This window comes from Bacillus sp. NP247 (genome assembly GCF_018966865.1).
Classification (GTDB): Bacteria; Bacillota; Bacilli; order Bacillales; family Bacillaceae_G; genus Bacillus_A.
Genome location: NZ_CP076653.1, coordinates 2,535,866 through 2,593,536, shown reverse-complemented (window position 1 = coordinate 2,593,536; position 57,671 = coordinate 2,535,866). Strand labels below are relative to the sequence as shown.

Below are 57,671 nucleotides of genomic sequence, written 5' to 3'. Positions count from 1 at the left end.
ATATGTACAAGAACTTAAACCTTATTATAATGGCACGTATAATTTGCATTTAGACAGGTACGATGAGCAACCGATTCCAGTAAGCCGCAATTATGTAAAACGACTTCGAAATAAAATTGAACTGTGACAACTAATAAGAGAATTTTTACATGATAATCTAAAAATCCTTCATGATAAGGAGGATTCAAGTAAAGTATTCAGAAAATTTAGTACAATCTCCACTAAGAAGTAGTAATGGGGGGATTGTATGTGAAAACATTGAAATCAATTTTACTTTGGGGAGTTATTGCAGCAGTAGGAGCATCTGCTTTTGGTGTAATAGCTTTATCACAAGGTGAGACAATTAATGCTGTATGGCTATTGGTTGCTGCTGTATCAGTGTATGCGATTGCTTATCGTTTTTATAGTAGATTTATAGCAAGGAAAGTTTTTGGCCTAGATAATAATAGACAAACACCTGCTCATACGTTAAATGACGGGAAGGATTATGTTCCGACAAATAAATGGGTTTTATTCGGACATCACTTTGCAGCGATTGCAGGGGCAGGTCCTTTAGTAGGCCCGATTTTGGCGGCACAGATGGGGTATTTACCTGGGACAATTTGGATTATTGTTGGGGTAGTTATTGCTGGAGCTGTACAGGATTTTGTAATTTTATTTGCTTCAATGAGACGTAATGGTAAATCATTAGGAGAAATGATTAAAGATGAGATTGGTCCTGTTACAGGATTAATTGCAATGATTGGTATTTTAGGTATTATGATCATTTTATTAGCGGTATTAGCTTTAGTAGTTGTGAAGGCACTTGTTGGAAGCCCATGGGGAATGTTTACAATCGCAGCAACGATTCCAATTGCTATTTTAATGGGAGTTTACATGCGTTACATTAGACCTGGACGGGTTGGTGAAGGATCGGTAATTGGTATTATTCTACTTATTCTATCTCTTATTGGAGGTCAGTATGTAGCTGAAAACCCAACGCTTGCAAGTATGTTTACGTTTAGTGGTGAGACAATTGCTATTATGCTTATCGTATATGGATTTATTGCATCGGCATTACCAGTTTGGATGCTTTTGGCACCGCGTGATTATTTAAGTACATTTTTAAAAGTAGGGACGATACTTGGGTTAGCAATTGGTATTTTAATTGTAGCTCCAGATTTAAAGATGCCGGCAGTATCTAAGTTTATTGACGGAACAGGTCCTGTTTTCTCCGGGAATTTATTTCCGTTCTTATTTATTACAATAGCTTGCGGTGCTGTCTCAGGATTCCACGCTCTCGTTTCATCAGGTACGACGCCGAAAATGATTGAGCAAGAAGGTCATGCAAGGCCAATCGGGTATGGGGCAATGTTAATGGAATCATTTGTAGCAGCGATGGCTATGATTGCAGCTTGTGTATTAACACCAGGAACTTATTTTGCAATTAATAGTCCAGCAGCACTGATCGGAACAGATGTATCACAAGCGGCTCAAGTTATTTCTTCGTGGGGATTTGCTATTACACCGAATGAATTAAAAGAACTTGCTGTTAACGTCGGAGAACAGACCATTTTATCACGTACAGGTGGCGCACCAACATTAGCAATTGGTATGGCACATATATTTTCACAAGTAATAGGTGGAACGGCGATGATGGCATTTTGGTACCATTTTGCCATTCTTTTTGAAGCACTATTTATTTTAACAACGATTGATGCTGGAACACGTGTAGGACGATTTATGATTCAAGATATTTTAGGGCATGTGTACAAGCCGTTTGCGAAAACAGATTCTACATTAGCGAATGTAATAGCTACAACGTTATGTGTACTAGGGTGGGGATATTTCTTATACCAGGGAGTAATAGATCCACTTGGTGGAATTAATACATTATGGCCATTGTTCGGTATTGCAAACCAAATGTTAGCAGGGATTGCACTATTACTTGGAACGACAATTTTATTCAAAATGGGGAAAAAGGCATATGTTTGGGTGACGCTTATCCCAACCGTCGGATTACTGATTGTAACGATGACAGCTGGTTATCAAAAGTTATTTCATGAAAATCCTAAAATAGGGTTTCTATCCCATGCGAAAGTGTTCCAAGGAGCATTAGATGATGGGAAGGTATTAGCTCCAGCTAAAAACGTTGCGCAAATGAAACAAATTATTTTTAATGATTATATTGATGCAGCTCTTTGTGGGATTTTTATGATAGTTGTAATTGCTGTATTAATTTCTGCACTTCGAATTTGGATTCAAGTATTAAGAAATAAGCCAATGCCGTTAAAAGAGGCTCCATATATTCCAAGAGATGAAAGTGAGTCGAGGAACTATGCTTAAAAGATTACGGAAGGTATGGGGAAAGAGAAACCAATTTATTAGTTTACTTGTCGGAGTTCCAAGTTATGAAACATATGTAAATCATATGAAAGTACATCACCCAGAAGAGGAAATCCTATGTCAAAAACAATTTTTTGCTGAGGCACAAGAAGCTAGATTTAATGCAAAAGGCGGAAAAATATCACGATGTTGTTAATGGAAGGGGCGAAATTTCGTCCCTTTTTTATTTTGTTGTTCCACGTGGAACAACAAAATAAAAAGTTTGGGAATTATAGGGATTTCGTAATACAATAACATATGGAAAGGGATAGATGGAAAAGAAAAAGTAGGGAGATTATTTTATGTTCAGAGATCTATTTGTAAATATGACAATTATTCTTTCCTTTATCTTTGTAGGTGGTCAGCTTTTAAGAGATAGGCCGTTAAAAGAGGGATTCGCTGTTTGGCAAAAATGTGTAGTAGGTATTTTTACTGGGATATTAGGTGTATTATTAATGCATTTTGGTGTACATATTGAAGATAGTCTGTTGGATTTACGTTACTTGGCAGTTATTTTGGCAGTTATAATTGGGGGGCCGATAGCCAGTAGTATAACAGTTGCTATCATTTTAATAACTCGGCTACTTTTTACTGATTACTCTTTAGCCTCTGAATTAGCTTGCTATACCATCATAGTAACCGGAATTGGTATTGTCTTCATTTGGCGGATGAAAATTTCTATATTTACAAAGTGGATATGGCTTAATGTGTATAGCTTGTCTATTTTAATATTACCACTGTCTATTTTATTTAAGGATGTATCTGTAGTGGTATTATATTTTGTTTGTAGTATTGTTGCAGGATACATCACATTTGTAAGTGCAAGTTATGTATTACAATCGAATGAATTATTTCAAACGATGAGGCATTATGCAACGATAGATGCATTAACGAATCTAGGAAATGTAAGACAGTTTGATTTAGAGATGAATCGTCATATTGGTAACAAACATATGAAGAATGATTCACTTTGTTTATTGCTTATAGATATTGATCACTTTAAGTATGTAAATGATACGTATGGTCATCCTGCTGGGGATGAAGTATTAAAACAAGTGGGGCATATTTTACTAGAAAATGCACCATTCTCAAACTTGGTTTTTCGAAAGGGTGGCGAGGAGTTTGCCCTGCTATTACCAAAAAAGAGGTTAGCATATGGAACTCGTGTAGGGGAACAAATTCGTCTAGCTGTTGAAAAGTATTCATTCCAATTGCAAAATGGAGAAAAAATAAAAATTACAGTTTCGGTCGGAATTTCAGAGTATGAAAAATCCCCAGAACAATTTATTCAATCCGCAGATGATGCATTATACTATTCAAAAAGAAATGGTAGAAACAAAGTTAGTACAGCATCATAGGAATTCGGGGAGTATTTTAAAACATTTCTGCAAAGTAATTAAAACCCACAGAACAATAAATGTTCTGTGGGTTTTAATCTATTTTTAAATTTATTAATAAAAATCTTTATGTTAGACAAGTTCTTTCGGTGCAACGAATTTGCGGTATGCACCGTGATGTGTTGGTCCTACATATTCGTTAATCTTAAATGAATGGCGAATTGCAGCTGTGATGAATTCTTTCGCAGTTTTTACTGCTTCTTTCACAGATTTTCCTTTTGCAAGTTCTGCTGTAATTGCAGCAGAATATGTACAACCTGCGCCGTGTGTGTTTGTAGTATCAATTTTTTCTGATTCTAGAAGATCGAATGTTTCTCCGTCATATAGGACGTCGATTGCAGTTTCCGTACCAAGTTTGCTACCGCCTTTAATTAGGACGTATTTAGCACCTAAAGCGTGGATTTTCTTCGCTGCTTCTTTCATGTCCTCAAGAGAACTAATTTTCACACCACTTAATTGATATGCTTCAAATAAGTTTGGAGTAACAACTAATGCTTTTGGAACAAGAACGTCACGTAAGCAGTCGTTTGTTTCAGGATGTAACGCTTCGTCTGCCCCTTTACATACCATAACAGGATCAACTACTACATTTTCGAAATTGTGCTTTTCAATTGTTTCCGCAACCATTTCGATAATTTCTACTGATCCAAGCATACCCGTTTTTAAAGCATCTACGCCAACGCCTTCAATTGTTGTTTCTAATTGTGGTTTTAATGTAGAAGCCGCGATTGGGAATACGTTATGTGCCCAACCGTTATGTGGGTCCATTGTTACGATTGTCGTCAGTGATGTCATCCCATATACGCCAAGTTCTTGGAATGTTTTTAGATCTGCTTGTATACCAGCACCGCCACTTGTGTCAGAACCAGCGATTGTAAGTGCCTTATTTAATGTCATTATGAAAGCCCCCTCAAGTGATATAATGAAAACTATGTTTTCACTATTATATCAATGTTACGAATAAGTACAAAGTGAAAAGTAGATGATTTATGTTAAGTACTATTTAAAATTTTGTATGTAGGAGAAGAATTATGTTTCAAGAGAATCGTACAAATGAATTAGTTATATTAAAAGAGATTGCAGAAACATTAAATACATCAAATGATACATATCATGTATTGCAAGCGGTCCTAGAAAAATTACTAAGTGTAACAGGTTTAACGACAGGATGGATTTTCCTTGCGGATGAAAATGGTAGGTATACAAAGTTAATTGATTATCAGTTACCAGAGGCACTTACATATGAAAATAAACGCCCAATGTGTGAAGGTGAGTGTTGGTGTTTACGTGGTTTTGTAGATGGGAAGCTAGAGCGCGCGGTTAATATTATTGAATGTAAAAGAATTAATAATGCAATTGAATATAATTGGGGAGATACGGAAGGAATTCTTCATCATGCTACGGTTCCTTTAAAGGCCGGAGGGGAAAAAATCGGGGTATTAAATGTTGCAAGCCCAGGTAAAACACATTTTTCAGAAGAAGAATTGGTTTTGCTCCAATCCGTTGCTTTTCAAATCGGGACGGCTTTAAAGCGAACCAAATTATATGAAAATGAAAAACGAAGAGCACATTATTATGTGAAATTGGAACGTTTTATTCAAGCGTTAAAAACGATTCATAAGTTTAATGTATTACCTGAGAAAGTGGTAAATCACGTGGGTGAAGTATTTCAATGGAATCAAGTGGCGTTTTTTATTAGAGAAGAAACAGAATTATCTTTGCGAGCATCTTATGGTCAGGAAGAGTTACAGGACGATGTGAAAGAAGCAGCAAAGAAGGCATTAGAAAAAGATGAGCCTGTTTTATTAAAACGTCAAATTGGTCATATTGTACATCCAAATAGGGCCGTTATCGCTACGCCAATACATATTCAAAGTCATATGTTTGGTGTCTTGTGTGTTAGTTCAAATAATGGAGAGTTTGATGTTAATACAATAGATGTAATGCAAGCTCTATCGAATCATATTTCGTTAATAATAGAGAATTTAAGATTAAATGAGCAACGCCGTGAACTTGTACGGATGGAAGAAAGGAATCGGTTAGCAAGAGATCTACATGACTCAGTTTCACAAAAATTATTTTCATTAACTTTTATGACGAAGGGTGCAGAAGCTGTTTTAAAAGGCCAAAATGAAAAGGTAGATAGTTCTTTGTATGAGATGCGTGAACTAGCGCAAGGTGCTTTGAAAGAAATGAGGACCTTGATTTGGCAGCTCCGTCCTGCTGGATTAGAGAAAGGATTATTACCAGCTTTAAAGCAATATGGTGAAAGTTTAGGATTGAAAATTCGGGAACAAGTTACAGGTGTGCGTGATTTGCCGCGTGTAGTAGAAGAAGCGCTATGGCGAATTGGACAAGAAGCTTTAAATAACATAAGTAAGCATGCGAATGTACGAGAAGCGACGATTTATTTCAAAGTGACGGAGAAAAATGTATCATTAGAAATAGTCGATCAAGGAAATGGGTTTGTAGAAAAGGATATAAAACAGAAGAAATCACTCGGTATGACTACGATGCGTGAAAGAGTAGAATTAGTTGGTGGAACAATTACAATTGTAAGTAGTAAGAAACGAACGAGTGTAAAAGTAAATGTACCATTATGAAGTGAAAATGAGGGAAGTTTGTGAAAATAAAAGTATTGTTAGTTGATGATCATACAGTTGTTTTAAAAGGATTGGCATTTTTTCTAAGCACACAGGAAGATTTTGAATTAGTTGGGGAAGCAAACAATGGGAAAGAGGCGCTAGTGAAAGTAGGCGAAACGAGTCCAGATGTCGTATTAATGGATTTATACATGCCTGAGATGGATGGAATTGAGGCAACAGCTTGTATTAAAAAAGAATATCCAAACGTGAAAGTAATTGTATTAACTAGTTTTTCTGATCAAGCTCATGTATTGCCGGCACTAAAAGCTGGGGCGAGCGGTTATATTTTAAAAGATATAGAACCAGATCAGCTTGTTGAAGCCATTCGAAGTGCTTATAAAGGTAATATTCAATTACATCCAGATATAGCAAATGCCCTTCTTTCTCAAACTTTACCGGAGGAAGAAAAAGAAGAAGAACCTTCCGTTCAAGTGGATGTGTTAACAGCGAGAGAAAATGAAGTATTGCAGCTATTGGCGAAAGGGATGAGTAATAAAGAAATCGCTTCTGTTTTAGTTATTACAGAAAAAACGGTAAAAGCTCATATGAGTAGTATTTTGAGTAAGTTACATTTATCCGATCGCACGCAAGCGGCATTATATGCAGTGAAAAATGGAATTGTATAAGACGAAAGTCGTAAGACCTAGTTCGCCTTTAGAAGGTGGACTTTTTTTATGGAAAAATACGTCTATGTGAGGACGTAATTGTCTTGATATAAAGATAAAATGTATTTGTAAGCAACAACAATTACAAGGGAGTACCCTTTTTCGTAAGTAATATATAACAACATAAGAGTGAGTAGTAGGAGGAAGAAATAATGGCAACAGTTTTATTTGTAAAAGCAAACAACCGCCCAGCGGAACAAGCAGTTAGTGTGAAATTATACGAGGCATTTTTAGCAAACTATAAAGAAGCACATCCAAATGATACAGTAGTAGAACTTGATTTATATAAAGAAGAATTACCATATGTAGGCGTAGATATGATTAATGGTACATTCAAAGCAAGTAGAGGATTTGATTTAACAGAAGAAGAAGCAAAAGTGGTAGCAGTAGCTGATAAGTATTTAAATCAATTTTTAGAAGCTGATAAAGTAGTTTTCGGGTTCCCATTATGGAACTTAACGATTCCGGCCGTATTACACACGTATATTGATTACTTAAACCGTGCTGGTAAAACGTTTAAATATACACCAGAAGGTCCAGTTGGGCTTATTGGAGATAAGAAGATTGCTTTATTAAATGCACGCGGCGGCGTATATTCTGAAGGTCCAGCAGCTGAAGTAGAAATGGCTGTTAAATATGTAGCAAGCATGATGGGCTTCTTCGGTGCAACAAACATGGAAACGGTAGTTATTGAAGGACATAACCAATTCCCAGATAAAGCAGAAGAGATCATTGCAGCAGGTCTTGAAGAAGCGGCTAAAGTAGCAAGTAAATTTTAATTAAAAACATAATCGTCACTCAAAGAAACAGCATTAACGCTTAAACGTTAATGCTGTTTCTTTATATTTTTAGCTCATCAGCCAGTTTCTCTAATTGAATTCGATTTTGTATGTAATAGGTTCTTCCTTCTTTTTTTAAATAATTTTGCTGGGAAAACTGGTTTAATACATATAAAAGATGGCGGTAACTGACGTTTAAGTATTCTGAGGCCTCAGTATGTTTTTCGGTATAGCAATTATTTTGTTCCGTTAATAGAATAAAGGCAGCTAATCGATTTTCAAACGGATAACTATAGTTTTTGGCGTAATTTTCCGTTCGGGTAATTGTTTTTTCTCCAATAAATTTGCATAGTTTCTGTAGAAAGGTAGCATCTTGCAATAAAAGATGCTGACAATCTTTAAGGGGAAGCGCTAAGCAAATACAATCATCTATTACTTCAATTGCTTTCGTAGCAGATTCTACACCAATTAATCCTAATTCCCCAATGAACGAAGGTGCTTGAATAAAGTTAATTAATGAAACCTTTCCGTTTTTGTGACTCATATATATTTTGGCTTTCCCAGAAATTAAGTAATAGAGATAAGGGAGATCGGTTCCTTCTTTGCATATTAATTCTTTCTTTTGAAAAGAGTGCAGTTCTACATATGGCAAGATATGAAAGGAAAAAAGAGTATCGAATTGGTGAATTTGTATGTATTGATAAATTTCTTCTTTATTTTTGCTAATCTGCATATTTTCACCCCTTATTATAGTATGAGATATCTCCTATTATTTTTACAAGAAGGAATGATACGATTTATGTAAATTTATTTTGGTAGAAAAGAGAGTGTGAGGGGTTTATGAAAAAATATAAAACATTGCTATTTGATGTAGATGATACATTACTAGATTTTCAAAAGGCTGAGAAAATCGCTTTACGGATGCTTTTTGAAGAGAAGGGGCTTCTTTTAACCGATGAAATAGAGGATCGTTATAAAAAAATAAATAAAAGCCTTTGGGATTCTTTTGAAAAAGGTGAAATAGCGAGAAATGAAATTATAAATACACGATTTTCCATTTTGTTTAAAGAGTACGGGGAAGAAGTAGATGGAATATTATTTGAAAATAATTATCGCAGCTACTTAGAAGAAGGAAACCAACTCATGCAAGGTGCGTTTGAATTTATAAATCAAATTCAAAGTAAGTACGATTTATATATAGTGACAAACGGTATTTCTGAAACGCAAGATAAACGTTTGCGTAATGCAGGATTACATTCATTGTTTAAAGATATTTTTGTTTCTGAAGATACGGGATTCCAAAAGCCGATGAAAGAGTATTTTGATTATGTTTTTGAACGTATTCCTAACTTCGTTTCTGAAGAAGGGCTTATTATTGGTGATTCGTTAAGCGCCGATATTAAAGGTGGATATGTAGCAGGAATTGATACTTGTTGGTTTAATCCAGAAAAGAAATTAAATGATAGCGAGATTATGCCAACATATGAAGTGCATAATTTTGAAGAATTATACGCACTATTAAAGCAGCTTGTGTAACAAAAATAGGCAGTGGAACTTTTGTCCCGACTGCCTATTTTTATTAATTTGTAGTTTCGTTATGTTTAGGAAGCGGAAATGCATTCCCAATCGCTGCTGCCCCGAGCATCGGTAATAATAAATTGAGCGGGAAAAACATGAGTAATAGTAATGTTATAGCTATTGGTTTTCTTAATGCATAGCTTGAAATAGCTGTCGTGACAATGGCTACAGAAGCTATTGGATCTATAGGGATAATAGAAGCTATAGCATATCCGATACTTGATCCAGCAAATATAATTGGGAAAATATGTCCGCCGCGCCAACCCGTATTTAAACAAACGGCAGTAATACATAATTTTAAAATTCCTGAAAGAAGTAGTACCCAGAAGGATAAATAGCTCCATTCAACGACTAAATCTTTTAATTGATGTTCCCCTGAAAATAACGTGTACGGGAGAAAAGTTCCTGTAACCCCTAATAAAATACCGCCTATAATTCCAAGTGATACCTTGTATTCCCTGAAGGGGTGGATTAATTTCTCTAATGTGAATTCTAATTTGAAATAAAAGAAACCAACTATAGCACCAGTGCTAGCAAGTGGAAGAAAAGCAATCCACTCATTAAGAGAAAGGAAACCTTCCCCAAAATCAACAATAAAGGATCCACGATTATCGAGTTTACTAAGTAATAAGTAAACGGAAAAACCAGCAAAAGTGGTAGCTAAATATACGATTGCTTTTTTTCCTTTCGAAAATCCATTAATTTGCTCACCCTCATTTTCATTCGGAGCTAAATAACCGAATAATGGTGCATTAAAAATAACACTTAAAGTGGCACCAATTCCAACCTCTGTTAGTTCATTCATTCCCTTTAAAGCAAATTTAAAGCGATCTCCTACCCATGTACAAAGTCCACCGATAATTCCAACAAGTGCAGCTTCTGGTCCTAAACTAGCTCCAAATATTAAAACGATAATCGCAGTTAAAGTAGCTTTATGTACAAAACGGTATTCAATTCTACCTGTTTTTTTATATTCAGCCATCACTTCCGGCATAAGACGTGGATATGTACCGAAGTATTTTTGTGCTAAACCAACGAGGATACCACCGATGATTGTTACACAAATGGTGTAATAAGGGGGAGAAGAGAAAAGAGTAGGTAAGTATCCCCAAATAAAGTGAATTCCGATATTTATTGTAACTAAAAATGACCAGACTGTGACTCCTACTATAGAGCCTAAAAGAATGCCATATAGGACGAGTATATGGTGCATGTCTTTTTTATTTGTCATGTTCTACCTCCGTTATGTAAGTTTTCATGTAGAAAGGATTAAATATGCTAGTGTGAAATGACTTGAATATATATAGTATCTTTTTGAGGGGGTGGCTTATTCAATATATTGGGATCTCATGAAAATTTGAAACTAACGCGGTTAAACCACCTATTTAATTCTATATATGGATTGGAGTTTTTAAAAGGTCTTTTTCAAATGAATATGGAATATATTTCTTTTATTGTTTGTATTAAATTCCTTACGTTTAATTTAGAACATTCAGAAAAACTATTTGACATCAGGAAATTATTGCTATAAAATCAACGGTAATTGCATAGTCTTATCAAGAAAAGGTGGAGGGACAGGCCCGATGAAACCTTGGCAACAGCCGTATAACGGAATTGTGCCAAATCCTGCAGGTAATAATCCTGAGAGATAAGAAAGAGCCTTAGAGCGTGTTTTCAAACTGCTCCTTTCTTGTTTTCAGGGAAGGGGCAGTTTTTTATTTTGGATAAAGTGAAACTTTAATCAGTGGGGGTTTTGCCCCTCCCCCGCTAATTATTAGCCTTCATCAATCGGGCAGTTATCTCCCACCTAACTTCCTCGCATTTGCCGAATTTGGAGGTGGGAGTCTTACTACCCGCAAATAGCGGGATAAAAGAAAGGAGAATGAGAGATGGGAGAATCATGGGGGAAAGGAACGATTTGTGTGCAAGGTGGCTATACGCCAAAAAATGGTGAGCCGCGTGTTTTGCCACTTTATCAAAGTACAACGTATAAATACGATACGTCAGATGATTTAGCAGCACTATTTAATTTAGAGGCAGAAGGATATATATATACGCGTATTGGAAATCCTACTCTAGCTGCATTTGAGCAGAAGTTATCAGATTTAGAAGGCGGTGTAGGGGCTGTTGCAACAGCTTCTGGGCAGGCAGCCATTATGCTTGCGGTTTTAAATATTTGCAGTAGTGGAGACCATTTACTTTGTTCTTCAACTGTTTACGGAGGAACGTTTAATTTATTTGGAGTGAGTTTGCGAAAGCTGGGCATAGATGTTACGTTCTTTAATCCTAATTTAACGGCAGATGAAATTGCGGCACTTGCTAATGATAAGACAAAACTCGTTTATGCAGAGTCGTTAGGAAATCCAGCAATGAACGTTTTGAATTTCAAAGAACTTTCAGCGGCAGCAAAAGAATTAGAAGTACCTTTTATCGTTGATAATACATTGGCGACGCCTTATTTATGCCAGGCGTTTGAACATGGGGCAAATATCATTGTCCATTCTACAACGAAATATATTGATGGCCATGCAAGTTCTCTAGGCGGGATTGTAATAGATGGAGGGAACTTCGATTGGACAAATGGAAAATACCCTGAACTTGTCGAACCTGACCCGAGTTATCATGGCGTAAGCTATGTTCAAAATTTTGGAGCAGCAGCGTATATTGTGAAAGCACGCGTTCAGTTATTAAGAGACTACGGAAACTGTATGAGCCCATTCAATGCATATATTAGCAACATTGGCCTGGAAACATTGCATTTACGAATGGAGCGTCATAGTGAAAATGCTCTCGAAGTTGCTAAATGGCTTGCTAATCATGATCGCATTGAATGGGTGAATTATCCAGGGTTAGATAGTAATGAAAATTACTCGTTAGCACAAAAGTATTTGAAAAAAGGTGCTAGTGGAGTTTTAACATTTGGTATTAAGGGCGGATTAGAAGCAGCAAAAGAATTTATCGCAAATGTAAAGCTTGCAACTCTTGTAACGCATGTAGCTGATGCAAGAACTTGTGTAATACATCCTGCTAGTACGACGCACAGACAATTAAGCGCAGAAAATCAGCGTTTAGCTGGCGTTACATCTGATTTAATCCGTTTATCGGTCGGTATAGAAGATGTTTCTGATATTATTGCAGATTTAGAAGCGGCGCTAGTCGGAGGCAAACAACATGCCGATCATAATTGATAAAGATTTACCAGCTCGCAAAGTATTGCAGAAGGAAAATATTTTTGTAATGACGAAGGAGCGAGCAGTAACACAAGATATACGTGCTTTGAAAATTGCTATATTAAATTTAATGCCTACAAAGCAAGAAACAGAGGCGCAATTACTTCGTTTAATTGGAAATACACCGTTGCAATTAGATGTTCATTTACTTCATATGGAATCACATCTGTCTCGCAATGTAGCGCAGGACCATTTAACGAGCTTCTATAAAACATTCCGTGATATTGAGAATGAAAAATTTGATGGACTCATTATTACAGGAGCACCAGTTGAAACTCTTTCTTTTGAAGAGGTAGATTATTGGGAAGAGCTTGGACGTATTATGGAGTATTCAAAAACGAATGTAACATCTACGCTTCATATTTGCTGGGGGGCACAAGCAGGTTTGTATTATCACTATGGTGTGCCGAAGTATCCTCTTGCGGAAAAAATGTTTGGTGTATTTGAACATGAGGTTCGCGAGCAACATGTGAAATTGTTACAAGGGTTTGATGAAGTGTTTTTTGCTCCGCATTCTCGTCATACAGAAGTAAGAGAGAGTGATATTGAAAAGGTGAAAGAATTAACGTTATTAGCCAATTCTGAAGAAGCAGGTGTTCATCTTGCTATTGGGCAAGAGGGAAGGCAAGTTTTCGCACTCGGACATAGTGAATATAGTTGTGATACGTTAAAGCAAGAATACGAACGGGACTGCCAAAGAGGGTTAAATATTGATGTGCCAAAAAATTATTTTAAACATAATAATCCAGATGAGAAGCCACTTGTTAGGTGGAGGAGTCATGGGAATTTATTATTCTCTAATTGGCTGAATTATTATGTGTATCAAGAAACCCCTTATATATTGTAAATAATGATTGTATAACACGTGGTAGCGTTTTATTTGTAAAGATTAACCTTCATTTTTCTTAATATTCAAAATACATTGTTTTTCGGATTTTTTGTCTATATAATGGCATCTAAACACAATTTTTGAGGGGTGGACAGTATTATGAAAGACATTCAAGTGGGGTTATTAGGTCTTGGGACAGTTGGTAGTGGTGTAGTTCGTATTATTACAGATCATCAAGAACGACTTATACACCAAGTAGGTTGTCCAGTGAAAGTAACGAAAGTATTGGTGCAAAACATTGAGAAAGAGAGAGAAGTAGACGTGCCTTCTACTCTATTAACACAAGATGTGAATGAAATTTTAGATAATCCTAATATTGATGTTGTCATTGAAGTAATGGGCGGCATTGATGATGCAAAAGCATATATTTTACAAGCTTTAAAAAGCGGGAAGCACGTTGTGACTGCAAATAAAGATTTAATGGCGTTACACGGAGCGGAACTCTTAGCGGTAGCAAAAGATAATAAGGCTGATTTATTTTACGAAGCAAGTGTAGCTGGAGGGATTCCAATTTTACGAAGCATCGTAGAAGGACTTTCTTCAGATCTTATTACGAAAGTAATGGGAATTGTAAATGGAACGACAAATTTTATTTTGACGAAAATGTCAGACGAAGGGAGAGCATATAACGACGTGTTAAAAGAAGCTCAGCAGCTTGGATTTGCAGAAGCAGATCCAACATCAGACGTAGAAGGTTTAGATGCAGCAAGAAAAATGACGATTTTGGCTACTCTCGGTTTCTCTACAAATGTAGAGCTTGGAGATGTGAAGGTAAAAGGAATTACTTCTATTACAGCAGAAGATATTGAATATAGTAAGAGCTTAGGCTATACAATTAAATTAATTGGCCTTGCAAAGCGAGATGGCGAGAAATTAGAGGTTACAGTTGAGCCAACTTTACTTCCAAATGCACACCCTCTTGCGGCAGTGCAAAATGAATATAATGCTGTCTATGTGTATGGTGAAGCGGTAGGAGAAACGATGTTTTATGGTCCGGGAGCAGGAAGCTTACCGACAGCGACAGCTGTTGTTTCTGACCTAGTTGCTGTAATGCAAAATATTAGGTTAGGTGTAACAGGAAATAGTGCTGTAGTCCCGCAATATCAAAAGGTATTAAAAGAGCCAGATGAAATTATTGTGAAAAAGTTTTTAAGACTTCATGTGAAAGACGAAATTGGTGTATTTGCAAAAATTACATCATTGTTCTCTGAACGTGGTGTTAGTTTTGAAAAGATTATTCAAATGCCACTTGAAGAGAAAGGGAAAGCAGAAATCGTAATTGTAACGCATCGTGCTTCTCTTGCGGATTATGAGTACATTCTACATACATTGCAATCGTATGAAGAAATAGATTGTGTGAAAGCAAACTATCGAATTGAAGGAGATGCTAAGTAGTATTGCATCTAATAAAACGAAAAAACCTATTAAGCGGCTTGCTTAATAGGTTTTTTTCTATTTAAAATCTGCGTACCGATTTGAATAAATGCTTGAATGATCCAACCTGTTGTAAAGGATAAGATAATTGTTCCAAAATAGATTGGTCCATCTAATAAGAAGCTTAATGTTAAAAATAAAAAGGCTAATGAAATTTCTGTTCTTCTAAATGTCCATTTTTTCTTCTCGGCAACGGTTAAAACGAAAGCTTCTTGAGGTGCTGCACAAAGGTTTGTAGAGACGTAAAGACCAATTCCGGCTCCGACGAATAGATTTCCACAAATAAGTGTTATATATTTTGGAAGAGAGCGGATAGCATCGATAATAGTCGTAATAGAACCAACCCAATCAACAAAAAGAGAAATAAGAATCATTGTGACAATTGTGCCGATTGTAATTTGTTTTTTGTCCCAAAAGAGTACGATCAGGGTAAAAACAAAGTTAATCATAAAAATCCAAAAACCAATACTTATCCCAAAATTTTGATATAGTGCAATAAAGAAGGAATCATAAGGGCTAAGTCCAAAGGAAGTAATTGTCGTCATCATATTAATGCCGATGGCGAGAATGAGTAAACCGCCAATGAAAAATATATATTCTAATTTGAATCGAAGCATAGTTGTATATCCTTTCAAAATGTATTTGCTAAGAAAGGATATACTGTGGAAAGCTTACCAGGTCAAGCAAGAATTTTTGCGGGGAAGGGAAGAATGAGATGACTAATATAAGAAAGATTGCTGAACTTGCTGGAGTATCTGTTTCAACTGTTTCACGTGTACTCAATAATCATCCGTATGTGAATGAACAGAAACGAAAAGAGATTTTAGCGATTATAGAAGAATTAAATTATACGCAAAATGTGAATGCTATTCATTTAGTGAAAGGAAAAACGAATGTAATTGGCGTTTTATTGCCGCACGTAAATGATCAATATTACAGTGCCATTATTGGGGGGATATCGAAGGAAACCGCAAAGAACAATTATAATATGATGCTTTGCCAGACAAATTATAGCGAAGAAAAAGAGCTTGAAATTTTACATATGTTAAAAATGAAAAAGCTTGATGGAGTAATTATATGTTCAAGGACAAATAGTAAGGGGAAACTTGAAGAGTATACGAAGTTTGGTCCAATTGTGATGTGTGAGGAAATAGATTCGAATTTCATTTCAAGTGTACATATTGATTACTACAAAGTATTTTCGCGCGGGATGAAAAGCTTAATAGATGCTGGTCATACACGTATTGGATATTGCATTGGAAGAAGTAATAGCATTAATAGCCAAAGGCGAAAAAAGGCGTATGAGGATTCACTTCAACAGATTGTTGTAACACCGTTAGATGCCTGGAAGTTTAAAGGCTGTTTTACGGTGGAAGATGGGCGCAATGTAGTCAGAGAATGGGCTAGTATGTCTGTAAAACCGACGGCGTTTCTTGTATCTTGCAATCATATTGCTGCAGGAATGGTAACGGAGGCGAAAAAACAAGGAATTCGTATCCCAGAGGATATTACAATTATCGGATGTGATGATCAAGAGGTGGCAGATATATTAGGTATTACGACGATTTCGCATTCTAGTAAAAATGTTGGTGTAAAGGCATTTGAATTATTATATGAAAAGATTAATGATGAGGAAATAGATGTGAAACATGTTGAGCTATTACCAAATTTGGTAGATAGGGAAACGACATAATAGAGAAGGTGTGAAAATCGCTTTTCGAAAATTCGTTTGGTATAATTATGGACAATCTATAGGGGCTAAAAGGGGTTTTGATATGAGATCAAAATTAGTAAAAGTAATTCTACTCATTACAATTGCGTCTTTCTGTTTATTTGCATACGGTTTTGTTTCGGGTGTAAATGATGTATTAAATCCGAAAGCTTCAAAATTAATTACGAAGACTGACGTAGTGGAAAAAGAGAAAAAGAAAACAGGAACGTTACAAATAGTTAGTTTAGGTGATTCGTTAACGCGCGGCGTTGGTGATAAAGAAGGAATTGGCTATATTGGACGAATGAAAGAGGATTTACAAAAAAATTATAAACAAAAAGTTGCACTAACCAATTTGGCAGTTAGTGGTGCGAAAATGCCCGATTTATTAAAACAAATCGAAAGCAGCGGAGCTCAATATTCAATTAAGCAAGCAGATGTAATTGTTTTAACAATTGGAGGAAATGATTTGTTCCCAGGATGGGAATCGCTCGGAAAGATCGATTTAGAGACGTATCGTCCTGATACAGAAACGTTTCAAAATGAAGCAAAGAAAATTATAGAAGAAATTCGTAAATTAAACACAGATAGTCCTATTTTTTGGCTAGGTTTATACAATCCTTTTGAGGATGTAGAAGATTTAAGAGGTTCATCAAATATTGTTGTTGATTGGAATGCTTCTTTAGAGAAGTTAGCATTAAATGATAAAAATGTATATATTACACCGACATTTGATTTATTTCAAAATCGCGGAAAAGATTTATTATACTCCGATCATTTTCATCCGAATGAAGTAGGTTACACATATATGGCGGAGCGATTAGTCCAAAATGTTGTAAGTAAATTAAAACTAGAGCAAGGAGGGGTAAAATGACGACGATACTTTCTGTACGAGACGTGAAGAAGGTAATTGGAAAGAAGACACTTGTAGAAGACATTTCATTTGATGTAAAACAAGGAGAAGTGTTTGGCTTTTTAGGGCCGAACGGAGCTGGGAAAACAACAACAATTCGAATGTTAGTCGGACTGATTAAAGCGACAGAAGGTACTATTTCTATCGGTGGTTATTCTATTAAGGAAAATTTCAGGGAAGCGATGCGTCAAATTGGAAGTATCGTTGAAAATCCAGAGCTTTATACATATTTAACGGGATGGGAAAACTTAAAGCAATTTGCGCGCATGCTTGGTGATATATCAGATGAACGTATTATTGAAATTGCAAAAATGGTTCATTTAGATGAGCGTATTCACGATAAGGTGAAAACATATTCCCTCGGTATGAAACAACGTCTCGGAATTGCACAGGCGCTTCTTGGAAACCCGAAATTGCTCATATTAGATGAACCGACTAATGGTTTAGATCCAGCTGGGATTAGAGAACTACGAGAATTTATACATAAGCTTGTAAAAGAAGAAAATATGAGTGTATTTATTTCGAGTCACTTATTAAGCGAAGTACAAATGATATGCGACCGTGTTGCTATTATTCATAAAGGAAAAATGATAACAGTTGCACCTATTGAAGAGTTGATCAAAACAGCGAGTGATCGTGTAGAATGGGTCGTTACACCAATTTCCAAAGCGAAAGACATGTTAGACGCTGCTGAAGAGGTAGAGGAAGTTATTATAGAAGATGAGCGTTTACTATGTCGTATGGATGTTGCGTCTATTAATGTTTGGAATAAGCACTTTGTAGAAAACGAGATAGATGTACATAGCGTCAAAGAGCTTGTATTTACGCTAGAAGATTTATTTATTGAACTCACAAGGGGTGAGCAACATGCGTGAATTTGCAAATCTAGTTTTAAATGAATCAGAAAAGATTTATCGTAAGAAACGGATTGTTGTTGTCATGCTTATTTTAGCAATCTTGATTCCGCTTTTTGTGTATGCTCAGTATCGTGAAATAGAAACAACGCAAAAAAGGCTTGGTACGACCGATTGGAAAGTATCACTACAGCAACAAATTGTTGATTCACAAAACCGTTTGAACAATTCTAGATTGCCAGAAGAATGGCGGGATTGGCTAAAGGTGAGGGTGGAACAGCAACAATATTATTTAGATCATGATATTAATCCGACTGCACCAGGAGCACCAACATTTGTGAGGGCGTTTATTGAACAAGGAATAACGTTATTTATTCCATTGCTCGTTATGATTGTCGCCATTGATATTGTTTCAGGAGAACGAAGCGATGGTACGATGAAAATGCTTCTGACGAGGCCAATTCGGCGGTGGAAAATACTCCTTAGTAAATACGTGACGATGTTATTTTTCATTTCGCTCATATTGCTTCTTGTTGGCGTGTTTGCTTATGCATTATCAGGGCTTGTATTTGGATACTCTGGATGGAATTTACCTGTGTTAACAGGATTCGTCATTGATAAGGAAACGTTAAATACAAACTTTGTACACCTTATTCCGCAGTGGCAATACATTTTAATGGCGTACGGACTAGCTTGGTTTGTTGCTATCGTTGTTGGAACTATATCATTTATGGTTTCTGTTTTAATTCGAAATACACCAGCTGGTATGGGCGTTATGTTAGCTGCGTTAATTGCAGGCGGCATTTTAAGTTCGTTTGCAACGTCTTGGGAAGGTGCGAAATACATTTTTAGTGTCAACTTATCGCTAACGGATTATTTATCAGGAAAACTGCCTGCATTACAAGGTTTATCGATGGGATTTTCTTTAATGAATTTAACGGTTTGGGCAGTAGTATCTCTTATCATTTCATTTATAGTATTTACAAGGCAGGATATGGTGAATTAATTGGATAGGAAGTGAAGGCATGGAAAACATTTTGCAGAATGATTGGGGACCATTACTTGGGCCAGAATTTGAGAAAGAATACTATCAATCTTTAGCTAACTTTTTAAAAGAAGAGTATGAGGCGCATGTGATTTATCCAAAGAAAGAAGATATTTTTAACGCTCTTCAGTATACAAGTTATGAAAATACAAAGGTCGTTGTTTTAGGACAAGACCCATATCATGGACCGAATCAAGCACATGGTTTAAGCTTTTCTGTACAACCTGGTATTAAAACGCCGCCATCACTGCTAAATATGTATAAAGAACTTCGAGATGAATACGGTTATGAAATTCCGAATAACGGTTATTTAGTAAAATGGGCGGAGCAAGGAGTATTATTATTAAATACTGTATTAACGGTTCGTCAAGGTGAAGCAAATTCTCATAAAGGAAAAGGATGGGAACAGTTCACAAATCGCGTAATTGAGCTATTAAATGAACGTGAAAAGCCAGTTATTTTCATATTATGGGGACGCCATGCACAGGCGAAGAAAAAGTTAATTACAAAGACAAATCATCATATCATTGAATCTGTACATCCAAGCCCACTATCAGCAAGACGTGGTTTCTTTGGCAGTAAGCCATATTCTAAAGTAAATACGATTTTAGCTAATATGAGTGAAAGAGAAATCGATTGGCAGATCCCAAATTTGTAAATAGAAAAGGTAGTTAACAGTCGTTAACTACCTTCTTATTATTGTTCATTTTTTAGTTTTGCATCTAGTACAAAAGTACCAAATGGGATAACTGATGCAACAAGTGCCCCAAGTGCCCATAAAATTGTTTTACGGTGTACGATTGTTACTTGAATTACCGCAAAGATGAATAGTATGAATAAAACGCCATGAGCCATACCTGTAATTTTAACAGCTGTTGCAAACCCTGCAAAATATTTTAATGGCATTGCTACAAATAATAGTAATAGGAAAGAAATCCCCTCAATTAAGCCGATTGCTCTTAATCGTCCGATTGGTGTAGATAACATGAAATAGCCTCCTTTAACGTATGCTTGTATATAGTAAATTTGTATTCTTTTTCAAAATAAAATAGTCTATTTTGTTCCATTATATACAAAAAGAAAGTTTACACTACGAGAATAGTGCAAAGTTCAAAATATAGTCACAAAAGCATTGTAATTTAAATAAAAACCTATTTGAAGTATTTGACTTCAAATAGGTTTTATGAATGAAAATATTAAACAAGCACTTCGCTTTTTAGTACGAATTTCTCTACAACTTTTGCAACGCCATCGTTCATATTTGTATCTGTTACATAGTTTGCAATTTCTTTAATATCATCTGGCGCATTACCCATTGCAACACCAAGACCTGCGAATTCAATCATCGTTTGGTCGTTATAGCTGTCGCCCATTGCGATAACTTCTTCGCGTTTAATACCAAGTTTTTGGATTAGTTGGTTTAGGCTTGTTCCTTTTGTAACACCATATTCAGTGAATTCTAAGAAGAATGGTTTTGAACGCATAACGCTTAATTGGCCTTCTAGTTGTTTTTGTAGTTTCTTTTCTACTTCAACAAGGCGTTCAGCTTCTTTGTTCATTAATACTTTTACTACAGGCTCTGTTACAGCGGCTTTAAAATCATCTACTCCAACAATCGGCATACCAGTAATGTCGCCCTCAATTTCAGTATAAGGATTATTTTCTTCTGTTACGATATCATCGCCAATATAAGTATGAATCCATACATCTTCAGTTTTACTAATTTCAAATAGGCTGTGAACGATTTCAGGAGATAGCGTACTACTAAAGATTTCTTCATTTGTTTTACAGTTAATAATTTTTGCGCCGTTAAAAGATAGAATGAAGCTGCCGTATTCTTCTAAACGAAGCTCTTTTGCGACGTTGCGCATACCAAACGTTGGACGACCAGAAGCAAGTACTACTTTAACTCCTTGCTCTTGTGCTGTCATTAAAGCCTCTTTCGTACGAGGTGAAATGGTATGGTCATCGCGTAATAAAGTATCATCTAAATCTAAAACAATCATTTTATAAGTCATATCGAAAATTCCTTTCTTTGTTGGAATAGAAATAAATTTTTATGAAGATATTGGGGAATATATAGTAAGACATCGAACCTCTTTACATGAAATTAGGAGAAGTTCTGCATTGTTAGTATAAATTATCATGAGCGTGTTGCCCATGATAATTTATACCGCTATTTGCGGGCAGCAAGACTTCCACCTCAAAGTTCAGCTGGAGCAAAGAAGTTAGGTGGGAGTCGGGCTGCCCGTAAACCCCCACTGATTAAAGTTTCACTTTATCATTATCGTAACAACTCTAAAGGTAGAGTGCAATAATGGAAGTTTTCCAATTTACGATAGTTGTTTTTCGTTAGAACGAGAAAATAATATTTCGAGCAAAATAGCCATTACAGATCCAAGAACGAGACCGTTACTAAAAAATGATGCTAAAAATGGTGGTAGCGTAGAAAACGCTCCTGCTGGAACAAACATAACTCCGACTCCTGTAAAGATTGAAAGGCCTGCTACTTTAAATAATCGTTCTTTATTTTGCACAGTGTCATATTCGCGAAAAGCGAGACCAATCATACTTGCAAACACAGGGTAAATCGCAGCATATCCAACTGCAACAGGGATTGCTGCAAAGAATGAAGTAATCTTTGGGAATATACTAACAAGAATAATAAAGCTTGACCCTAACATAAATGGGAGGCGTTTATAAATATTAGTCGTTGCGATAAACCCTGCTGATCCAGAAATAGCAACAGGACCAATGGCTGAAAATAGACCACCTAGCAATTGATTTATTCCTGTTATAATGCCAGCTTGCTTGAAGCGATTCTCCGCGGCATTTTCTTCATACTTAGAAACAACCTTTTGTACAACGCGAATACTTGCTAACATATTTGTTAGAAGTAGTAGTGTGACGAAAACGACCGTAATTGCCATGTTCCATTCAATGCGGGGCATTCCGAAAACAAATAGAGATGGAAGACGAATTATATCTGTCACAGGTGTTACTGGATTAGATAATCCGAAGCAAGCGAATAATATCCAGCCGCAGACGATACTGAAAAGAACGGAATATTGTCCAATAATAGGTAGCTTCATAATGAAAAAAGATAGTAAAATAACAATGAGTGAAAGAATAAATACCTTTGGTTGTACTTCTGTATGTTGTCCATCAAGGCCAAACATCCCTTTTAAGAAGGAGCCACTAAGTTGTGCGACAAGAAGGAATAAATATGTTCCAATTACTGTAGGTGTAAAGTAACGAACTAGTTTATCGATTAGTCCAAAAACACTAAGAATAATACAAATGATGCCACTTAATAGGAAAGCGTACTGAAGGACCTTAAGTGTTTCATTGCTTGATCCAAATAATACAACGCCTAAACTTGCATACAGGGAGAAAATTCCCCACCAAAGGCCTGCGGGACCTTCTTGAATAGGAAGTTTATGACCGAATATAGCTTGCAGTAGGCCGGCAAAACCGAGAACAAATAATGTCCTTTGTACAAACGCGATAGCTTCAGCGCCATCAAGACCATAACTAGTTGCAACACTAATTGGTACAATAAGACTTCCAGCTAAAATAAATAGTGCCCATTGTAAGGCAGAAAGAAATAGCTTCATTATATCAACCTCTTTCATAGATTCCGTTTCTAGTATATAGGTATTTCATTTCCTTTGGCAAAGATTGTAGATAGAGAAAAGAGTTGAAATGTAATATGAATGCACGTAAGCAATTATGGATAGCAGTTATATGTATGACCTTTGTTGTAATTCTAGGAACGCTAGGATTTATGACAATTGAAGAGATTAGCTTGTTTCAAGCATTTTGGATGACGATGATTACTGTATTAACGGTTGGATATGGTGATGTAGTGCCTGTAACACAGGCAGGAAAATTTTTTGCGCTCCTTATTATACCTGTTGGCGTCGGTATCGTTACGTATGCAATGGGGGTAGTAGCAGCTATGATCATTGAGGGTAACTTATTTCATGCGGTGCGGAGGAAGAAGATGGATAAACAAATAGCACAGTTACAAAAGCATATTATAGTATGTGGTTGCGGAAGAGTAGGGCTTCAAGTTGTACATGAATTACAGGAAAAGAAAATCCCATTTGTAGTTGTGGATAAAGATGAAAGTATATTCGAACAGGAAAAGCTTTTATATGTACATGGGGATGCAACTGAAGATCAAGTGTTACATAATGCGGGAATTTCGAAGGCAGCAGGTCTAGTGGCTATCGTAGCAAACGATGCTGAAAATGTATTTATTACATTAACGGCAAGAGGGCTTAATGATGCAATTAAAATTGTAGCAAGAGCTGAAAAGCCAGAAACAGAAGAGAAATTACGGCGCGCTGGTGCAAATAAGGTTATTAATCCATCTAGTATGGCAGGAATTCATATCGCAAAAGGTATTGCGAATCCGTTAACAGTTCATTATATTGATACAGTATTGTATGGAATAGAGCAATCATTTGTAATTGAAGAAATTCAAGTTGGTAAAGATTCTATCCTAGCCAGTAAATCGTTACTAGAGAGTAATGTGAGAAATCAATTTGATGTAACAATTTTAGCAATTTTGAGAGATGGGGATATTATCCATAATCCAACGGGGCAGGAAAAACTGCAAGAACATGATATGATAATAGTATTTGGTTCAGTGGAGAAACTGGGGCAATTTGAGAAAGAACTACAAAGTAAGAGGTGACAAGGAATGCAAGTATCTAGCGATAAGGTTTTAAATAAAATGGCGAGTGAAATTGCAAGGGCAAAAAGTAGTGAAGGACAAAAATCAAAAGAGCATTTATTAGTTGTGCGTGCATTATGTGATTTATTATTAGATGAACAAGTTGAGCCTTCTACGTATAGAGAACCACAAGTTCAATCACAAATAATCGGATCTCAGCCTATAATAACAGTTCAACCGGTTATGCCAGTTTCTGGAGAACCTGTGTATATAAAAGAAGAAGGTGCAAATGGTAATTCTTTATTTGATTTTTAAGGATTAAATCGTTTGGATTATATGTGAAAATTGCTTATGATAAAAATAAAAAGGGGAATTAAGATGAAAATTTTCTTTTTACTAGGTTGTATTGCAGCGGGGCTATCTGTTGCGTTAGGGGCTTTTGGAGCACATGGTTTAGAAAATAAAATTTCTGCAAAAATGTTAGAAGTGTGGAAGACGGGCGTTACATATCAAATGTTTCATGCAGGTGGCTTATTTGTAGTTGCTCTATTAATGGACAAAATACAATCATCACTTTTAAGCACTGCAGGTTGGCTTATGGTAGCTGGGATTATTATGTTCTCAGGCAGTCTTTATGCTTTAAGTACAACAGGGATTAAGTTCTTTGGCCCAATTACACCGCTTGGTGGTGTAGCGTTTATTGTGGCGTGGATTTTAGTCGGAACTGCAGTTGTAAAAGGATTATAAAAAACAAAAGCTGGCATTTGCCAGCTTTTTTTTATGGTCTTGGAGCATAAGTTGCTTGTTGACCAGGTAAATACGCAATTTCTCCTGGGAATTCTACATAATCTAAATAAATCATTAGTAGTAAAAATCGTTTTCCAGATTTTGGCTCACTAATAACGATATGATCACGGCCGGCTGCCTCGATAATCCCTGTATAAGATTGTGTGCCAAGCGAGCTACCACGTTCATAAGTCATTACAACTGTAGCTGGCTTACCCTTATTTAAACGAAGGATGTTTTCAATATACGATTGCTCTAGTGGTAACATCCCTTGAGAAACTGCAAGTTGAGCCTGAGCAACTTGTTGTTGCATCGCTTGCTGTTGTTGCTGTTGCTGCGCGGTCATTTGTTGCGGTTGTACATAAGTTCCAGATGGTTGATAAAAACCTGTTCCGTAGTACGGGTTTTGTTGCTGTGCCATTCAAAAATCCCTCCTCATTTTCATTCCTTAATATACGCTTGGACAATCCTCACCGGATGGTTGGAAGAAGCAGTGCTTTTTAAAACGTCCTGAATTTTGTTGGTTATACCAAGTTGGCGGGCAAGGACCTTCAGGCCTAAAGAACCATAGGGAAAAGTTGGCGGGCCAAAAACGTTGTCCCTGAATTGTCCGGCGGGCTAAGGCGATATCTTGTTCTCTCGCTCGTTGATAAAAATACCCTTTTTGGGTTGCTTCAAAACCACCAGGATTTTGATAAACCATCTGACGTAAATTTCGGACTTTTTTAAAGTCTAAGCAATCTCCGCGGACACGATTTACACCGACATTTCCAACCATTAGCATGCCTTGTTGGCCTTCTCCTTCAGCTTCAGCACGCATGAGTCTAGCTAATAACTTTACATCTTCTTCTGTATGTGCGATAACACCCATTATGTGTCACCTCTCTTTTTGGAATGCCCTTCGGAAAGAGGTTTTTTCTAGATGAAGTGTGGAACAATTACTAGTTCATACGTATGAGAAAAAGGACGCAGATATGACAACCAAACGAAGTTTTACATTTTGAGAGGAAAAGAAAAAAAGCTAGCGTGAGCTAGCTTTTCATCATTAAAATACTTTAGACCATAAGTTTGAGAAGAAATCGCCAATTGAACACATTGTTAATACGAACCAATTTGCTTTTTCTACTTCTTCAGTCGTTTTTGCAGTAACTTTTATACTTTTATTTCCGTCTAAGAAACCATATTTATCAGTTGGTTCTAAAACGATGGAACCGACCTTTGCATCTTTCTTAATAGGAGCAACTAAATGTCCATCTTCAGCGAGTGACTTATCCGCTTCAGTAGAAATTTTGTAAGGTGATTTGCTACCCTTTGCAGTAACTACTGTCACTTCTTTTTCTGGTGCAACTGTTACGTAGTCTTCTTTTCCTTTTACTACAGAAATTTTGTTATTTTTATCTACTTTTAATTTCTGTTTTTCGAAGTTATTAAATCCATATTCAATTAATGCGCGAGATTCTGTGAAACGTTCGTCCATTGATTTCGTTTTAATAATAACAGAAATAAGACGTAAATCACCGCGTTTTGCTGTAATAGTGAACCCATACCCAGCGGTATCAGAACTTCCTGTTTTTAAACCATCTGCTCCTTCATAAGAGAAAGCAGCACCTGGTAACATCCAGTTCCAATTTTCCATACGAATTGGTTTCGGATGATTATCTGGGAAGTTTCTAAATCTTTGTTTTGTATCCTCTAGCATTTCTGGATACTTTGTAATAATTGTTTTTGAAAGAATACCCATATCGCGAGCTGACATGGAATTTTCTCCATTCGGATCAGTTCCTTCAGGATGCTTTCCTTTTAAATCAGCGTTGTTTAACCCAGTAGCGTTTACAAATTTATATTTCTTTAACCCTAGTTTTTTCGCATGTTCATTTTCCAGATTCAAGAAGTTCTTTTCACTTCCTGCAAGTAATTCTGCTAAAGCAATACTAGATCCATTCGCGGAGAAGATAACGATAGAATGATATAATTCTCTTACGGTATATTGGCGTCCCTTTTCGAACGGTACGTTAGAGAATTCATTATTACGTGAAACTTCAAAAGCGTAATCAGAAATGTTTACTTTCGTATCCCAAGTGATTTTTCCTTCTTTAATTGCTTCTAATACGGCATAAACAACAATTAATTTTGACATACTAGCGATAGCTAGTAATTCATCTGGATTTTGTTCATGCAGTATTTTTCCTGTATCTGCATCAAATAGAAGTGCAGCAGCTGCCTCTATATGTATTTTTTCTTCCGCATGGGATGTTGTTACTCCTAAGGAAGAAAATGACAATAGAAACAATAGTGAAATAGACAAGATTTTCTTCATATACATTATCACCTTCGCATCGTTATTAGCATATAGCTCGTACCATTTTAGCATAAATTTGGATGTGAAAAGGTTACAATCTTACAAGAAATTTGAAAAGAATTTGTCGATTTTTGTTCAAATTTGCAGAGAAAAGAAGGTTTTTGCAGGTTAATGTAGAGGGTAATAAAAAAAGGAACGAATTTCGTTCCTTTTTTATATTATATGTGTAAAAATGTTGTTACTTTTTCGCTTGGTAAAATGTTTCCGACAAAGAATGTTCCAAATTCACCGTAGCGAGCACTTACTTCATCGAAGCGCATTTCATATATAAGTTTCTTAAATTGAAGAACATCGTCAGCAAATAATGTTACGCCCCACTCAAAATCGTCAAATCCAACTGATCCTGAAATAACTTGGCGCACTTTACCTGCGTACTGGCGACCGATTTTGCTATGACTGTACATAAGTTTCTTACGTTCATCCATAGGAAGCATATACCAGTTATCATTACCTTGGCGACGTTTATCCATTGGATAGAAGCAAATGTGATTTGCTTTCGGTAACTCAGGATATAAGCGAGCTAAGACTTGTGGGTTTTGGTATGGGTCTTCATCAGCTGGAAGATAGTTGCTTAGTTCAACAACAGATACGTAAGAATATGCAGGAACTAAATATTCAGCTAATGTTGTTTTATTTAATTCTGTTTCGATTTCATTTAACTCTTCCATTGTTGGACGTAAGATCATAAGCATAATATCTGCTTTTTGACCAACAACTGTATACATTGCATGACTGCCTTTTTTTGCAGTAGCTACTTCGTTCCATTTTTCAACGACATTTAAAAATTCAGACACTGCTTGTCCGCGTTCGTCACTAGATAATGTTTTCCATGCTGCCCAATCAATAGAACGTAAATCATGTAAACAATACCAGCCATCTAACGTTGTTGTTGCTTCACTCATTCTATTCACCTCAGTTAATGATATTTTACACGTTAACTATAGCATATATAGGTTTAAAAACATCTATATAAAGTTTCGGTGCATAAAACTGTCACATTTATATTTACCGGAAAACGGGAGAAAATAAGGTTTAAGTAGGTCTTATTTTCTGGCTGAATTTTATGAAAATATAATCATTTTCATTTTATCTATTTTTTGGGAGCTATAAGTTTAAAATATAGCTGAAAAGAAGTATTCTTAAAGGTAGAGTTTTTAACATTTGTAGGAGGGTTTATTCGTGAGCAATTTATTTACAGCAGTAAAAGAAAAAGTTCAAGGAAAAGGCATTTCTATCGTACTTCCTGAAGGAACTGATGAAAGAATTTTAGGCGCTGCAGAGCGTTTAGCAAAAGAAGAGTTAGTAAAACCAATTTTAGTTGGTAATAAAGAAGAAATTAGCGCAAAAGCTGCTAGCATGAACTTAACATTAGCAGGCGTTGATATTTACGATCCAGCTACATACGAAGAAATGGATGCAATGGTAGCATCTTTCGTTGAACGCCGTAAAGGTAAAGCAACGGAAGAAGACGCTCGTAAAATCCTTAAAGACGAAAACTACTTCGGTACAATGCTTGTATACATGGGCAAAGCACAAGGTTTAGTAAGTGGTGCAGCTCACTCTACTGCTGATACAGTTCGTCCAGCACTTCAAATTATTAAAACAAAACCAGGCGTTACAAAAACTTCAGGCGTATTCATCATGGTACGTGAAGAAGAGAAGTATGTATTCGCTGATTGCGCAATTAACATTGCACCAAATAGCCAAGATTTAGCTGAAATTGGTATCGAAAGTGCGAAAACTGCTGAACTATTCGGCATTGATCCACGCGTTGCTATGTTAAGCTTCTCTACAAAAGGTTCTGCGAAATCTCCAGAAACAGAAAAAGTTGTAGAAGCAACTCGCATTGCAAAAGAAATGGCTCCTGAATTAACTTTAGATGGAGAATTCCAATTCGATGCTGCATTCGTACCATCTGTAGCTGAGAAAAAAGCTCCAGGTTCTACAATTAAAGGTGATGCTAACGTATTCGTATTCCCAAGCTTAGAAGCTGGTAATATCGGCTACAAAATCACTCAACGCTTAGGTAACTTCGAAGCAGTAGGACCGATCTTACAAGGTTTAAATATGCCTGTAAACGATCTATCTCGTGGATGTAACGAAGAAGAAGTGTACAAGTTAGCTTTAATTACAGCAGCTCAAGCACTTTAATTCTATAACGAATTGATATGAAAAATGACCACCCTATTTCGTGTATAACGGAATGAGGGTGGTCATTTTTGTTTTTTATTTTTCTAAACTAAGTGCCTTATTGTTACGATCAATAATACGTTGTAAATTCATCTCATATAAAGGGACTTCATCCAACGTTAGTTGAGATGGTGTTAACTTTGGAGCGAATTGTTGCAACGTTTTTAAAAGACGCATCATTAAATCTTGCACTGTAATTGTTTCGCCAAGTAATTCAGATAGTGAAGCCATCGTACTTGGCACAATTTCAGGATACGTAAATCGTGTTTCTTCTCCTTGAATTGCTACGTTGTAAAAATCACGAACGAGGGCCGCGCGCTCAGATCCGCTTCCTGTCGCACATAAGTAAATTTGTACAGCAACGCCTCCGCGAATACGACGCTGAGAAATACCAGCAAATTTTTGATCGCGAATGCTCAAATCATAGCTACCAGGGCAATAAGAACCAACAATTTCTTTTGCCTCGATAGTAACATCGTAATCTTTTAACATTTCCTTAATTAAATGCCACATTGTATCGTATCCAAGATCGATGTCGATACCTTTTTCTGTTTCTTGGAATAAAAGTGATACGTTTAAAACACCTTCATCAAGTACGACAGCAAGTCCACCGGAATTACGAACGATAACATTAAAGTCGTTTTGTTTTAAAAAGGAAATACCTTCTTCTAAATGTGGTAGGCGTGAATCTTGAATGCCAAGTACAATTGTATTGTGATGAACCCAAGAGCGCATTGTTGCAGCTGATTCGCCATTTCCAATACTTGTGCATAATGTGTCATCCATTGCGAATGACTGCAACGCATGGAATGTTGGTCCTAAACTAGACTGATCCACAATGCGCCACTCTGGCTGAGATAAAATCGAACGGGAATTGCTCATATAACTAACCCCTTATTTATAAAATGACAATCTTTATTATAGCAAAAAATGAAGAAAGGGGTTTCCCATATATAAAGGGAGATTCTAAAGTTGAAGAAGCACATATGGTTGAAGTGAAATAAGAAAAGGATGCACATATGCATCCTTTTTATTCTGCAATTTTTTCTAAGTTACCGTTTCGATCCATGCGGAAAGATGTTTGTGAGCGTTCCTCATCATCCATTACTGCTAATTTACGAGCACGGTTCATAATATTCATAAGTGTTTCGTAATCCTCTTGTACAGTATGAGATTGTTGTTCTAATCTTTCTAGTTTCTTTTCTAGTTCTTCATTTCGTAAGATTTGCGCTTTAATTTCTTGTTTCAATCTCGTATTCTCGTTTTCAAGAGCTGTTACTTTTATATTTGAAGATCCAACTGTTTGTAAAAAGTAAATAACATCTTGCATTGTTATTGAGCTTTTTGGAGCAGGGACAGTCGGCTCTTGATATGGAATAGCTTCTGTATATTGAACAGCTGTTTCATACGGTACGTGTTCTTCATAATCAGTTATCGCCGCTGAAGCTGGTGGTGTATAAAGCAAACGTTTTTTTGCCTGTTCACCGCCCACAGCACGCATTTTATCTTTACGATGTTTTTTTGCTAGTTGAAGAGCTTGTTCATAGCTATAGCGAACAACAGCATTCCAGCGGAAACCACAAGCAGCAGATGTGCGATTTAACTGATCTCCTACTTCTTCAAAAGCATTTAATTGAGTACTTCCTTCTCGAACATGGCGAAGCACTGTTTCAGCAAGTAATAAATCGTCCTCGTCTGTCCAAGCATCTTGTCTTACTTTCATAGATTCAACTCCCTTTCTTTTTATGAACTTCCTATTTTTATAATGGGCAAAAAAATGAGCTTTTATACAAAGCTTTTAAAAATATGGTAGATTTCAATGAAGGGAAGAAATTTTGTTATGAATGATGAAAGCACTTGTAGGAGAAAATACACATAATATGTAGCTTTACGTAAGGATAGAGCTATATGAAGAGACTTGCAACAAGCCCCAAAGAGCGGTAAAATACCATTTAGTGTTTATTTTTAAATGTACTTGTGAAAAGTTTAAAATAGAGGAAGTGTTATATAGTGGGAAACGAATTTCGTGTGTGTGATGATTGTCAGGCAACGAATGTTAAAACGTTGATTCCGAAGTTAAAAAAAGTAGATTCATGTGCAACGATTGAAGTTGCATGTCAGTCTTACTGTGGCCCTGGTCGTAAAAAGTCATTCGCATTTGTAAATAATCGTCCAGTTGCAGCTCCAACAGAAGATGAATTAATTACAAAAATCGAAATGAAATTAAATAAGTAAGAAAAAGAAGAGTGAACAGATTACTCTTCTTTTTTTATGTCCATAAGATAGCGTTTTGTATGAATTCGTATTTCAAAATAATGGTTGACAGTCTTTTGACGTGGTAGGTAGAATAGAAAGTGTCTGATTCTGAGAATCATTATCAGGAAAAATCAATTCATCTAATTTTTTTATTATTATTTGAGAATAAATTTCATTTTATTAAATATATGTTGTTGGTTAGGATGGTTGAGGGATGGAAGCGAGCGCAAGGAGTATAGAACAGCAAGATGTGAATGTTAAAGAGATTAAGAGCAGACCGCTCGTTGCTTCTATTATTTTAATAGCGGGCACAATTTTGTTAGCTTTAAGCATGGCAGTTTCTATTTCGTTTGGTGCTGCAGATATTAGTTTAAAGACCGTTTGGCAAGCTGTATTTCAGTTTGATGGGTCTATAACGCATCATAACGTAATTCAAGAACTTCGCATGCCTAGAGCAATAGGGGGCGTAGTTGCAGGTGCCTTTTTAGCGGTATCAGGAGCAATTATGCAAGGCATGACAAGAAACCCACTTGCATCACCATCGTTAATGGGGATTACAGATGGTGCTGTATTCGGGATTGCAATTATGTATGCATTCTTCCCTAATTCACCTTATTTAATGTTTGTTATCGCATCTTTTATTGGAGCTGCGTTTGGAGCGAGCATTGTATATGGTATTGGATCTTCTTCACCAGGTGGATTAACGCCTGTGAAATTAGCTTTAGCCGGTGCAGCAATTAGTGCTTTATTAGGGGCAATTTCATCTGGAATTGCACTGTATTTCAACCTTGCCCAAGAGGTGAGTATGTGGAATGCAGGCGGTGTTGCTGGGGTGAAATGGCAAAGTATTAATATGTTAGTACCGATTGGTCTTGTTTGTCTCGTTATAGCAATTATGATGTCGAGATATATTACAATTTTAAGCTTTGGTGAAGAGATTGCGATTGGACTTGGTCAAAATACGACATTAATTAAATTTATCGGAACAGTACTTGTTCTTGTATTAACAGGTTCTGCGGTTTCTATGGCAGGGTCAGTTGGATTTGTTGGACTTGTAATTCCGCATATGACTCGTTTCCTTGTAGGCTCAGATTATAGATGGGTTATTCCATGTTCTGCGGTCTTAGGTGGATTGTTAATTGAATGTGCAGATATGTTATCTCGCGTTATTAATCCACCATTTGAAACGCCAATTGGAGCAATTACAGCGCTAATTGGAGTTCCATTCTTCCTCTACTTAGCACGTAATGAAGGGAGAGGAAAGATGTGAGGACGAGCGTCTTAACAAAAAAGAACGTTTCTATTTTAACGATTTTAGTAGGATTAATTGTCGCTGTATTTTTAGTAAGCTTAAATACAGGGACATTTAAAATACCTCCAATAGATGTATTAAAGTCATTGGTTGGACTAGGTGCAGAAGACCAATCTGTTATTTTATTTGAATTTCGTATGCCACGTATGGTTATTGCTATATTAGTTGGTTCTGCATTAGCTATGTCAGGTGCAATTTTGCAAGGGGTATCACGAAATCCACTTGCTGATCCAGGTATTATAGGTATTAACGCCGGAGCGGGATTAACAGTTGTTGTATTCGTCTACTTTTTCTTTGGAAAAGTTGGAACTGGTACATTTTTATCTGTATTTATCCTTCCATTCTTTGCGCTAGTTGGTGCGATATTAGCAGCGATTATTATTTATTTACTAGCATGGAAAGACGGCGTTTCATCTACTCGATTAATTCTTGTTGGTATCGCTGTTGCAGCCGGATTTGGTGCTGTTAGTTTAATTTTTTCTATGAAGATGACATCGAACGACTTCCGTTTTGCAACAATTTGGTTGGCAGGAAGTTTATGGGGAACAGATTGGAAATTCGTACTAAGTGTACTCCCATGGATGGTTATTTTCTTACCACTTGCCATTAGTAAAGCGCACATATTAAATGTAATGAATTTAGGCGACTCTACAGCAGTTGGCCTTGGTGTAAACGTAGAAAAGGAAAGACGTAAATTATTATTTATTGCGGTTTGTTTAGCTGGTGCATCTGTTGCTGTTGCGGGCGGCATTGGTTTTATCGGTTTAATGGCTCCGCATTTAGCGAGACGCCTCGTTGGTGGTAAACATCAAATTATGTTACCAACAGCTGCATTAATAGGAACGTTCTTGCTTTTATTTGCAGATGTAATTTCAAGAAGCGTGTTACCAACTTCAGAAATACCGGTCGGTCTTGTTATTTCTGTAATTGGCGCACCATATTTCATATATTTACTTATGAGGACAAAATAAAGGGAGGCTTTTTGTATGGCAACTTTAGCAGTTGATGCGGTATCTGTTGGCTATAATGAAGGGTTAATTATAGATGGATTAACAGTTGAAATTCCGGAAGGACAAATTACGACGATTATTGGACCAAATGGTTGTGGGAAATCCACATTATTAAAAACTGCTTCTCGTATTTTGAAAGCAAAACGAGGTACTGTTTATCTTGATGGAAAAGCAATTGAGAAACAACCAACGAAAGAAATCGCAAAGAAAATGGCGATTTTACCACAAACTGCAGAAGTGCCAACAGGTCTTACTGTGTTTGAACTTGTTTCATATGGACGTTTTCCTCATCAAAAAGGATTTGGAACATTGAAAGAAGAGGATTATCGCTACATTCACTGGGCACTTGAAGTGACGGGGATGACAGAATTCGCAAATCGTCCAGCAGAAGCTTTATCAGGTGGTCAGCGTCAACGTGTATGGATTGCGATGGCTCTTGCACAAGGAACAGATTTACTCGTGTTAGATGAACCAACAACATACTTAGATATGGCTCATCAACTTGAAGTATTAAACTTACTGAAGAAGTTAAATCAAGAAGAAGGCAGAACGATTGTTATGGTTATTCACGATTTAAATCATGCTTCTCGTTTCTCTGATCATATGATTGCATTAAAAGCTGGGAAGTTAATGAAACAAGGAACGCCAGATGAAGTTATGACAAGTGAAACGCTTCGTAACGTATTTGAGATTGAAGCTCAAATCGTTCCATGTCCAGTAAACTGTAAACCAATTTGTTTAACATACGATTTAGCGATGATTAATAATCAATTGCGTAAAAAAGCATAATTAATAGAATTTCCCCCTCTTAAAGAGGTGAGAGGGGGGAGTTCTAATGGACGTTGAGCTTCTTACCCATGGATGGGAAGTTGAACGCCCGTTAGAACGGGTTATAAACAACGATTAATAAAAATATATTAATTAAATGTTGTTTTCATGTTTCTTATAGTTACATGCAAATTATAAGAGAAATACAGCTAGAAGGAGTGGGAATATGAAGAATTTTAAAATGGCACTATTAGCAATGGTACTAGTTGTTACTTCTGTACTATTTGCAGCTTGTTCTAACAAAGAAGAAGAAAAGAAAGCAGATGCGAAGGATGCGAAGACTGAAGAGCGCACTGTACAACATGCAAAAGGGGAAATTAAAATCCCTGCAAATCCAAAGAAAATTGCTGACCTTAGTGGTTCAACAGAAGAATTATTAATTTTCGGTATGAAACCGATTATTACTGCAAATACAACACAAGAAAAAATTGATGGACATATTGCAAAGAAATTAGAAGGTGTGAAGCCAGTAGGTTCTGCTTGGGGCGATAAAATTAACATCGAAGCAGTAGCTGCCGCAAAACCAGACTTAATTCTTGTAAACAATCGTCAAGAAAAGATTTATGATCAATTATCTAAAATTGCACCAACAGTTATGTTGAAAACTCCATTAGACCAATGGCGTCCAAAATTCGAAGAAGTAGGTCAAATCTTCGGTAAAGAGAAAGAAACGAAAGAATGGTTCAAACAGTATGATGAAAAAGCAAGCAAATTACATGACAAAATCATCGCTAAAACTGGTGATGCAACATTCATGAAAATGGCTGCATATCCAAATGCTTTCCGTGTATACGGTGACTACGGTTACGGTAGCGTAATCTTTAATGACTTAAAATTACCAGCAGTTAAAGGTACACCAACGGATAAGCCGCTAGTGCAAGTACAAAAAGAAGCTTTAATCGATTACAACCCAGATTACCTATTCGTATTTACAACTGGTGACGGTTCTCAGCGTCTAAAAGAATTCCAAGAAGAATCAATTTGGAAAAATATGAACGCTGTTAAAAACAATCACGTATTCACAATTAGCAATGAAGACCTAAACAAAGGATACTTCCCGCTAGGTAAAGAAATGATCTTAGACGAAGTTGCTGAGTTTGTTTTAGGAAAATAATATATAAGGAAAAATCACTTTTACGTCGGTAAAAGTGATTTTTCTTTATATAACAGGAATTAATATAGTCTTTCATTTCTTTCTGTTTCCTATATCGTTTATAATATATAGTAAGAATGCAGTAAAGAAAGGGGGATGTCGGAAAGTGGTATATTTAAACGACAAACTCAGCGAAACAAAAGTGTTTAAAGACCCAGTACATAAATATGTACACGTGCGTGATCGCGTTATTTGGGATTTAATCGGAACGAAAGAATTTCAACGTTTGCGCCGTATTAAGCAGCTTGGAACGACATTTTTTACATTTCACGGTGCAGAGCATAGTCGCTTTACTCATTCGTTAGGTGTATATGAAATTATTCGTCGTATGATTGATGATGTGTTTGACGGCAGACCAAATTGGAATGCTGAAGATAGATTATTATGTTTATGTGCGGCATTACTTCATGATGTCGGTCACGGCCCATTTTCTCACTCGTTTGAAAAAGTATTTTCATTAGATCATGAGAAATTTACGCAAAAGATTATCGTTGGTGATACGGAAATTAATCGTGTGTTAAGCCGTGTTGATAAGGATTTCCCGCAAAAGGTAGCAGATGTAATTGCGAAAACATCTACTAATAAATTAGCGATTAGTATGATTTCAAGCCAAATTGATGCTGATCGTATGGATTATTTATTAAGAGATGCATATTTTACTGGTGTAAAGTATGGGAACTTTGATATGGAACGTATACTGCGTGTCATGCGCCCTTACGGTAATCAAGTTGTCATTAAAAATAGTGGTATGCATGCTGTAGAGCATTATATTATGAGTCGTTATCAAATGTATTGGCAAGTATATTTCCATCCGGTAACACGTAGCGCAGAAGTTATTTTAACGAAGATTTTACACCGAGCTAAATCGTTGCATGAGAAGTATTATGCGTTTAAAAATCATCCTGTTCATTTCTATTCTTTATTTGAAGAAGAAGTGACAGTAGAGGATTATTTAAAGTTAGACGAGAACGTAATGTATTATTACTTCCAAGTATGGCAAGACGAAGAAGATCCGATTTTAAGTGATTTATGTCGCCGTTTTATGAATCGAAATCTATTTAAATATGTAGAGTTTACAGATAAGCACGGTTTAGATAATTGGATGGAGCTAAGTAGCTTATTTAAGAAGATTGGACTAGATCCAGAGTATTATTTAGTTGTGGATTCAACATCGGATTTACCGTATGACTTTTACCGCGCAGGAGAAGAAGAAGAGCGCCTGCCAATCTTACTTCTTATGCCGAACGGGGAACTTAGAGAGCTTTCGCGTGAATCGGATATTGTTGAGGCGATTACAGGTAAGAAGCGAACGGATCAAAAGCTATTCTATCCGCATGATTTAATCTATGAAGATGGAAGAAAAGGAAAATATAAAGAGAGAATTATCGAGTTGTTAGAAGGAAAGAAATAAGAAGCAGCTAAGAGCTGCTTCTTATGAAAAAACTTGAAATTATTTGTCGCTTAAGCGTTTTCCGCCAACTGCATAATGGTTTTTAGACATTTCTTCGATGAAAACAACGATGTTTTCTTCAGGAGCACCAGTTGTTTCGCTTACTGCTGCGGTTACTTTCTCAGCAAGAGCTTTCTTTTGTTCTTCTGTGCGTCCTTCTAACATTTTCACTGTTACGTATGGCATGTACAATCGCTCCTTTTATGTAAGTTACACTCTTATTATAGCGGATTATGAGGAAGAACAATCGGAAAAACAAATAATTTCTTTTTTTGACATATTGAAGAGGAGATGAGTTATGGATCAGTTATTTAGATACCCATTGCAACAAATTCCATTGGTAGCAATGGCGATTATTATTGCGCTATCTGTGCATGAATTTGCACATGCGTATGTTGCATATAAATTTGGAGACGATACAGCGAAAAAACAAGGACGGTTAACGTTATCACCGATGGCTCATTTAGATCCTATTGGGATGATTGCTGTATTAATTCTTGGATTCGGTTGGGCAAGACCCGTGCCTGTTAACCCATATAACTTTAAAAGACCGCGTCTTGCAGGAATATTAGTTTCTATTGCGGGACCGATAAGTAATCTTATCTTAAGTGCAATCGGTTTAATTATTTGGTATAGCTTAATAACATTTGGTGTGTTAGATGCGATGCCACTTGCAGTAGCAGATACGCTGGATCAATTTTTCCAGATTTTTATTATGCTTAATATTGTTTTACTTGTATTTAATTTATTACCAATCCCGCCACTTGATGGGTATCGCGTTGTGGAAGATTTAGCACCAGCAAATATTCGTGCGAAAATGACACAGTATGAAAAGTATGGATCAATTGCGTTATTAATTCTTGTTATTACACCGCTTAGCAATTACACAATTCAACCTATTTTCAATGTTGTTATTCCATATGTATTAGTATTTTTACAAAATATCATTGCGCCTATTTTCAGGCTTTTTTAATCATTAAGCGAGGAGGAGTTTACATATGACAGAGAAAAAGAAAAAAATCGGTTTTAATATCGTGAAAAATGATTCAACAGATGGACATGGTGGTTTTGGCGTTGGGGCATTAAGTTTAGAAAATATTTCTCCTGTATTTGTTGATGTATTAGAGAAAACTGCGTTCGTTGATATCGGTGCGATGCATGCGCGTAGTACAGTAGAAAAAGGAATTAAGTTTTTAACAAATAAAGATGAAGTTCCAAACGGAAAACCGTTTTGGCTCGTTTGGGTAACAATTGAAAGAACACCAAACGGTGCTTATTACGCAGGTGCAACAGCCTGTGAAATGACAGTTGATCGTGAAATTCGCCGCGGATATAAATCACTTCCAGAGCATGTAAATAAAATGGATAAATCACTAAAGCGTCACATCATGATTGATCATATGGATGAATCATCTAAAAAAGTACTTGGTACATTCTTAAAAGAGCATAATGAAGCAATTTGGAACGAATCTAGTGAAGAATTGCGCCACGCATTATTAGGCGAATAAAAATAGCTGACGGATTTCCGTCAGCTATTTTTTTACCACGGGAGATATTTTTTCCACCAACCCGTCTTTTTCTTCTCTTCACTAACCTTTTCGAACTCTTCCTTATCATCAACGTGATCCATACAATACTCTGTTGGCTCTGTACCTTTTGCGAAATACATTTTCACAGAAATGGGACAATTTTTTGTAGCAATCTTACCGTTTTCAGGATTAACATCGACTGCAACAACATCTGCTGGTTGTTTGAACTCTTGTTTAGGCTGTCCATCTAATCCTTTTTCCATTGTATCGGTCCATATTTTTTTTGCGTATCCTTGTTCTGCTACGTTTGAAATGGATTTAGGTTGATCGTATCCAATCCAAACCCCTGTTACAAGTTGTGGGGTAAATCCAATCATCCAACTATCAGTTTCTGTAGAACCAGACTTTCCAGCATATGTTCTTGATAGTTTTGATAACATCGATTGACCGGTCACAGCGGCATAACTGCTTAGTTTTTTATTAAACATACCTGCCATCATTTCTTCCATCACAAAGGCTTTGCTTTTATCTAGAACTTGTTTACTTTCTAAATGAGCGTCGTATAGCATATTTCCTTCATGATCAACGATGCGCCTTATAAAGATTGGTTTTACTTCTTTTCCGCCGTTTGCAAACATGCTATAAGCATTGACCATTTCAATTGGTTTTACAGGGGATGTGCCGAGAGCAAGAGACGGAACATCTTTTAATGCGCTAGTAATACCGAATTGCTTTGCTGTTTTTGTAAGAATGTCTTCGCCTAAAAATAAATTCGTCTTCACAGCATATACGTTATCAGAAACGGCGAGTGCTTGTGCCATTGTCACAAAATCGTCTGCATAATAGTTTTTATAATTTTTCGGTTTATATTTGGAAACACCGTCACCTAAAGTGAATACAGTGTATTCGCTTTTTAAGCGCGTAGCAGGGGTAAATCCTCGTTCTAAGGCTGCATAATATAGGAATGGCTTAAATGTAGAGCCGGGCTGGCGAGCAGCTTGTGTAGCTCTGTTAAATTGACTCTTATTATAATCAGTTCCACCAACAAGGGCAGCCACTTCACCCGTTTTTGGATTCATAGAGACGAGGGCAGTTTGGATGTTTGTTGTTTCAGGTATATGATTTTTTACAGCTTGCTCTGCTACAGATTGTAATTTAGGGTCTAGCGTTGTATAAATACGTAAGCCACCTCGCTGTAAGGCTTGCTCATCTAATCCGATATCGCGAAGAAGAGAGGCTTGTACAGCATCTTGGAAATAAGGTGCAATTTCTGCAACTTTTTTCGTATCCAATGAGGCGAAAGTAAGTGTTTCCTTTTTTGCCGAGGCAGCTTGCTGTTTTGTAATATAACCCTGTTCTACCATTTCATCTAGTATGAGAGATTGACGCCCTTTAGCACGCTCTTCTTTTAAAAAGGGAGAGTAGAAGCTAGGTCCTTTCGGAATGCCTGCGAGCATACTAGCTTCTGCTAATGTTAATTCTTTTGCAGTTTTATCGAAATACAGGCGAGAAGCAGCTTCGATTCCGTAAGCACCATGCCCGTAATAAATTGTATTTAAATATCCTTCTAAAATATGATTTTTATTATAGTTCACTTCAAGGCGAACGGTATACATTGCTTCTAATAGTTTACGCTTCCACGTTTTATCATGATCTAAGTATAGGTTACGAGCATACTGTTGTGTAATAGTACTAGCACCTTGTACTTTTGCCATTGCTTTTAAATCGGCAACAATGGCACCAACAATGCGCTTTATATCAAATCCATGATGTTTGTAGAATCGTTGATCTTCAATAGATAGTGTCGCCTCTTTTACATAAGGAGAAATTTCATCGAGAGATACATTATAGCGCTTTTGTATTTCATTACTTTGTCCCATAACAGTGTCATCATTAGCGTAAAAGACACTCGTTTGCGGCACTGCAACAGGGGGAGGTCCCATAATTTTTGCAGCTATAATGATAATGAAAAAGGAAAAAACGAAAAAAAGAACACAAGAAAACATTACGGTGAAGAAAAGACGTTTATATTTTTTAAGTTTTGGATTCATAGTTTGATCCATCTTTTTCAGCCCCTCATTAATACAAGCATTATTGTATTAGTATTGAGGATTTTCGTTTATTTTAAACAATGAAATTTCCAAAATAAAAAGAGCCCCTTCATTTAAGAAAGGAGCTCAAAAGCACGCGCTGGCCAATCGGTAATAATAACATCTACACCATAATCAATCATAGTTTGTAAATCTTTATATTCATTAATGGTGTAAGGACGAAAAGCGTATCCTTGCCCTTGTGCTAATTGGATAAACTCTTTCGTTAATAATTGAAAGTTTGGATGTAATCCCGTTGCCCCACGTTTTTTTGCTTCAGCAATAGGATCTGCAAGTGGTGTATCATATAAAATCGCTCTTGGGATTTCAGGAGCGATTTCTGCTAATAATGAAACAGAGTCATGGTTAAATGATGAGAATACAATTTGATTAGCTAGATGGTATTCTCGAACAAGAGCAACAACTTTTTCTTCAATATTTAGATAGTGAATTACATCTGTTTTCAACTCAATATTGAGCTGTAAATTTGTTGTGGAGAGCCAAATAAATACTTCTCGTAATGTTGGGATTTTCGCTTCATGGAAAGAAGGGTCTTTATGGCTACCGGCATCTAAAGCTTGTAATTCTTCTACAGTTTTCTCAGAAACAAGTCCCACGCCATTTGTTGTACGGTCCACTGTTTCATCATGAATAACAACTAGTTCACCATCTTTTGATAGATGAACATCGAGTTCAATTCCGTGAGCACCAATGCGTTCAGCCTCTTGGAAGGCAATCATCGTATTTTCTGGGTGTGTTCCTTTTACCCCGCGATGAGCGAAAATAAGTGGTTTATTCATGTGGAAATCTCCTTATCATCTCTTTTTCTTCATTATGAAACTGCTTTGAGAAAAATACAATTCATATGAAAAATATTTACAAAAGTCTAACAGTTGCACAAAAGTTAACGTTAACGTAAAATGTAATAATCCGGTGAAGGGAGGAATACACATGTATAAAATTGATGAAGTAACAAAGCAAGTTGGTTTAACAAAGCGTACACTTCGTTATTATGAGGAAATTGGTTTGATTCATCCTCCAGAACGCAGTGAGGGGAATATTCGCCTGTATACAGACGAGGATATTGCAAGAATTAAAAGGATTGTGGAAGCGAAAGAAGTTCTAGGAATTACACTTCAAGAGATGCAACATTTCTTATCGTTAAAAGAAAGAATGGAACAAAGAAGAAATAGTGAGAATCCTCGTGACCGTGAAGTGATTCAAGAAATTAAAGAGATGCTTGAAAAACAAGTGCAAACGTTAGACGAGAAAATGGAGCAAATGCAGCGCGTGAAGGCGGAGCTAGAAGATAGTTTAAGCCGGGCAGGTACATTTTTAGAGAATACAAAAGGAGAGTAATCAAAATGGAGAGCAAACAAAAATTAGGGAGATTGATTACAGTGGTGGCTACCTTCCTTGCCTTTTCAGGTATAGGGGTAGTCGACCCAATTTTACCAAGTATTGCTGAACAAATTGGTGCATCGCATTGGCAAGTCGAGATGTTATTTACAGCATATATTTTAACGATGGCAATTATGATGTTACCAGCTGGAATATTTGCATCAAGATTTGGTGATAAACGAATGATGACGATCGGTCTTGCGATTGTAACTGTATTTGCATTTATATGTGGTATATCGCAAACGATTGCTCAATTATCTCTTTTCCGCGCGGGGTGGGGATTAGGAAATGCGATGTTCTTCGCAACGGCGATGACATTATTAATTACATTAAGTAAAGAAGTTCATGAAGCAGTAGGACTATATGAAGCAGCCATTGGTTTAGGGATGGCAGGTGGACCATTATTAGGCGGTATATTAGGTGGACATTCTTGGCGTTACCCATTTTTCGCGACAAGTATTTTAATTTTCTTAGCATTTATTTTAGTTTTCTTTTTTGTAAAAGAACCGGAGCGAAAAGTGAAGCGTAAAGCAGCGGGCGTAGGTGAATTGCTTAACCTGGTGAAGTATAAACCGTTTATGCAAGGTGCGATTTCAGGGATGTTATACTATTACGGATTTTTCGTCGTGCTAGCGTATTCACCACTTATTATGCATTTATCTGCTATTCAATTAGGATTTGTATTTTGCGGATGGGGATTAGCGTTAGCTTACGGTTCAGCAATTTTAGCACATAAGCTAGAAGGTAAATATGAACCGAAAACATTGTTAAAAGGTAGTTTACTCGCATTTGCGATGTTCTTAATTGCACTATTCTTCGTGAAAATTATGTGGTTACAAATCGTGTTAATCGTTCTATCTGGATTAGCATCAGGATTAAATAACGCATTATTTACAAGTTATGTAATGGATATTTCACCTTATGAAAGATCTGTTACATCAGGTGTTTATAACTTTGTTCGTTGGTTAGGGGGCGCGATTGCTCCAATTTTATCAGGAGTTATCGGTCATACCGTTTCGCCGCAAAGCCCGTTTTTAGTCGGTGGAATTGTTGTGTTAGTTGGTTGTATTATGATTTTAATTCCGATTCGTAAACCAGTAGAAATAGAGACAAAAGCCCTTTCTTAAGAAAGGGCTTTCTTTCCTATTACAGGGCAAACCCTTTTCACGTATATGTTAGAACCCTCTGACTAAAATATATTTTCGGTATTTTTGTACTTTTAACTATACTTTTTGGATGTTTTGTTTTATTTTTGTTAGGGGACATTAATGATGTCCCTATTATAAATTTGCATTGAAAGGCGTGATTGTACGATGGAACTATGGTTCACTGAAAAACAAACAAAACATTTTGGGATTACGGCGCGTATTAACCGCACATTACATACGGAGCAAACAGAATTCCAAAAACTTGATATGGTTGAAACGGAAGAGTTCGGAAACATGCTTATTTTAGACGGCATGGTTATGACAACTGAAAAAGATGAGTTCGTTTATCATGAAATGGTAGCGCACGTACCTTTATTTACACATCCAAACCCTGAAAACGTATTAGTTGTTGGTGGTGGTGATGGTGGTGTTATTCGTGAAGTGTTAAAACACCCAGGCGTAAAGAAAGCAACTCTTGTTGAAATCGATGGAAAAGTAATTGAGTACTCTAAAAAGTACTTACCATCAATTGCAGGCGCATTAGATAATGAGCGTGTAGAAGTAAAAGTAGGAGACGGTTTCCTACACATCGCAGAAAGCGAAAATGAATATGACGTAATTATGGTAGATTCTACGGAGCCAGTAGGACCAGCAGTAAACTTGTTTACAAAAGGATTCTACGCTGGAATCTCTAAAGCGTTAAAAGAAGATGGTATTTTCGTTGCACAAACGGACAACCCTTGGTTTACACCAGAACTAATTACAACTGTGTTTAAAGATGTAAAAGAGATTTTCCCGATTACTCGTTTATACACAGCAAACATTCCGACGTATCCAAGTGGACTTTGGACGTTCACAATCGGATCTAAAAAACATGATCCATTAGAAGTAAGTGAAGAGCGTTTCCATGAAATCGAAACGAAATACTACACAAAAGAATTACACAATGCAGCATTCGCATTACCGAAATTTGTTGGCGATTTAATTAAGTAAGAGCGTTAAATTGAAATAAATAAAGTGTAAGTAACTCATTTAAGGTGTTTGTCTAGAAGGCTTGAACATGCTAGTTACTTACACTGCTACAAATGAAGTAGTCTTCTTGTAATAAAAAGAAGGCGCAGGTAAATCGAGAAAGAGGAGTTATAGGCTCCAAATTTGAGAAATAATGAAAGGTTGGGATACCTTAATTTCCACACAAGGAGGAAAAGAGTATGCGTTTTGATGAAGCTTATTCAGGTAAAGTATTTATAAAAAGTCATCCAAGTTTTGAAGAGTCAAAGGCGGTTATTTATGGGATGCCTATGGATTGGACAGTAAGTTTTCGTCCAGGATCTCGCTTTGGCCCTGCACGTATTCGTGAAGTATCAATCGGTCTTGAAGAATATAGTCCGTATTTAGATCGTGAACTAGAAGAGGTAAAATATTTTGATGCGGGTGATATCCCATTACCATTCGGAAATGCACAACGCAGCTTAGACATGATTGAAGAGTATGTATCAAAACTTTTAGATGCCGGTAAGTTTCCACTAGGTCTCGGCGGTGAGCACTTAGTGTCTTGGCCAATTTTTAAGGCAATGGCAAAAAAATATCCGGATTTAGCAATCATCCACATGGATGCTCATACTGATTTACGTGAATCGTATGAAGGGGAGCCTTTATCCCACTCTACACCAATTCGTAAAGTGTGTGATTTAATTGATCCGGAAAACGTATATTCTTTCGGAATTCGTTCTGGAATGAAGGAAGAATTTGAATGGGCGAAAGAAGTAGGTATGAACTTATACAAATTTGACGTATTAGAGCCGTTAAAAGAAGTATTACCGAAACTTGCAGGACGTCCAGTCTATGTCACAATCGACATTGATGTATTAGACCCAGCTCATGCTCCTGGAACAGGAACGTTAGAGGCTGGAGGTATCACATCTAAAGAACTATTAGATTCCATCATGGCAATTGCAAATTCAAATATAAATGTAGTTGGAGCAGACTTAGTAGAAGTAGCTCCTGTCTACGACCATAGTGATCAAACACCAGTCGCAGCAAGCAAATTCGTGCGGGAAATGCTGCTCGGTTGGGTGAAATAAAAGTGAAGCCGACTGTTTAGACCCGGTGACTAAGGTTCTTTCCTGCAAAAGGTGCTTTTTACCTTTTGGCAGGGAAGGTTCTTAGACGCAAGGGTCTAGGAGGCGTAACTGGATAGAATAAAAGCGGAGGCGGCTCGCTCAGAATCGCAGGTCATTGGAACGCTCGACCGAGAAGCGCTTTTGGCTTCGAACGAGAGTGTGAAATGGCCTGCGATTCTAGCCGCTGTAGCAAGACATGAAAAAAGAGTTATTCTCAAAAGATGAGAATAACTCTTTTTCTTATGCAACTTTCTCTTCCGAAGTAATGCCGCGAATTTCATCAGCAGAGCGGATCGGATATTTGCGGAACACAATAGACCCGATGTATCCGACAATAGTGGTAACGATTCCACATAGTACAGCAGCGATCGTTACTTTTATAACGTCATTAAATCCGAACAAGACGAGAAGCCCTGGAATTGGTGATGCTGTTCCTGGCGCATTATTAACGAGCTGGAATAGCGATGTAATAATACCGGCAAGCGCACCGCCAACAAAGTTTGTCATATAGATAGGAATTGGATTAGCTGAGACAACATCGGCTTGTGTTAACGGCTCGATTGCCACAGCGATTGTATCTTTCTTTGAACAGATTTTTAGTCGTTTAAAGAAAATGAAGTTCATTGGGGCAGAAGCTGCTACGGCAAGACTACCAATTGCCATTGGTAAACCAGTTAATCCAAGCATTGCAGTTAATGCCATAGAACTTAGTGGAGATGTAGAAATAACTGTGATTAATCCACCAAGCATAATCCCCATAATGATAGGACTTTCTGTAGTTGCAACTGAAATCATAGAACCGATTTTACCGAGTGTTGCGTTAACGAGTGGATCCATAAGCATGGCCATTCCACGTGAAATTGGTGCGGCAATAAATAGAATTGCTAAAAATTCTACACCAGCTGGTAATTTCTTTTCGAGAAATTTCACGACGAAAGCACAAACGTATCCAGCGAAAAATCCTGGTAAAATACCGAATCCACTAGTAGCGATACCGATTAAAACAGCGTATACGGGTGAAACGCCGATTGCTAATGCTACTAAAATCGCCGCTGCGACACCGCTCATACTACCAGAAGCTTCTCCTACTGATTGTAAAAAGTCATTATGAAACATTTCTCCACCTATATAACGGTGAAATGCTTCAATAAGAAAACTTGCGATTGCTGCATTAGCTAAAGCACCCATCGCTTTCATTCCGTAAGGCGCACGGTAACTGAAAAGTGTAAATAGACAAAGTACAACAAGTAATAGTGCTAAACCTTGCAAGATAGCCATTTGAAAACTGTCTCCTTTGATTTTTGTAATAAAAATTTGTATCATTCAATAATAATATAAAAGTTTGTTAAACGGAAAAATTTTTTATTGGGAAATTGCTGTAAGGTGAAAAACTCTTACAATAATGTAAGGAAAGTGTAAGGCATTTCGATAGAGTATAGTATGCTTTTTTTCGTATAATACAGGTATAGACATACGGTTAGTGAGAAAGCAGTGCAAACAGGAGGCGCATTTATGAAATTGGTAATTAAGGTTTTAGCTGTGTTCGCCATTATTTTAGGAGGAACAGCATATTATTTAAACACGAAAACAGAAGGTGTGCATGCTTTTGTAGACAACTTCTTTTCAAATAAAGAAATCCAAGATTATTATGCTGTTATAGATAAAAGTGAGAAAAAAGACGATGAATATTTGTATACATTTAAAGGGTATACAGAAGATGGAAAGCTACAAGTTATTAAAAGAATGGTGAACCGTGAATTGCATACGGGTGCTTTTATAAAAATTTATGCAAAAGGTGTGCAGGGAAAAGGGTGGGCTGAAATCCCGAAAGAATCAATCCCGCAAAAAGCGTTGCAAAAAATTGAAAAACCATAAAAGGAGCGAATCGTTCGCTCCTTTTTTAGTGCGTTAAAATGGTGATAGCTGAATTTTCTTTATTAGAAATGATTTTTGCACGCCCGCCAATTGGGAAAGTAAAAATTGGAGTTGTATGTCCGAAACTTGCATTTGCAATGATAGGGATATGTGCAAGTTCAGGCTTTGAAGCAATCATTTCTTGAATGTCTTCTATCGTACATTCTGCTCCTTTTTGCATTCTTCCTATAACAATGCCTTTTACATGTTCAAAGTCAGGTTGCTGCATAAGAGAATGTAAATATCGATCAAAAGTTTTTAGGGTAGCTTTTCCGGTTAAACTATCCTCTTCGAGAAATAAAATTTTGTCCTGTAAGCTTGGCATATATGGTGTACCTTGCAGTAAATTAAATGTGCTCATATTACCACCAATAATATCTCCCGTCGCTTCCCCTTCTTGAATTGAAACATATCCTTCATTTTTAATAAATTCTCGATTTTCTTGATCCATATACCAAGAATCATCGCTCCATGTTTCAGCCGGTAATATTTCAATAGGTTCATTAGAAGTTAAACATTTTAAAAAGTAATCAGTCGTATACTCGAGCCCTTTTTCCATTCCGAATGAAGAGAAGTGAGGACCTGAATATGTAACTAAGCCCGTTTTTGTGTAAAGTGCGTTATTTAAAGCAGTAATATCAGAATAGCCACAGAAAAACTTCGGATTTTCTCGAATTAAATCGTAATCGAGATGTTTTAATAAACCGTTAGAGTTGTATCCTCCAAGTGTCGTCAAAATTGCTTTTACATTAGGGTCTTTAAATGCTTCATGAAAATCTTGAACGCGTGAAGAAATAGAAGAGGAAGCAAATTGATCTATCTCATCAGCATATTTTGAGAATGTAACTTGAAAGCCCATGTCGGTTAATTTTTTTATAGCAAGCTCTCGGTTCGTATTTGAGACAATACTTAAACTACAAGATGGTGAAATAATCCTTATTTCATCACCTTTTTTTAATTTTGTTGGTAGCATTAGATTCACCTCTTTAAATGAAAAAATATTCAGATTTTAAAAATATTTTAACATATGAAATAAAGAGAAGTTGAATTATTTTTTGAAAAGGAGTTTTCCTGATTTTTCAGCAGACAGACAGAGTCTTTTTTTGATATGATAGGAAAAGTGATTTATTATAAGTAGTATTTAATATCTATAACATTTGAAAGGTGTGCAAGACGTGAAGAAACAACTTGCAGGCTTGCCAGTACACGTTCATTTCGTAACAGAAATCCGTGAAGGGGCGAGGAAGGAAACCGTTGCTTTTGAAGCAAATGGTCAATACTATGTAAAAGGTCAAGGTACATATATAACATTCCAAGAGCCGAACGAACAAGGCGAAGTGAAAACAATTATTAAAATTCAAGATGAACAAGTTCTCATTATGCGTTCAGGTGCTATTTCTATGCGTCAGACGCATGTGAAAGGTGAATGGACAACTGGTACGTATACGAGTGAACTTGGTACGTTTGCATTGCAAACGAAAACTGATAACGTTCTTTTTAAATGGTCGGATGAAAAGAAAAAAGGACAACTCTTCTTAACGTACGCATTGCTTCTAAGTGAACAAGAAGCTGGCAGATATACAATTACAATTAATTTGAAGGAGGCAAAATAATGAATTCTTTAGAACAAGTAAAAGGATTGATTAAAGAAGAAATTCAAGCTGCTGTATTAAAGGCAGAATTAGCAACAGAAGAACAAATTCCAAACGTTGTATTAGAATCTCCAAAAGATAAAACAAATGGTGACTTCTCTACAAATATGGCAATGCAACTTGCACGCGTTGCGAAAAAAGCACCTCGTATGATTGCAGAAGAATTAGTTGCAAACTTCGATAAAGCAAAAGCTTCTATTGAAAAAATTGAAATCGCTGGTCCTGGTTTCATTAACTTCTACATGGATAATAGCTACTTAACAGACTTAATCCCAACAATTGTAAACGCGGGTGAAGCATACGGTGAAACGAATACTGGTAAAGGTGAAAAAGTACAAATTGAGTTCGTATCTGCGAATCCAACAGGCGATCTTCACTTAGGACATGCACGTGGTGCGGCAGTAGGTGACACTTTATGTAACGTATTAGCAAAAGCAGGATACGATGTATCTCGTGAGTACTACATTAATGATGCTGGTAACCAAATTCATAACTTAGCTCTTTCTGTTGAAGCTCGTTACATGCAAGCTTTAGGTTTAGAGAAAGAAATGCCAGAAGACGGTTACCATGGTGCGGACATCATTGGAATCGGCAAACGTTTAGCTGAAGAATTTGGTGATCGTTATGCAAAAGCTGATGCAGAAGAAAGCTATGAATTCTATCGTTCATACGGTTTGAAATATGAGTTAGCAAAACTTCAAAAAGACTTAGAAAGCTTCCGTGTTAACTTCGATGTGTGGTTCTCAGAAACATCATTATACAAAAACGGAAAAATTGATCAGGCTCTTGCTGTATTAAAAGAGCGTGACGAAATCTTTGAAGAAGGCGGAGCAACTTGGTTCCGTTCAATGACTTACGGTGACGATAAAAACCGTGTATTAATTAAAAACGACGGCTCTTACACATACTTAACGCCAGATATCGCTTACCACCGTGATAAATTAGAGCGTGGTTTCGATAAGCTAATCAACATTTGGGGTGCTGACCATCACGGTTACATTCCTCGTATGAAAGCTGCTATTCAAGCGCTTGGTTACGATAAAGACACTCTTGAAGTAGAAATCATTCAAATGGTACAACTGTACCAAAATGGTGAAAAAATGAAGATGAGTAAGCGTACAGGTAAAGCAGTTACACTTCGTGAGCTTATGGAAGAAGTAGGCGTGGACGCAATGCGTTACTTCTTCGCAATGCGTAGCGGTGATTCTCATTTAGACTTCGATATGGACTTAGCTGTATCAAAATCTAATGAAAACCCAGTATACTATGCACAATATGCACATGCTCGTGTATGCAGTATCCTTCGTCAAGGTGAAGAGTTAGGATTAGCTACAGGCGGAGACGTGAATTACAAACTTGTTACTTCTGAGAAAGAAGTAGAGTTACTGAAAAAACTTGGTGAATTCCCAGCTGTAGTAGCGGATGCAGCACAAAAACGTCTGCCACACCGCATTACAAGCTATGCATTTGAATTAGCAGCAGCATTACACAGCTTCTACAATGCAGAAAAAGTATTAAACCAAGATAACTTAGAATTAAGTAAAGCTCGTTACGAATTAATGAAAGCCGTACGCACTACACTTCAAAATGCACTAGCAATCGTAGGAGTATCTGCACCAGAAAAAATGTAATAAAGAAAAGCGGAAGCGGCTCGTTTAGAATAAGAGGTGGATGGAGCTCCTAACAGAGAGGCGCACTTTGCCTCGGAGGAAGGCGCGAAGCCACCGAGTATTCTAGCCGCTGGAGCTGGACAATAAAGAAAAGCGAAAGCAGTTTTTCGTTTTAAGTAAAAGGCAATCACACGATGGTGTGGTTGCCTTTTTGCATGGAGATAATAAAAAAATATAATTTTTATCCAACAAAAGGAGAGTTTGCATCGTCTTATATAAGTGACAGGGGGTACGATGGAAGAAAAGGTGGAAAGATCGAGTATTGGATTTGTTTCATAAAGAAGGGCCTTGTAAGAGGCCCTTTTTCTATTGAATTGTATAAGTAACAGAAAAACTAACAGGACTATAGTAAACGTAAGGTGCATGAAATTGAACATACATATTTCCATCTGTTTTTGCAGTGAAAATTCTGCCGTAACCATCAGAATAACGCCCAATAAGGTTATGATTTGAGTCATAAACACTGTAACTAGGAGTTTTGCTGTTAGGATGAATTGTTAGTTCTTGTCCTTTTTGAAGGAAAATAGGTTCTTGTTCGGAACTACTTCCAGTTTGCAAAGAATAAAATTTTGTAAAGCTTTGTTCTTGAGCGGCAGCAGCCTTTGTTTCTGGAATAAAAGCGGTAGTTCCAGTAATTCCTGCTAAAGTTAACGCACCTGCTAAAATCATTTTTTTCATAGTAGAAAAAGCCTCCTTATTAGTTGTAATCATTTTTGTTACAGTTAATATTGTATACGATAATACATAGGAGAAAATATGCTTTTATGCATATATGTTTTTTCTCAATAAAAGACCACTGATAAAATCAGTGGTCTTTTAAAGCGTTAAGCAGCCTTTTGTTCAGTTTGAGTAACAGGTGTTTGAAGTGTATTATAAACTCCTGTCCCGATAACTTCTAATGCCATTTTCATACGTTCAGGCGAAATGTTTTCTAGCACATTATCTTGGGGTGTATGGTATACCTTTTCAATATGATAGATTAATGGATTCCAACTATCGACGCCCATCCAAATAAATAGTGCAGAAGGAATACCCACTTCAGAAAATGGTACGTGATCACTAGAGCCAAATTTCCCTTGAAGAACGAGATCATTATTTAATTGTTTACCTGCTTGTAAGGCAGCATCTGTTACAAGGTTTGTTGAGCCATCAGGAGTCATTGCATATAAATTCTTTGCTTTATCATAATTTGTTGCAACCATGTCTGCGTTAAAGACACCTAAAATTCGATCGCGTTCTTTTTGGGACAGACTATTAACATAATAATCAGAGCCAAGTAAGCCAGTTTCCTCAGAACCAAAAGCAATAAAACGAATTTCTTTATTAGTTTCTACATTTTGAAAAGCACGAGCCAGTTCTAATACTAATCCTGTACCAGAAGCATTATCATTTGCCCCAGGTGCTCCAACGACACTATCGTAGTGTGAACTTACAACGACGGCCTTTTCATTACCTGTACTATTTTTTGGTTTCTTTTTTGCGATGACATTTAAGGATGTTAAATTAGATTCATGTCTCGCTTTTAGGGAAAGAATTGTTGTCTCTTTTTTAGCGATTTCTTCTTTAAATGCATTCCCTTGAGCATAAGCAAGACCGAAGACAGGGATAGACTGTTTTTTAGTTAAGCGAGGATTGAAAGTTTGTCCATAGTTTCCGCGTCCGCCAATTAAGCTGTATAAAAGAACACCTTTTGCCCCTTTACTAACAGCATTTTCAACTTGTTTATTATAATCTGCTACTGTTGAACCCCTTTCGAATAAAACAATTTTTCCGTTTACCTCATTTGGAATATCGTCTAATTTTGTACCACCTTGAACAAAGATAAGCGGAGCTGTAACAGCTTCTGTAGAAATTAGTGCATTTGGAGCAGCACCAGCTTGCCAATTACGCTTTGTCCCAAATGGTGATTCGATAAATCCAACGTATTGATCCGGCACTTGAAAGGGCTGATATTCTACTTCATATCCCATTGATTTAAGCTTTATACCAACATAGCGAGAAGCCCATTCTTCTGATTTTGTACCACCTGGCCGGGGACCGATTGTTTCGGATAAGAAACGGATATGCTCGATGGCGCGGTTTGCATCAACTTGTTTTGTAATAGGTGGAGTCTGTGTAATTTCTGACGTGGAATCAGCTTTTGCTTGTCCGATTGGAGCTAAGCTAACGGCGAGTGATACAGCAAGCAAGGAGCTTACTATTTTTTGTTTCAGTGATTTTCTCATTTTTTCCTCTCCCATTCTTCTATTCTCTCTGACTGACAAAAGAAGACGGATAACGACTTTATACTGCTATTTTTGAGCAGCACTATTGTGGGCTAATAATCAGTGAGGGATGAACAAAAACCTCAATGATTAAAGTTTCATTTTATTTTACCTTTATATGTATGAATTTTAAATAATTGTATGTTGAGAAATAAAAAAACGCTATATGCACATTTACATATTTTCAGCGAAGATATGTATGCTATCATTTTAAATGAAGGTTCGCTTTCTGTTCGGAAGGCTCCTACATTGCATGAATCTAGTGTACCCAAACTTTAGATTATGTAGGGAAAAGGGATCCGTTATAGGGTTTCTTTTCTTTTGTTTGAATCATGTGATGGTAACTATGTTTCCGCATTTCATAATTGCCATCAGTGATATATGTAAGGCATCCATATGAAAATACGAGGCTGTTCAAGAGTTTTCCGTACTTTTGGACAGCCTCACCCCGTTAAAAAGACGATACTTTATGTATCGTCTTTTTTGTGCAAAAAAACAGCCAATCAATTTATTAATTGATTGGCTGTAAAACATATTATTTATAATGTTTTTTACGTTTTGTAGCTAAAATACTTAACAATCCAGCCAGTAGAAGAACGATACCTGCTGCTTGTGTATGATTTTCTCTATGACCTGTGTTTGGAAGTTTTTTATCTATATTTCGATCATCTTGCTGTTTGTTTGTCTGTGTTTCAGGATTTCCTTTTTCTAGTTCCTTGGAAGTTTCTTTTCCAGGTTTCTCCTCTTTATTTGGAGGAGTAATTGGTTTATCATCTCCACCTGGTGAAGATTCGATTTTCTTATTTGAAACTGTAATTTGTAGTGGTGCAGCTTGAGCTTTTTCAATTGTAAAGTTTATTGGTGAAGCATCTAATTGATAGCCTTCAGGAGCCTTTGTTTCCACTAATTGATAATTACCAGGTCTCAAATCATTTATGATTAATTTACCGTGTTGGTCTGTTTTTAGACCTTCTCGGATTATTTTCCCATCCTGGTCTAAGATATTGAAAATGGCACCTTCAAGTGTTCCACGATGATCAATATCGACTTTAGTTAACTCAATTGAACCCTTTGTTAAACTATTTAAAGCTGTAACAGGGGTAACCCCAGATTGTCCCTGCGTAATTGTGAAGGGAATTGGCTTAGCATTTAAATCATAGCCAGTAGGAGCTTTCGTTTCAACGAATTGATAGTCTCCTGGACGTAAATCGGAAACGGAAATTTTTCCATGTACATCTGTTGTAAGGTCAGTATGAACATCGTTACTGTTCATATCAACGATTTTAAATACTGCACCTTTAAGAGTAGAACCATCGACGTCATCTACTTTAGAAAGTTCGACAGCACCTTTTGTTAAGCTGTTAGTAGCAGTAACAGAAGCGATTTTTTCTTGACTCTTTTTAACTGTAAACTTAATAGGTGTTTCGTTTAAGTCATAGTGTTCAGGAGCTTTTGTTTCGATAAACTCATAGTCTCCTGGTTGTAAGTTATCAATGACTAAACGGCCGTTTTTATCAGTAGTCAAATCGGTACGGACGTCGTGTCCATCTTTATTAACAATTTTAAATACTGCACCCTCAAGGGTTGTATTTTTTTCAACATCGTCCACTTTAATTAACTCCACACTACCTTTCGTTAAGCTGTTAGTAGCTGTAACGAAGACGTGCTTTGTTTGACTTCTTTCAATTGTGAACTTAATTGGTTCTTCATTTAAGTCATAATGTTTCGGAGCTTTCGTTTCAATGAATTGATAATCTCCTGGTTGTAAGTCTTTAGCAATGATTTTACCGTCTTTATTTGTAACTAAATTCGTACGAATGTCGTTACCGTTCATATCAGTAATTTTAAATACTGCACCTTCAAGTATTTCTTTCGTATCTACAGAGTCAACTTTAGTTAATTCCACGCCGCCTTTTGTTAGGCCATTCTTAGCGGTAACAGAAATAGGTTCCGCTTGTCCTTTTTCGATTGTGAATGGAATCGGTTCTTTATTTAAATCGTAGTGTTTCGGCGCTGTTGTCTCGATGAATTGATACTCACCAGGACGTAGGTCAGAAACACTGATTTTACCTTGTTGATTCGTAATAAGATCTTTGCGAATTGCAGTACCATTCATATCAACAATTTTAAATACCGCGCCTTCAAGAGTAGTGCCATCGACGTCATCCACTTTAGAAAGTTCCACGCCGCCTTTTGTTAAACTATTTTTCATAGTAATAGTAGCAATATCTTTCTGGCTTTTTTCAATTGTAAATACAATTGGTTTTTTATCTAAATCATAATGTTCAGGAGCCGTTGTTTCGACAAATTGATACGTACCAGGACGTAAGTTTTCAACAACGATTTTTCCTTCACCGTTTGTTTTTAAATCTGTTTTAAGTACTTTGCCATTTTGATCTAATAAATTAAATACAGCATTAGCAAGTTTTGTTTGATCGTTTAGGTCATCAACTTTAAGTAGTTCGATACTACCTTGTTGTAAGCTATTTTTAGCAGTTAAAGAAATGGCTTTCTTCTGTCCTTTTTCGATAGTGAAACTGATAGGTGTTTCATCTAAAACGTAATGCTTTGGAGCTTTCGTTTCGATGAATTGGTAATCACCAGGACGTAGGTCTTTAACTTCGATTTTCCCTTGTTCATTTGTAACAAGGTCTTTATGAATTACATCACCATTCATATTAACGATTTTGAATACCGCACCTTCAAGAGTAGTGCCATCAACATCATCAACTTTAGAAAGTTCAATTGCACCCTTTGTTAAAGCATTCGTAGCCGTAACATGAAGAGTTTCAATTTGGCTTTTCTTAATTGTAAATACGATAGGTTTTTTGTCTAAATCGTAATGTTCAGGAGCCGTTGTCTCAACGAATTGATACGTACCAGGACGTAGATTTTCAACAACAATTTTTCCTTCACCATTTGTTTTTAAGCCTTCTTCAACTAGCTCTCCGTCTGCGTCTAATAAATTAAATACAGCGTTAGCAAGTTTTGTATCGATATTAATATCGTCAATTTTAGTTAATTCAACGCTACCTTTTTTCAAAGTATTTTTACCTGTAACAGTGATCTCCTTCGTTTGACTTCTTTCAATTGTAAATGGAATCGATGTCTCGTCTAATACATAATGCTCAGGGGCCTTTGTTTCAATAAATTGATAGTCTCCCGGACGTAAATCAGAAACAGAAATTTCACCATTGTCATCTGTAACAAGGTTTGTATGAACTTCCTTACCATCCATGTCAACGATTTTAAAGATTGCACCTTTCAGCATCGTACGATCGATGTCATCGATTTTTGTTAATGTTACTGCACCTTTCTTTAAGCTGTTAGTAGCAGTAACAGTAATATTCTCTTTTTGACTTTTTTCGATAGTAAACGGAATAGGGTCTTTGCTTAAGATATAGTCTTTTGGAGCTGTCACTTCAATAAATTGATAATCTCCAGGACGTAAATCAGAAGCAGTAACTTTACCGTGTTTATCAGTCGTTAAACCTTTGCGAATTACCTTTTTAGTATCATGAGCGTCAACAATTATAAATTCTGCACCTTCAAGAGTAGTGCCATCAACATCATCAACTTTAGTTAAAGTGACGCCACCTGTAAGTAAACTATTTTTTACAGTAACAGGGATAGGAAGATCTTCCTTGCTACCTTTTTTAATCGTGAACTTAATAGGTTTTTTGTCTAATTTATAATGTTCAGGAGCTTCTGTTTCAATAAATTGGTAATCGCCTGGTGCTAACTCAGGAATAACTAGTACCCCATAATCATCTGTTTTTAAATCTTTCATAATTTCGTTGCCAGTTGCGTCCTGTAATGTGAATACCGCGCCAGCAAGAGTTATATTGCTTTCCACATCATCTTCTTTAATTAGTTTGACTTTACCTTTCGTCAAGCTATTTTTAAATGTAAGTGGAATTAGCTTTTGTTGCCCTTTTTCGATTGTGAATTCAATTGGTTCTACATTTACATCGTAATAAGTAGGGGCCTTTGTTTCGATTAGTTTATAGTTACCAGGGCGTAAGTCGTCCACAACTAATTTCCCATCACTATTCGTAACAAGGTCCTTATGAATTACCTTTGTATCATCATTTGCATCCACAATTTTAAATACTGCACCTTCAAGGGTTTCCTTAGCATTTACAGAATCAACTTTTGTTAATTCAATACCGCCTTTCGTTAAGCTGTTAGTAGCAGTAACTTTAATAGCAGATGCTTGGCTCTCCTTAATTGTAAATTCAATCGGTTTTTTATTTAAGTCGTAATGCTCAGGAGCTTTCGTTTCGATAAATTTATAGTTACCTGGACGTAAACCAGTAGCAATAATTTTACCTTCTTGATTCGTAAC

The 57,671-nt window shown here is 36.6% G+C and carries 56 protein-coding genes and 1 riboswitch (2 of these 57 running past the window's edge); of the genes, 35 read left to right on the top strand and 21 right to left on the bottom strand.

From position 1 onward, the window contains the following. The 4 genes from KPL75_RS13650 to KPL75_RS13635 all read left to right on the top strand — a co-directional run. Positions 1-127: the 3' end of a LytR/AlgR family response regulator transcription factor gene (locus KPL75_RS13650; RefSeq protein WP_219921009.1), read on the top strand. The gene continues 590 nt to the left of window position 1, outside the view; the window shows 127 of its 717 coding nt (coding positions 591-717); its start codon lies off the left edge, out of view; the stop codon is at positions 125-127. 122 nt (positions 128-249) lie between these two features. After that, positions 250-2,325 (top strand): carbon starvation CstA family protein, encoded by a 2,076-nt coding sequence (cstA, locus tag KPL75_RS13645; protein ID WP_219921008.1) that lies wholly within the window; start codon positions 250-252, stop codon positions 2,323-2,325. Beyond that, positions 2,318-2,521: a YbdD/YjiX family protein gene (locus tag KPL75_RS13640; protein WP_002144639.1), complete on the top strand. Its 204-nt coding sequence runs from the start codon at positions 2,318-2,320 to the stop codon at positions 2,519-2,521. The genes cstA and KPL75_RS13640 overlap by 8 nt, the downstream gene beginning before the upstream one ends. Positions 2,522-2,666: 145 nt before the next feature. Further along, complete coding sequence (locus KPL75_RS13635) at positions 2,667-3,722, top strand: GGDEF domain-containing protein (protein ID WP_219921007.1); 1,056 nt, start codon at positions 2,667-2,669, stop codon at positions 3,720-3,722. Between the two features lie 111 nt (positions 3,723-3,833). Here the strand turns inward: KPL75_RS13635 and pdxK are convergent, their stop codons facing one another. Beyond that, the gene (pdxK, locus tag KPL75_RS13630; RefSeq protein ID WP_219921006.1) at positions 3,834-4,658 is read right to left on the bottom strand and encodes a pyridoxine/pyridoxal/pyridoxamine kinase; all 825 of its coding nucleotides are present in this window, start codon (positions 4,656-4,658) and stop codon (positions 3,834-3,836) included. A 134-nt stretch (positions 4,659-4,792) separates the two neighbouring features. Here pdxK and KPL75_RS13625 point away from each other — a divergent pair, with 134 nt between their 5' ends. The 3 genes from KPL75_RS13625 to KPL75_RS13615 all read left to right on the top strand — a co-directional run bounded on the left by KPL75_RS13625 (position 4,793) and on the right by KPL75_RS13615 (position 7,850). Further along, a complete protein-coding gene (locus KPL75_RS13625; protein WP_219921005.1) occupies positions 4,793-6,364 on the top strand; it encodes a GAF domain-containing sensor histidine kinase in 1,572 nt (523 codons plus the stop codon). A 20-nt stretch (positions 6,365-6,384) separates the two neighbouring features. After that, a complete protein-coding gene (locus KPL75_RS13620) occupies positions 6,385-7,032 on the top strand; it encodes a response regulator (RefSeq protein ID WP_219921004.1) in 648 nt (215 codons plus the stop codon). Between the two features lie 191 nt (positions 7,033-7,223). Beyond that, positions 7,224-7,850, top strand: coding sequence for an FMN-dependent NADH-azoreductase (locus KPL75_RS13615; protein WP_215554867.1), 627 nt, complete (start codon positions 7,224-7,226; stop codon positions 7,848-7,850). A 61-nt stretch (positions 7,851-7,911) separates the two neighbouring features. Here KPL75_RS13615 and KPL75_RS13610 read toward each other — a convergent pair whose 3' ends face one another. Next, positions 7,912-8,583: a transcriptional regulator YeiL gene (locus tag KPL75_RS13610; RefSeq protein ID WP_219921003.1), complete on the bottom strand. Its 672-nt coding sequence runs from the start codon at positions 8,581-8,583 to the stop codon at positions 7,912-7,914. A 107-nt stretch (positions 8,584-8,690) separates the two neighbouring features. Here KPL75_RS13610 and KPL75_RS13605 point away from each other — a divergent pair, with 107 nt between their 5' ends. Then, positions 8,691-9,386 carry a YjjG family noncanonical pyrimidine nucleotidase gene (locus KPL75_RS13605; protein WP_219921002.1) on the top strand — a complete coding sequence of 232 codons (696 nt, stop codon included), beginning with the start codon at positions 8,691-8,693 and terminating at the stop codon, positions 9,384-9,386. Between the two features lie 43 nt (positions 9,387-9,429). Here the strand turns inward: KPL75_RS13605 and KPL75_RS13600 are convergent, their stop codons facing one another. Further along, the gene (locus KPL75_RS13600) at positions 9,430-10,659 is read right to left on the bottom strand and encodes a chloride channel protein (RefSeq protein ID WP_219921001.1); all 1,230 of its coding nucleotides are present in this window, start codon (positions 10,657-10,659) and stop codon (positions 9,430-9,432) included. A gap of 319 nt (positions 10,660-10,978) precedes the next feature. Then, positions 10,979-11,083: riboswitch (SAM riboswitch) on the top strand. Positions 11,084-11,317: 234 nt separating this feature from the next. Here KPL75_RS13600 and KPL75_RS13595 point away from each other — a divergent pair. The 3 genes from KPL75_RS13595 to KPL75_RS13585 all read left to right on the top strand — a co-directional run bounded on the left by KPL75_RS13595 (position 11,318) and on the right by KPL75_RS13585 (position 14,942). Beyond that, on the top strand, positions 11,318-12,616 hold the full coding sequence (locus KPL75_RS13595) for a bifunctional O-acetylhomoserine aminocarboxypropyltransferase/cysteine synthase (RefSeq protein ID WP_002068601.1): 1,299 nt from the start codon (positions 11,318-11,320) through the stop codon (positions 12,614-12,616). Then, complete coding sequence (gene metA, locus KPL75_RS13590; RefSeq protein WP_219921000.1) at positions 12,600-13,505, top strand: homoserine O-acetyltransferase MetA; 906 nt, start codon at positions 12,600-12,602, stop codon at positions 13,503-13,505. The genes KPL75_RS13595 and metA overlap by 17 nt, the downstream gene beginning before the upstream one ends. A 141-nt stretch (positions 13,506-13,646) precedes the next feature. Then, positions 13,647-14,942 (top strand): homoserine dehydrogenase, encoded by a 1,296-nt coding sequence (locus KPL75_RS13585; RefSeq protein WP_002166390.1) that lies wholly within the window; start codon positions 13,647-13,649, stop codon positions 14,940-14,942. A 29-nt stretch (positions 14,943-14,971) separates the two neighbouring features. Here KPL75_RS13585 and KPL75_RS13580 read toward each other — a convergent pair whose 3' ends face one another. Then, positions 14,972-15,598 carry a YczE/YyaS/YitT family protein gene (locus tag KPL75_RS13580; RefSeq protein WP_219920999.1) on the bottom strand — a complete coding sequence of 209 codons (627 nt, stop codon included), beginning with the start codon at positions 15,596-15,598 and terminating at the stop codon, positions 14,972-14,974. 98 nt (positions 15,599-15,696) lie between these two features. On the opposite strand from KPL75_RS13580, the gene KPL75_RS13575 reads away from it, so the two are divergent. From KPL75_RS13575 to KPL75_RS13555, 5 genes are read left to right on the top strand one after another with little or no spacing between them, the layout of a single operon-like run. After that, the gene (locus KPL75_RS13575; protein WP_219920998.1) at positions 15,697-16,674 is read left to right on the top strand and encodes a LacI family DNA-binding transcriptional regulator; all 978 of its coding nucleotides are present in this window, start codon (positions 15,697-15,699) and stop codon (positions 16,672-16,674) included. A 10-nt stretch (positions 16,675-16,684) separates the two neighbouring features. Next, positions 16,685-17,566, top strand: a complete 882-nt coding sequence (locus tag KPL75_RS13570; RefSeq protein ID WP_219920997.1) for an SGNH/GDSL hydrolase family protein — start codon at positions 16,685-16,687, stop codon at positions 17,564-17,566. After that, positions 17,563-18,480, top strand: a complete 918-nt coding sequence (locus tag KPL75_RS13565; protein WP_219920996.1) for an ABC transporter ATP-binding protein — start codon at positions 17,563-17,565, stop codon at positions 18,478-18,480. Before KPL75_RS13570 ends, KPL75_RS13565 begins: the two co-directional genes overlap by 4 nt. Beyond that, a complete protein-coding gene (locus KPL75_RS13560) occupies positions 18,473-19,465 on the top strand; it encodes an ABC transporter permease (protein ID WP_219920995.1) in 993 nt (330 codons plus the stop codon). The genes KPL75_RS13565 and KPL75_RS13560 overlap by 8 nt, the downstream gene beginning before the upstream one ends. 19 nt (positions 19,466-19,484) lie before the next feature. After that, positions 19,485-20,162: a uracil-DNA glycosylase gene (locus tag KPL75_RS13555; protein WP_219920994.1), complete on the top strand. Its 678-nt coding sequence runs from the start codon at positions 19,485-19,487 to the stop codon at positions 20,160-20,162. A gap of 38 nt (positions 20,163-20,200) precedes the next feature. On the opposite strand, the gene KPL75_RS13550 is transcribed toward KPL75_RS13555, so the two are convergent. From KPL75_RS13550 to KPL75_RS13540, 3 genes are all read right to left on the bottom strand, one after another. After that, positions 20,201-20,491, bottom strand: a complete 291-nt coding sequence (locus KPL75_RS13550; protein ID WP_002144657.1) for a DUF3817 domain-containing protein — start codon at positions 20,489-20,491, stop codon at positions 20,201-20,203. Positions 20,492-20,700: 209 nt separating this feature from the next. After that, positions 20,701-21,522: a Cof-type HAD-IIB family hydrolase gene (locus tag KPL75_RS13545; RefSeq protein ID WP_219920993.1), complete on the bottom strand. Its 822-nt coding sequence runs from the start codon at positions 21,520-21,522 to the stop codon at positions 20,701-20,703. Positions 21,523-21,837: 315 nt separating this feature from the next. Further along, positions 21,838-23,121 carry a purine/pyrimidine permease gene (locus KPL75_RS13540; RefSeq protein ID WP_219920992.1) on the bottom strand — a complete coding sequence of 428 codons (1,284 nt, stop codon included), beginning with the start codon at positions 23,119-23,121 and terminating at the stop codon, positions 21,838-21,840. A gap of 95 nt (positions 23,122-23,216) precedes the next feature. On the opposite strand from KPL75_RS13540, the gene KPL75_RS13535 reads away from it, so the two are divergent. From KPL75_RS13535 to KPL75_RS13525, 3 genes are all read left to right on the top strand, one after another. Next, entirely contained in the window at positions 23,217-24,209 is a 993-nt protein-coding gene (locus KPL75_RS13535) for a potassium channel family protein (protein ID WP_002144661.1), read from the top strand. A 6-nt stretch (positions 24,210-24,215) separates the two neighbouring features. Next, positions 24,216-24,503 (top strand): YwdI family protein, encoded by a 288-nt coding sequence (locus KPL75_RS13530; protein ID WP_219920991.1) that lies wholly within the window; start codon positions 24,216-24,218, stop codon positions 24,501-24,503. 63 nt (positions 24,504-24,566) lie between these two features. Then, the gene (locus KPL75_RS13525; protein ID WP_048374933.1) at positions 24,567-24,935 is read left to right on the top strand and encodes a DUF423 domain-containing protein; all 369 of its coding nucleotides are present in this window, start codon (positions 24,567-24,569) and stop codon (positions 24,933-24,935) included. 31 nt (positions 24,936-24,966) lie between these two features. Here KPL75_RS13525 and gerQ read toward each other — a convergent pair whose 3' ends face one another. The 4 genes from gerQ to hemQ form a co-directional block, all read right to left on the bottom strand. Continuing rightward, positions 24,967-25,395 carry a spore coat protein GerQ gene (gene gerQ / locus KPL75_RS13520; RefSeq protein WP_219920990.1) on the bottom strand — a complete coding sequence of 143 codons (429 nt, stop codon included), beginning with the start codon at positions 25,393-25,395 and terminating at the stop codon, positions 24,967-24,969. A gap of 27 nt (positions 25,396-25,422) precedes the next feature. Continuing rightward, positions 25,423-25,845 carry a cell wall hydrolase CwlJ gene (gene cwlJ / locus KPL75_RS13515; protein WP_002144663.1) on the bottom strand — a complete coding sequence of 141 codons (423 nt, stop codon included), beginning with the start codon at positions 25,843-25,845 and terminating at the stop codon, positions 25,423-25,425. 174 nt (positions 25,846-26,019) lie between these two features. After that, a complete protein-coding gene (locus tag KPL75_RS13510; protein WP_219920989.1) occupies positions 26,020-27,297 on the bottom strand; it encodes a serine hydrolase in 1,278 nt (425 codons plus the stop codon). Between the two features lie 194 nt (positions 27,298-27,491). Beyond that, positions 27,492-28,235 (bottom strand): hydrogen peroxide-dependent heme synthase, encoded by a 744-nt coding sequence (gene hemQ / locus KPL75_RS13505; protein ID WP_002113124.1) that lies wholly within the window; start codon positions 28,233-28,235, stop codon positions 27,492-27,494. 277 nt (positions 28,236-28,512) lie between these two features. Here hemQ and pta point away from each other — a divergent pair, with 277 nt between their 5' ends. Then, positions 28,513-29,484, top strand: a complete 972-nt coding sequence (pta, locus tag KPL75_RS13500; protein WP_219920988.1) for a phosphate acetyltransferase — start codon at positions 28,513-28,515, stop codon at positions 29,482-29,484. A 75-nt stretch (positions 29,485-29,559) separates the two neighbouring features. Here the strand turns inward: pta and KPL75_RS13495 are convergent, their stop codons facing one another. Together KPL75_RS13495 and KPL75_RS13490 are read right to left on the bottom strand one after the other, a co-directional pair. Beyond that, positions 29,560-30,405, bottom strand: a complete 846-nt coding sequence (locus tag KPL75_RS13495; protein ID WP_219920987.1) for an octanoyl-[GcvH]:protein N-octanoyltransferase — start codon at positions 30,403-30,405, stop codon at positions 29,560-29,562. Positions 30,406-30,553: 148 nt separating this feature from the next. Beyond that, complete coding sequence (locus KPL75_RS13490; RefSeq protein ID WP_219920986.1) at positions 30,554-31,246, bottom strand: RsfA family transcriptional regulator; 693 nt, start codon at positions 31,244-31,246, stop codon at positions 30,554-30,556. Positions 31,247-31,533: 287 nt separating this feature from the next. Here KPL75_RS13490 and KPL75_RS13485 point away from each other — a divergent pair, with 287 nt between their 5' ends. From KPL75_RS13485 to KPL75_RS13460, 6 genes are all read left to right on the top strand, one after another. Continuing rightward, positions 31,534-31,758: a YuzB family protein gene (locus KPL75_RS13485; protein WP_219920985.1), complete on the top strand. Its 225-nt coding sequence runs from the start codon at positions 31,534-31,536 to the stop codon at positions 31,756-31,758. A gap of 235 nt (positions 31,759-31,993) precedes the next feature. Then, positions 31,994-33,049 (top strand): FecCD family ABC transporter permease, encoded by a 1,056-nt coding sequence (locus KPL75_RS13480; RefSeq protein ID WP_002113119.1) that lies wholly within the window; start codon positions 31,994-31,996, stop codon positions 33,047-33,049. Next, positions 33,046-34,062, top strand: a complete 1,017-nt coding sequence (locus tag KPL75_RS13475) for a FecCD family ABC transporter permease (RefSeq protein WP_219920984.1) — start codon at positions 33,046-33,048, stop codon at positions 34,060-34,062. The genes KPL75_RS13480 and KPL75_RS13475 overlap by 4 nt, the downstream gene beginning before the upstream one ends. Positions 34,063-34,077: 15 nt before the next feature. Then, on the top strand, positions 34,078-34,890 hold the full coding sequence (locus KPL75_RS13470) for an ABC transporter ATP-binding protein (protein ID WP_002123701.1): 813 nt from the start codon (positions 34,078-34,080) through the stop codon (positions 34,888-34,890). Between the two features lie 205 nt (positions 34,891-35,095). Further along, entirely contained in the window at positions 35,096-36,043 is a 948-nt protein-coding gene (locus tag KPL75_RS13465) for an ABC transporter substrate-binding protein (RefSeq protein ID WP_002159736.1), read from the top strand. A 145-nt stretch (positions 36,044-36,188) separates the two neighbouring features. Further along, positions 36,189-37,493 carry an HD domain-containing protein gene (locus KPL75_RS13460; RefSeq protein WP_000262735.1) on the top strand — a complete coding sequence of 435 codons (1,305 nt, stop codon included), beginning with the start codon at positions 36,189-36,191 and terminating at the stop codon, positions 37,491-37,493. A 39-nt stretch (positions 37,494-37,532) separates the two neighbouring features. Here KPL75_RS13460 and KPL75_RS13455 read toward each other — a convergent pair whose 3' ends face one another. Then, positions 37,533-37,718: a 2-hydroxymuconate tautomerase gene (locus KPL75_RS13455; RefSeq protein ID WP_001147171.1), complete on the bottom strand. Its 186-nt coding sequence runs from the start codon at positions 37,716-37,718 to the stop codon at positions 37,533-37,535. A 112-nt stretch (positions 37,719-37,830) separates the two neighbouring features. On the opposite strand from KPL75_RS13455, the gene KPL75_RS13450 reads away from it, so the two are divergent. Both KPL75_RS13450 and KPL75_RS13445 read left to right on the top strand, forming a co-directional pair. Continuing rightward, a complete protein-coding gene (locus tag KPL75_RS13450; protein ID WP_002016358.1) occupies positions 37,831-38,505 on the top strand; it encodes a site-2 protease family protein in 675 nt (224 codons plus the stop codon). Between the two features lie 25 nt (positions 38,506-38,530). Then, entirely contained in the window at positions 38,531-39,040 is a 510-nt protein-coding gene (locus KPL75_RS13445) for a YwhD family protein (RefSeq protein ID WP_002016357.1), read from the top strand. A gap of 32 nt (positions 39,041-39,072) precedes the next feature. On the opposite strand, the gene KPL75_RS13440 is transcribed toward KPL75_RS13445, so the two are convergent. Beyond that, positions 39,073-41,124: a transglycosylase domain-containing protein gene (locus KPL75_RS13440; protein ID WP_219920983.1), complete on the bottom strand. Its 2,052-nt coding sequence runs from the start codon at positions 41,122-41,124 to the stop codon at positions 39,073-39,075. 101 nt (positions 41,125-41,225) lie between these two features. Then, positions 41,226-41,951 carry a glycerophosphodiester phosphodiesterase gene (locus KPL75_RS13435; RefSeq protein WP_219920982.1) on the bottom strand — a complete coding sequence of 242 codons (726 nt, stop codon included), beginning with the start codon at positions 41,949-41,951 and terminating at the stop codon, positions 41,226-41,228. Between the two features lie 151 nt (positions 41,952-42,102). On the opposite strand from KPL75_RS13435, the gene KPL75_RS13430 reads away from it, so the two are divergent. The 4 genes from KPL75_RS13430 (at position 42,103) to speB (ending at position 45,784) form a co-directional block, all read left to right on the top strand. Next, positions 42,103-42,510: a MerR family transcriptional regulator gene (locus KPL75_RS13430; protein WP_219920981.1), complete on the top strand. Its 408-nt coding sequence runs from the start codon at positions 42,103-42,105 to the stop codon at positions 42,508-42,510. Between the two features lie 5 nt (positions 42,511-42,515). Beyond that, the gene (locus KPL75_RS13425; RefSeq protein ID WP_219920980.1) at positions 42,516-43,679 is read left to right on the top strand and encodes an MFS transporter; all 1,164 of its coding nucleotides are present in this window, start codon (positions 42,516-42,518) and stop codon (positions 43,677-43,679) included. 186 nt (positions 43,680-43,865) lie between these two features. Continuing rightward, positions 43,866-44,693, top strand: a complete 828-nt coding sequence (gene speE, locus KPL75_RS13420; protein ID WP_219920979.1) for a polyamine aminopropyltransferase — start codon at positions 43,866-43,868, stop codon at positions 44,691-44,693. 218 nt (positions 44,694-44,911) lie between these two features. Further along, on the top strand, positions 44,912-45,784 hold the full coding sequence (gene speB / locus KPL75_RS13415; RefSeq protein WP_219920978.1) for an agmatinase: 873 nt from the start codon (positions 44,912-44,914) through the stop codon (positions 45,782-45,784). A 279-nt stretch (positions 45,785-46,063) separates the two neighbouring features. Here speB and KPL75_RS13410 read toward each other — a convergent pair whose 3' ends face one another. Then, positions 46,064-47,101 (bottom strand): PTS sugar transporter subunit IIC, encoded by a 1,038-nt coding sequence (locus KPL75_RS13410; RefSeq protein WP_098500124.1) that lies wholly within the window; start codon positions 47,099-47,101, stop codon positions 46,064-46,066. Positions 47,102-47,335: 234 nt separating this feature from the next. On the opposite strand from KPL75_RS13410, the gene KPL75_RS13405 reads away from it, so the two are divergent. Beyond that, positions 47,336-47,698, top strand: coding sequence for a YxeA family protein (locus KPL75_RS13405; protein ID WP_219920977.1), 363 nt, complete (start codon positions 47,336-47,338; stop codon positions 47,696-47,698). 25 nt (positions 47,699-47,723) lie between these two features. On the opposite strand, the gene KPL75_RS13400 is transcribed toward KPL75_RS13405, so the two are convergent. Beyond that, complete coding sequence (locus KPL75_RS13400; RefSeq protein WP_219920976.1) at positions 47,724-48,710, bottom strand: S66 family peptidase; 987 nt, start codon at positions 48,708-48,710, stop codon at positions 47,724-47,726. Between the two features lie 202 nt (positions 48,711-48,912). Here KPL75_RS13400 and KPL75_RS13395 point away from each other — a divergent pair, with 202 nt between their 5' ends. Together KPL75_RS13395 and argS are read left to right on the top strand one after the other, a co-directional pair. Next, the gene (locus KPL75_RS13395) at positions 48,913-49,350 is read left to right on the top strand and encodes a YwiB family protein (protein WP_000744340.1); all 438 of its coding nucleotides are present in this window, start codon (positions 48,913-48,915) and stop codon (positions 49,348-49,350) included. Next, positions 49,350-51,020 carry an arginine--tRNA ligase gene (argS, locus tag KPL75_RS13390; RefSeq protein ID WP_219920975.1) on the top strand — a complete coding sequence of 557 codons (1,671 nt, stop codon included), beginning with the start codon at positions 49,350-49,352 and terminating at the stop codon, positions 51,018-51,020. The genes KPL75_RS13395 and argS overlap by 1 nt, the downstream gene beginning before the upstream one ends. A 345-nt stretch (positions 51,021-51,365) precedes the next feature. On the opposite strand, the gene KPL75_RS13385 is transcribed toward argS, so the two are convergent. The 3 genes from KPL75_RS13385 to KPL75_RS13375 all read right to left on the bottom strand — a co-directional run. Next, positions 51,366-51,737 (bottom strand): hypothetical protein, encoded by a 372-nt coding sequence (locus KPL75_RS13385; protein ID WP_002144686.1) that lies wholly within the window; start codon positions 51,735-51,737, stop codon positions 51,366-51,368. Positions 51,738-51,883: 146 nt separating this feature from the next. Continuing rightward, the gene (locus tag KPL75_RS13380; RefSeq protein ID WP_219920974.1) at positions 51,884-53,284 is read right to left on the bottom strand and encodes a M28 family metallopeptidase; all 1,401 of its coding nucleotides are present in this window, start codon (positions 53,282-53,284) and stop codon (positions 51,884-51,886) included. Positions 53,285-53,858: 574 nt separating this feature from the next. Continuing rightward, positions 53,859-57,671, bottom strand: partial view of a SpaA isopeptide-forming pilin-related protein gene (locus tag KPL75_RS13375; RefSeq protein WP_219920973.1) — the 3' portion only. Its footprint extends 4,956 nt past the window's final position; only the last 3,813 of its 8,769 coding nucleotides appear in the window; the start codon falls outside the window, past its right edge — the gene reads right to left on this strand; its stop codon occupies positions 53,859-53,861.

What these genes read in the sequence shown, in the direction of transcription:
- KPL75_RS13640 (WP_002144639.1), top strand. Translation starts at nt 2,318, where the DNA reads ATGCTTAAAAGATTACGGAAGGTATGGGGAAAGAGAAACCAATTTATT.
- KPL75_RS13635 (WP_219921007.1), top strand. Translation starts at nt 2,667, where the DNA reads ATGTTCAGAGATCTATTTGTAAATATGACAATTATTCTTTCCTTTATC.
- pdxK (WP_219921006.1), bottom strand. Translation starts at nt 4,658, where the DNA reads ATGACATTAAATAAGGCACTTACAATCGCTGGTTCTGACACAAGTGGC.
- KPL75_RS13625 (WP_219921005.1), top strand. Translation starts at nt 4,793, where the DNA reads ATGTTTCAAGAGAATCGTACAAATGAATTAGTTATATTAAAAGAGATT.
- KPL75_RS13615 (WP_215554867.1), top strand. Translation starts at nt 7,224, where the DNA reads ATGGCAACAGTTTTATTTGTAAAAGCAAACAACCGCCCAGCGGAACAA.
- KPL75_RS13610 (WP_219921003.1), bottom strand. Translation starts at nt 8,583, where the DNA reads ATGCAGATTAGCAAAAATAAAGAAGAAATTTATCAATACATACAAATT.
- KPL75_RS13605 (WP_219921002.1), top strand. Translation starts at nt 8,691, where the DNA reads ATGAAAAAATATAAAACATTGCTATTTGATGTAGATGATACATTACTA.
- KPL75_RS13600 (WP_219921001.1), bottom strand. Translation starts at nt 10,659, where the DNA reads ATGACAAATAAAAAAGACATGCACCATATACTCGTCCTATATGGCATT.
- KPL75_RS13595 (WP_002068601.1), top strand. Translation starts at nt 11,318, where the DNA reads ATGGGAGAATCATGGGGGAAAGGAACGATTTGTGTGCAAGGTGGCTAT.
- metA (WP_219921000.1), top strand. Translation starts at nt 12,600, where the DNA reads ATGCCGATCATAATTGATAAAGATTTACCAGCTCGCAAAGTATTGCAG.
- KPL75_RS13585 (WP_002166390.1), top strand. Translation starts at nt 13,647, where the DNA reads ATGAAAGACATTCAAGTGGGGTTATTAGGTCTTGGGACAGTTGGTAGT.
- KPL75_RS13580 (WP_219920999.1), bottom strand. Translation starts at nt 15,598, where the DNA reads ATGCTTCGATTCAAATTAGAATATATATTTTTCATTGGCGGTTTACTC.
- KPL75_RS13575 (WP_219920998.1), top strand. Translation starts at nt 15,697, where the DNA reads ATGACTAATATAAGAAAGATTGCTGAACTTGCTGGAGTATCTGTTTCA.
- KPL75_RS13565 (WP_219920996.1), top strand. Translation starts at nt 17,563, where the DNA reads ATGACGACGATACTTTCTGTACGAGACGTGAAGAAGGTAATTGGAAAG.
- KPL75_RS13560 (WP_219920995.1), top strand. Translation starts at nt 18,473, where the DNA reads ATGCGTGAATTTGCAAATCTAGTTTTAAATGAATCAGAAAAGATTTAT.
- KPL75_RS13555 (WP_219920994.1), top strand. Translation starts at nt 19,485, where the DNA reads ATGGAAAACATTTTGCAGAATGATTGGGGACCATTACTTGGGCCAGAA.
- KPL75_RS13550 (WP_002144657.1), bottom strand. Translation starts at nt 20,491, where the DNA reads ATGTTATCTACACCAATCGGACGATTAAGAGCAATCGGCTTAATTGAG.
- KPL75_RS13545 (WP_219920993.1), bottom strand. Translation starts at nt 21,522, where the DNA reads ATGACTTATAAAATGATTGTTTTAGATTTAGATGATACTTTATTACGC.
- KPL75_RS13540 (WP_219920992.1), bottom strand. Translation starts at nt 23,121, where the DNA reads ATGAAGCTATTTCTTTCTGCCTTACAATGGGCACTATTTATTTTAGCT.
- KPL75_RS13535 (WP_002144661.1), top strand. Translation starts at nt 23,217, where the DNA reads ATGAATGCACGTAAGCAATTATGGATAGCAGTTATATGTATGACCTTT.
- KPL75_RS13530 (WP_219920991.1), top strand. Translation starts at nt 24,216, where the DNA reads ATGCAAGTATCTAGCGATAAGGTTTTAAATAAAATGGCGAGTGAAATT.
- KPL75_RS13525 (WP_048374933.1), top strand. Translation starts at nt 24,567, where the DNA reads ATGAAAATTTTCTTTTTACTAGGTTGTATTGCAGCGGGGCTATCTGTT.
- gerQ (WP_219920990.1), bottom strand. Translation starts at nt 25,395, where the DNA reads ATGGCACAGCAACAAAACCCGTACTACGGAACAGGTTTTTATCAACCA.
- cwlJ (WP_002144663.1), bottom strand. Translation starts at nt 25,845, where the DNA reads ATGGGTGTTATCGCACATACAGAAGAAGATGTAAAGTTATTAGCTAGA.
- KPL75_RS13510 (WP_219920989.1), bottom strand. Translation starts at nt 27,297, where the DNA reads ATGTATATGAAGAAAATCTTGTCTATTTCACTATTGTTTCTATTGTCA.
- hemQ (WP_002113124.1), bottom strand. Translation starts at nt 28,235, where the DNA reads ATGAGTGAAGCAACAACAACGTTAGATGGCTGGTATTGTTTACATGAT.
- KPL75_RS13495 (WP_219920987.1), bottom strand. Translation starts at nt 30,405, where the DNA reads ATGAGCAATTCCCGTTCGATTTTATCTCAGCCAGAGTGGCGCATTGTG.
- KPL75_RS13490 (WP_219920986.1), bottom strand. Translation starts at nt 31,246, where the DNA reads ATGAAAGTAAGACAAGATGCTTGGACAGACGAGGACGATTTATTACTT.
- KPL75_RS13480 (WP_002113119.1), top strand. Translation starts at nt 31,994, where the DNA reads ATGGAAGCGAGCGCAAGGAGTATAGAACAGCAAGATGTGAATGTTAAA.
- KPL75_RS13470 (WP_002123701.1), top strand. Translation starts at nt 34,078, where the DNA reads ATGGCAACTTTAGCAGTTGATGCGGTATCTGTTGGCTATAATGAAGGG.
- KPL75_RS13465 (WP_002159736.1), top strand. Translation starts at nt 35,096, where the DNA reads ATGAAGAATTTTAAAATGGCACTATTAGCAATGGTACTAGTTGTTACT.
- KPL75_RS13455 (WP_001147171.1), bottom strand. Translation starts at nt 37,718, where the DNA reads ATGCCATACGTAACAGTGAAAATGTTAGAAGGACGCACAGAAGAACAA.
- KPL75_RS13450 (WP_002016358.1), top strand. Translation starts at nt 37,831, where the DNA reads ATGGATCAGTTATTTAGATACCCATTGCAACAAATTCCATTGGTAGCA.
- KPL75_RS13445 (WP_002016357.1), top strand. Translation starts at nt 38,531, where the DNA reads ATGACAGAGAAAAAGAAAAAAATCGGTTTTAATATCGTGAAAAATGAT.
- KPL75_RS13440 (WP_219920983.1), bottom strand. Translation starts at nt 41,124, where the DNA reads ATGGATCAAACTATGAATCCAAAACTTAAAAAATATAAACGTCTTTTC.
- KPL75_RS13435 (WP_219920982.1), bottom strand. Translation starts at nt 41,951, where the DNA reads ATGAATAAACCACTTATTTTCGCTCATCGCGGGGTAAAAGGAACACAC.
- KPL75_RS13430 (WP_219920981.1), top strand. Translation starts at nt 42,103, where the DNA reads ATGTATAAAATTGATGAAGTAACAAAGCAAGTTGGTTTAACAAAGCGT.
- KPL75_RS13425 (WP_219920980.1), top strand. Translation starts at nt 42,516, where the DNA reads ATGGAGAGCAAACAAAAATTAGGGAGATTGATTACAGTGGTGGCTACC.
- speE (WP_219920979.1), top strand. Translation starts at nt 43,866, where the DNA reads ATGGAACTATGGTTCACTGAAAAACAAACAAAACATTTTGGGATTACG.
- speB (WP_219920978.1), top strand. Translation starts at nt 44,912, where the DNA reads ATGCGTTTTGATGAAGCTTATTCAGGTAAAGTATTTATAAAAAGTCAT.
- KPL75_RS13410 (WP_098500124.1), bottom strand. Translation starts at nt 47,101, where the DNA reads ATGGCTATCTTGCAAGGTTTAGCACTATTACTTGTTGTACTTTGTCTA.
- KPL75_RS13405 (WP_219920977.1), top strand. Translation starts at nt 47,336, where the DNA reads ATGAAATTGGTAATTAAGGTTTTAGCTGTGTTCGCCATTATTTTAGGA.
- KPL75_RS13400 (WP_219920976.1), bottom strand. Translation starts at nt 48,710, where the DNA reads ATGCTACCAACAAAATTAAAAAAAGGTGATGAAATAAGGATTATTTCA.
- argS (WP_219920975.1), top strand. Translation starts at nt 49,350, where the DNA reads ATGAATTCTTTAGAACAAGTAAAAGGATTGATTAAAGAAGAAATTCAA.
- KPL75_RS13385 (WP_002144686.1), bottom strand. Translation starts at nt 51,737, where the DNA reads ATGAAAAAAATGATTTTAGCAGGTGCGTTAACTTTAGCAGGAATTACT.
- KPL75_RS13380 (WP_219920974.1), bottom strand. Translation starts at nt 53,284, where the DNA reads ATGAGAAAATCACTGAAACAAAAAATAGTAAGCTCCTTGCTTGCTGTA.